This is a genomic window from Anaerolineales bacterium (genome assembly GCA_015075625.1).
Lineage (GTDB): Bacteria > Chloroflexota > Anaerolineae > Aggregatilineales > UBA2796 > UBA2796.
The window spans coordinates 461,374-519,044 of sequence record JABTTZ010000001.1 but is presented as its reverse complement, the minus strand read 5'-3'; the positions used below and the strand labels follow the sequence as shown (position 1 = coordinate 519,044).

Genomic DNA, 57,671 nt, shown 5'->3' with positions numbered 1-57,671 from the left:
TATAACCATACCGTAGGGCGAGTGTGATTCGCCTGCGGAAAGGCACACCGGATCCATGGACTATAAAGATTACTACAGCATTCTCGGCGTAAAAAAAGATGCTGATGCTGAGACGATTCGCAAGGCGTTTCGTAACTTAGCACGCCAACACCACCCTGATGTGAACCCGGGTGATGCAGCGGCGGAGGCGAAATTCAAAGAAATTTCTGAAGCCTATGAAGTTCTCAGCGACCCTGAAAAGCGGAAGAAATACGACCAACTCGGCAGCGATTGGGCGCGGTATGGGGCGGCGGGGAATGGCTCGCCCAATAGCTACACCTATACGGGCGACCTCGGTGAGATGTTCCGGGGGTTCAACAACGGCGGTTTCTCGGATTTCTTTGAGCAGATGTTCGGACGCAACGCAGGTGCGGGCGGGGGAAGCGCTCCGCAGCGCGGGCGGGATATAGAAACACCCGTGACGATTACCCTTGAGGAAGCGGCACGCGGCGCAGCGCGGATGCTCGTTGCCGAAGGGCGTGAGGTTCAAGTGAAAATCCCGGCGGGCGTCGATACGGGGTCGCGGGTGCGCATCAGCGGACAGGGGCAGCCCGCCCGCGCTGGTGGGAGCGCGGGAGATATGTACCTCGTTATTGAGGTGATACCCCATGAGCGCTTTGAACGCGAGGGTGACAACCTCTACACGGATGTTGAAATTCCCCTTTATACGGCAATTTTGGGCGGAAAAGCCGATGTGTCTACCCTTGATGGGGTTGTTCAGATCGCCATCCCAGAGGGGACGCAAAATGGACGCTTGATTCGCCTGAAAGGGCGTGGAATGCCAAACATGCGCCAAAAAGATGTGCGGGGCGATCTGTTTGCCCGTGTTCGGGTGATCTTGCCCAGTGGGCTGACCGCAGAAGAACGGCGGTTGTTTGAAGACCTGCGTTCCTTGCGGCGCTAACGCATCACCCTTCTATTGGGGCGCATGACGATGCGCCCACAAAAAGGCTGTGTTTCTCTTTAGTCCCCCGCTGCTGCCTCGCCTGCCTCGGCTTGTTGATGCCCCACCCTCTCGTTCACCCGCGTCAGCAGCAGACCCCCTAACACAAAGAAAATGACTACCGAGAGAATCGACGGGCGCAGATTGCCGCTCAAGCCGACCACCCCAAAGAGCAAAGGACCTAAAATTCCGGCGAATTTATCGCTGAAGCCATAAAACCCGAAGAATTCCCCCGATTTGCTGCGTGGCGAAAGTTTTGAATAGAGCGAACGACTCATCGCCTGTGTGCCGCCCTGCACCGTCCCCACAAGGAACGCCAGCATCCAAAATTCCGCCGCCGTGTAGAGGAAAAAGCCCCAGATGGCAATGACTGTGTAAATCCCCAAGCCAAAAAGAATTGAGGTTTTCGTGGTCAGCCTAGTGGCAAGGGGTCTTACAAGGGTGCGTCCCACAAACCACGAGAAGGCAATGCCCACCACCTGATTCACCCCAATCAAGAGGAAGGTCGTGTTTGTGCTGATATTGCCAGCAGCCGCAAAAACGCCCATGATTGGGAAGGTGATCGCCGTCCAGCAGATGAGTGCCACAAAAAATGTCCGCTGTTTGTTTTGTTCTTCGGGGAAGCGTCCATACATCAATGCATAGGGGAAAGCAACGAATTGGGTCAGCAGCAGTGCGCCGATCAAGGTTGTGTCGTCCAGCCCGACTTGTTGGCGTCCGTAGGTGGTTGCCAGTTGGATGATCGTCCCAATGCCTTCGCTGTAAACGAGGAAGGCGATCAGCATTTTAAACAGTTCGCTGTAGCCACGAATCTCACCAAATGTCTTTCGCAGGCGGGTAAAGGTGTCGCTAATGGCATTTCGTGAGGTACCCTCTTTAAGTGGGGTGGCAGGGGGTTCGGGGACAAGTAGGAAAAGCGGCAGGGCAAACAGCAGCCACCAAACGCCAGACATGATGAGCGTCACCCGTGTGGCATCCCCTCGGCTGGCGAACCCCAGTTTTTCCCACATGAGGATGATCACAACGCTGATCGCCAGTTGCAGCCCGCCACCGAAATATCCCAAACTGTAGCCAAGCGCCGAGAGGCGATCCCGTTGATTTTCGGGAGCGACATGCGAGAGCAGCGAATCGTACAGCCCTAATGAGATGTTCAAGAAAAGCTGCGTCCCAATAAAGAGGATGGACGCCCACTGCCATGCGCCATCTTGAATAGTGACCATGAGGGCAACGGCAATGGCGCCCATGGTCGTTGCGACAATCAGGTTAAACTTTCGCCGTCCGGTGATGTCGGAGAGTGTCCCAATAATCGGACCCGCCACCGCCGAGAGCAGCAGCGCTAGCGAAACCGAGAACGAATAAGCGCTGGCAGCCTGATCACCGAGGGCGGTCTGGGCAATGCCGTTGTAAAAGACGGGAAACACGGCGGCGATGATTAACGTCACAACGGCGGAATTCGCCCAATCGTAAAAAGCCCACGCGAGCGCGCGGCGGCGATAGGGCGACTGCCCATTTTCCTCAGTAGGTACAACAACGGCACTCATAAATCCCCCTTACACTTAGGAAATAATGTCCTATTCGCCCGTGATCATACAGCGAATCCGTGAAGGGGGTGTTAAGTGAAGGGAGATACCCCTGACAAGGGAGACCGCACGGTGATCGTTGTCGCAGTCTCCCTCGTTGGGGTGAGGCTTATTTCGCGTAATCGAGGGCGCGCACTTCCCGCAGTACTTGGACTTTGATCTGTCCTGGGTACTGCATTGTTTCTTCGACGCGCCGTGCGATCTCTTTTGCCAAGCGAATGGCGGTGAGGTCGTCAACCTGATCGGGGCGGACGATCACGCGCACCTCGCGCCCGGCTTGAAGGGCGTAACTCTGTTCGACCCCTTCAAAGCCGTTGGCGATCTCCTCCAACTGGCGAACGCGCTTGATGTACGTCTCAAGGCTTTCCCGCCGCGCCCCTGGACGCGCTCCACTGATCGCATCGGCGGCTTCAACGATGATCGCCTCCACACATTCCTGTTCGACCTCGTGGTGGTGCGCGGCGATGCAATTGATCACTTTAGCATTCACCCCGTAGCGCGAACAGAATTCCGCGCCAATGAGAGCGTGCGTCCCTTCCACCTCGTGGTCAATCGCCTTGCCCAAATCGTGCAGCAAACCGCCCATTTTGCAAATGGCGACATCTGCACCGAGTTCGGCGGCGATCATGCCGGCAAGGTGTGCCGTTTCGATGCTGTGGGCGTGCTGGTTCTGCCCAAAACTGGTGCGGAACTTCAGCCGCCCCAAGAGTTTGATGATCTCTGGGTGCAGCCCTGGAACACCCGCTTTGTAGGCGGCGTCCTCGCCTTCCTCGCGGATCACCTTATCTACTTCCTTGCGCGAATCATCGACCAGTTTTTCAATCCGCGCCGGGTGGATGCGCCCATCTTGAACAAGTTTGCCGAGAGCGCGTTTGGCAATCTCCCGCCGGACTGGATCAAAGCTAGATAGGGTGACAGCTTCGGGGGTGTCATCAACAACGACATCGACGCCTGTCGCTTGTTCAAAGGCACGGATGTTTCGCCCATTACGTCCGATGATGCGCCCTTTCATCTCATCGGAGGGAAGGGTAACCACGCTCACCGCCAGTTCGCTGACCTGATCAGACGCCATACGCTGAATGGCAAGGGCGATGATGTCACGGGCGCGGCGTTCGGCGTCCTCTTTCATTTCATCTTCAATTTCGCGCATCCGCCGCGCCATATCGGTGCGCGTTTCAACCTCCACTTGGTTAAGCAAGATCGTCCGCGCTTCATCACGGGTCATCTGCGCAATCTGCGCTAAAATTGCCGCCCGCTCCTCATAGAGTTTGTCAATATCCTGGCGCCGTTTATCCAGCGTGGCTTGACGTTTGTTCAGATCCTTGTCGCGCAGTTCAACGCGCTCAATCCGTTTATCCAATTCTTCGCGCCGCTTGTCCAGCCGCTCAAGCTCACGATCCAGTTCGACTCGGCGCTTTTTGGCTGCCCCTTCTGCCTCGTTTGTCAAACGCAGGGCATCATCGCGGGCGGCAATTTCAACCTCTTTAGCGCGGGCGGTAGCTTCCGAGATAAGGCGGTGAGTCTCCTCTTCGACAAGCCGCCGTTTGCTGGTCAAAAGTTCATCAGTATCGGCGATCACATCCTGACGGATACGTGAACGCATGGCATTAATCGCCACAATCACGACGCCGACAACGACAATCGCATCGACAATGATGATCAAAATCATTACAAGTGGGTCTGGCACAGGTGCTGCTCTCCCCGGTGGCGTTGTCTATCCACCGTCGTCTTAAAACACAACAAGCCGTGAGTGAATCCACATCACGGCGTGCGGGAGAAGCACAACCATTGAACACCGCGCCACAGCGCGAATCGTTATCGGAGGATGCGTATCGAACGCCCCTCGTCCATCACAGGCGGCTGCCTCGTATGGCGATAGTTTTGTGACCCATCAACGTTCTTCGGTGCAGCGCTCTCAGTAACGCCACTACTGTCCGCTGACCAGCGCACGCGAATTGCGGTTGTTCGTTCATGTTCCTCATAGCAAACGGAAGTTGCCGCATCATCCCTATAATCGGGACCTGTCTCAGACACGGAATCCGTTTGGTCTACCACACTGCCGTTGGTTGTAGATTCAAGGCAAAAATTTTAGGGCGACATGGCGGCAAATCCGCTGGATTGTAGAGATGACGAAGATGGTATCTTTTTGCTATCATGTCGTTACTGTCTATTATCGTTGAAAATGATCAATTGATCAACTGAGGGGTGTTTCTGCCCATCAATGCCGCCTACAGCCTATCCTAAGATTACGGTTATCACGCCGTCCTTTAATCAGGGGTGTTACCTTGAACAGATAATCTGTTCGGTGTTAGAGCAAGGGGATCCCAATCTAGAATACATTCTTATTGATGGCAACAGTCATGATGAGAGCCGTTCAATCATTGAGCGCTATGCCGCCCACTTTGCCTATTGGCACAGCGAATTGGATAGGGGGCAGGGGGCAGCGATCAACGCACGGCTGCCGCTGTTTCCCTTTTTAAGCACCTATTTGTGGTCAAAACTTGTCTCTGCCCTTCGGCTTATGGTGGCGCTCTGGGGTGTTTCCCGCCGTACAAGGAGAAGTCAACGGCTCACATAGGACTATTTAGCTTACTCCGCAGCCATGAACGAAAGACCTTAACATCAATGGGTTTTTGAATCAGTTCTAAAAATCCCTCTTCCTGAAGTGCCTTTTTTAAATCTGCCACACCATACCCTGTTAAGGCATAACAAGGCAGGGTAGCCGTTTGGGGATTCTTTTTAATTCTTGAGAACAACTCCCAACCATCAATCCCCGGTTTAAGAGAAAGATCAATCAAGGCAAATGTATAGTGTGTGAGCGCAAGATGCCCTTCGGCGTCTTCTGCGGTTGAAGCCATATCAGCCGAAATGCCCTCTGTCTTAAAAATATACATCAATAGCTCTTGAGCGTCTCGATCATCCTCTACAACTAGAATATCTTTTGATGCCATGATGCCCCCTCGCCATTGCTCCTAACTATTTATCCTAACCGGGCTATGCCCCGTGCGGCATTCTCTCGAAACAGTCCCCCTGCCCGCACAACGACCCGATATGCCTCTACCGCCCCACCTTTTTCCCCAAGTGTTTCCAAAAGAACGCCATAATAGAACCATGCGCGGCTGTTCCCCGGTTCATACGCCAGCGCTTGAGAGAGCATGAGCCGTGCTTCATCGTGACGCCCGCCAGAAAGATACGCCCACCCCAAGGCGGCTAAAACATCCGCACTAGTGGGAAAGCGGGCGGAAAGACGCTGCAATGCGGCCAACCCTTCGCCCGTCAGGTCAACGTTGGCGTCGGCATAGAAGGTCGCTTGGAGCGCCCCATAGGTTGGATTATCAGGGGCGAGAGCGGCGGCATTGGCAAACCATGTTGCCGCCTCTGCGTTCAAGCCCTGATCGCGGTAGAGCGCCCCGATCTCAGCAGGAATGGCAGGGTTTTCCGGGGCGAGTGCCGCCGCCGTCAGAAGCAGCCTCAGAGCCTCACGATAATCGGCACGCAAGCGGAAATATGCCCCCGCTGCATAGCTCACCGTTGGATCGTCTGGGGCTGCTTCTAGCGCCCGACGAATCAGCGCCTCACCCTCACGCCCACTTCGCGCCCGCACCAAGCCGAGAATCGCCCACACGCCTGGGGCATTGTACTCCCCATTAAGAGCAGTAACGAGGGCATATTCCACAAAAGGCAAGGAGTCAATTGAGGAGGGAATCGTATTCAGATAGACAAGGGCAAGGCGATAGGCTTTTATCGGCGGGGGATCATCGCTATAGGTTACCAGTGTTGCCCCAATCACCGTATAGAGGGTGGGGTACCCCTCAGCAGCTTGCGCCATATGGCGCAGCCCTTCGGTGGGGGAGGTGGGCAGCAACAACAAACCAAGTTGGAGATGCGCGGTTTGATCGGTGGGGACAAGGCGGATAATCCCCTGTAAGGCGCTTTGGGCAGCCATCCAGTCAAGGCGCTGAAGGGCAGCCTCTGTTAAAAGGCGCAGCGCGGGCAAATCGGCATCTTCGGGTGGTTGCCCTCGCAGGGAACGCTCATAGGCAGCCGCAGCCGCCGTTATGTTCCGCTGCTGCTGGTAGAGATCACCCAAGCGGCGCAGCGTATCGGGCGTCCAGCCTTCATGGGCGGCGATCAAGCTCAGATAGGCTTTGCTAAGCCCAGGGCGCTTCTGTTTTTGGGCGGTAAGGTAATGCACATCTAAGACAGCGCGTTTCACGGTACGATCCGGGCGCGGTTCACCCACCATCCCAAGAATGAGAATCGTGCTGCCTAAAAAGGCGAGCAAAACAACCAGCCGCCCCACACGCCTAAGCATCCCTTGTTGAGGATTATGGTCAGGGTGTGTCATTCTCCCGATCCACCAGCACCTTACGAACAATGTTCAAAATCTGATCGGGCAAGAGCGGCTTCACCAAATATTCATCAACGCCGCGTATCTTTCCTGCCAAGCGGTTTTTTTGGTCGCCAAACGCCGTCAGGACGATTACCGCCGGACGGGGTGGGGCATCGGGGTTTGATTCCTTCAGGGCGTCAAGGACTTCCCACCCGCTCATGTCTGGAAGGTTAATGTCTAACATGATCAAGACAGGATGCAATTCGTTGTATTTGGCAATAGCATCTTGTCCCCGCGCCTCAACAATCGGCTCAAGGTCAAGGCGGCGCAGGGTAGCGCTCATAATCTCACCCTGATCCTCATTATCTTCAATAATCAGGGCGACCCGCCGTTTAGACGAATCAGAATCAGCGGCACTGGCATTGGTGGGTGGGTTTGTGTTACCAGACATGGCATTCTACCCTTCCGAGGGCATCTTTCCTGTTTATCCAACCATGATGAGAACTTACGCAGTTGAACGTGTGTACCCCGTATTGATCGAAAGCAGTAGATTGGGGGGGCTTCCCCCTCAATCCCTCTTTTCCCCTTTCTCCCTGAGAGAGAGCGGGTACACGCCGAAGGCGCATCGCAGGGGGATGAGGGCAAGTGCATAACTCCTAACTATGGTGTGGTTTTGAAAGGTGTTCTTTGCATTTTAAACGTATCCCACGAGTATAGCATATGTCTGGTATAGGAATTACCCTCTTTCAGAATCTCTTAGGGGGCGGCTGTCAGGCGCACCCGTCGGATGATTCCCAAGCCTCCTATCTGGATAAACGCGCTTTCTCCATCCGGCGCAATAGCAAGAATGGTGGGGGGATAAGGCTCAGGGCTAACGCCTGTCTCTAGGCGGATGGTGCGCAGCAGCGTGCCATCCTGCATATCCCACAAACGCAAGGCATTATCAATGGCGCTCGTCAGCATATACCGGCCATCGGGCATAATCCGGTAACTGAGGATCGCTTGCGTATATTGACCAGCGGGGGGGGTGATGGGGTGAGCCAAGACCGCTTGCACCTTCCCCGTATCACTGTTCCAAAGGGATAGCGCCACCCCATTGGCTTGCGTAGTATAGGCGATAAGGGCGGTGTTGTTATCCAGCATCAATGGGGCGCGATTGCGCATGGGGACGCCCCTGAGGACTAGCTCTTTCTGCCCGGTGACGACGTTGTAGATGGTGTAGCTGTTATCGACTATCCGTGTGCCATCGGGGGAAAATACACAAGGGGAGCCCGCTTCTGTTTCTAAAACACGCGCCCCCGTTGTCAGGTCAATGACAACGCACGTTTCCCACGTCGAAACAGCAAAGTAGGGTGTCTTACCCACAGCAGAAGGCAAAAGATAGGTTTCAAAGCCCGGATAGCGCTTCGTGGCGAAGGTGCGGACACGGTAGCGATCTTGAACATCCCACTGTTCAATGTCGTCGCTATCGGTACGGATCAAGGCATAGCGCCCATCAGGGGTGATCTTTGCCCCGCCGAAATAATAGCCGTTCCCTTTTTGCGGTGTCCCTAATTCTTGCAGTTCCTTTCCGCTCTCGCTATCGATAATCTTCACAATGCCGTTCGTGTAGAGCGCTAAGCGTGATCCATCGGGGAACAGGCTAAAATCGCGGATAAGATCCGCCCGATATTCCATGATCGTATTGGGGGGCAGCGCGGGGGGGACAAGCGTCCCTAGCGGGACACTTGGCGGTGCGCTGCGGGTGGGGACGGGCGTCCACGCCGGGGGGAGTCCGGCGGGGTTACTCTCTGTGGGGCAAGTTGCCGCACTATCCGTAATGGCATAGGCAGTCCGTTCCCCCTCGGTAAAATCACGGGCGAGTTGGCGGCAAGCAAAGCGCACGAAATTGAGGTAATCCGTGTCCCACAAACGGAGCAGCCCGTCTGCCCCTGCTGTGACAATGTACGCCCCATCGGGGCTGAAGGCGGCACTAAGAACAGCCCCCGTATGCCCCACCATGCGGCGGATTTCCTCACCCGTTTCGACATTCCACAGCCGCGCTGTGCCGTCTTTGCTGGTCGTCAAGAGGAATCGATCATCGGGGGAAAAGGCAACCTTCAGGATCGAATCGGTGTGACCGCGAAATTCGCGGATCATTTTACTGCGCCCGACCTCAAAAAGCCGTGCCACACGGTCTACACCGCCGGTTGCCACATAGCGATGATCGGCGGTCATTGCCGCACTGTAGACACCCGCCAGTGTCTCCCCAACAAACCAACGAATATCTTTGCCCTGTTCGGGCAGCCACAAGCGGGCAGTGGTGTCGTTTGCCGCACTCAGTACATAGCCGCCATTTGGGGAAAAATTGAGATCAAAAATTTGTGTGTTATTCCAGTATCTACTCCCCCCGCTTAGATTGGCTTGGGAATCAAGGGGCGTATAGAGGAGGTTTCTTGCCCCACTGAGAACATCCCACGCGATGATGTTTCCTTCCTCATCTGCGGTGAGAAGGGTTTTGCCATCAGGGGCGAAGGCGATGCTCCAGATTGTTGAGGACGTAGCCGAATCCCACGTCTCTGGCGGGGGGACTTGCCGCAAGAGCGACCCAGTAGAAGTTTCCCAAATTCGGGTCGCGCCGTCTTTGCCACCCGCCGCCACGTACTTACCATCAGGGGCAAAGGCAACATGGTAGATATCAAAGATACTCCCAGCAAACTGCCGAACTTCCGAGCCGCTGAGCACATCCCACAAACGAACGGTGCGATCCAGCCCCCCGCTGAGGATGTATTTTCCATCAGGGCTAAAGGCGACATGGCTAATGGCATCGCTGTGTCCGATGAATTTTCGGGCAAGGAATGTCCATAAGCGGATTGTCCCATCCCGTCCCCCAGTCAAGATCATCGTTCCGTTGGGGTGAAAGACAACGGCATCCACCGCCCCCGCTTGGCGCGGCTGATCGTCGGCAACACGAATGCTGTAATCGTAACGGGTAAAGTCAATATCGGTTGACTGTCCATGCCCAACGAGCGTTCCTAAGAGCGTCCCATCAGTGACATCCCACAAGCGGGCGAGATTATCCTGCCCGCCGGTGACGGCATAACGCCCATCAGGACTGAAGGCAACCGCCCGCACGGTATCCGTATGCCCAACAAAACGGCGCACCTCTGCCCCTTGAGTCACACTCCACAAGCGGGCGGTATTATCGACGCTGCCTGTAAGGATATAGCGTCCATCAGAACTGAACGCCCCCGCCATCACTTCGAGCGTGTGTCCACTGAAGACGCGGATCACCTCAAAGGTATTGGCGTCCCACAGACGGGCAGTGTAATCGGCACTTGTGGTGAGGATGCTGAAGCCATCAGGCGAGTAATGGATGCTTGTGATGTAATCATTATGCCCCCGCACAGAGCGAATACCTGTGCCAGTTGCCACATCCCAAACATTCAGCAAATTCAAGCGATCTGCCCCACCTGAAAGCAGACGCGATCCATCGGGGGAGAAGGCGACACCCAAAATCTGGTTTGCCTCCCCGTACCACTTTCGGACGACTTCCCCGCTTGCCCGATCCCAAATGAAGATTGTCCCTCGGTATGTTCCGCCAGCGATATAGCGTTCGTCGGGGGAGACAGCTACACAAAGGACGGCTTCATCGGCAAGATAAATTTGGAGTTCGCGCCCTGTTTCTAGCTCCCACAAGCGGGCGGAATTGTCGTAGCCGCCGCTGACGAACGTCTTGCCATCCTTCAGAAGTTCAACGGCGCGGACGCGCTGGATATGCCCGGCTTTGTTCTTGGCGTAGGCATCTCTGTACGGACCAAAGATGCGGATTGTTCCCAAGTTTTCGAGGGCGCGTCCCAACGCCGCATCCGCCTGCACGGAATAGGTATTTTTCAACGCCCGAATACTGAGCAGCGCCACCGTCTCGCTTTGACGAATGTCCGTTTGCAAAATAGCGTCAGCGGCAAGGCGCAGACTCTCCGAGCGGCGCTGATTCTCTGCCGAGACACGGGCGCTGTTCAACGCGACAAGGGCGATCACCGCGATGATCGGCACAGCAAGGGCAAAAATGCCCAACGCGATGCGCGTCCGGCGGCGGGCGCGGCGTTCCAGCCCCTCTTGAAGTTTCTTTTGGCGGGCGGCTTCTTCGGCGCTGGCAGTGATGAAGGCGATCTCATCGTCGCTAGGGGCGTTTTCCGCTTTTGCTGCCCATGTTTGGGCTTCGTAGAGGCGCACCCCGCGATACAAATCGTCTTTGGGTTTGTTCTTGCGCAGCCAATCGGCAACATCAAGGGCAAAACCGCGCTGAAAGCGAAGGTCTTCGCGGGCGCTGTTCAGCCAATCCCCCAAGCGCACCCATTCCCGAATGAGCGCCTCGTGGCTGACCTCAATGGTCTCAATCGTGTCATGTTTGTTCGTCGTCAGCAGGCGGTTTTCCACGAACGCATCGCGCACCTCTGCCAAGAGCGTGCTTTGGGTGGGGTCGGGCAGGCGTAGTTCGCTCAGCGGCGCACGGCGGCGGGTGGTATCTTGTTCGGTGGCGCCGGGTTCAATCAGGCGGAGGAATAAAATTCGCGCCAGCGCTTGGTGGCGCTCGGTAGGTAGCCCCATGTAGGTTGCTTCGGCGTGCCGCGCCAGCGCCCCATGTACCCCGCCAATGGCATCGTAAGAATGCCACGTTAGGCGGCGATCTTCGCGCTTCTCGAAAAGCTGATCGAGGGTGAATTGCAACAGTGGGAGAGCGCCAACTTGTTCGCGCAGTTGAAAGACAAGCTCGCCAACCAACCCCTCGTCAAAGGTCACTTGTACGTCTGGGAGCGCCGCCGGCTTTTCGATGATGTCCCGCAGATCGGTCAGAGACATGGGCAAGATGGGGGATGCGCCGCTGCTGATCAGCCGCCCTAATTCGGGATAATTCATCGGGCGATCATAGAAATCTGCCCGCATGGTGAGGATGACGATTAGCGCCCCGTTGGGTTCGCTTGCCGCCGTCGTAATGAGATCGATGAAGGCGGCGCGTTCACGCTCGTCCGCCGTTTGGGTAAAAAGTTCCTCAAATTGGTCGATCAAGAGGACGGCACGGCGCTCCCCGCGTCCAACATGCTGCGTCGTCAAGAGATGTAGCCCGCGTGTCGAGGGATCGTCAAGCGCCTTTTGGATGTGCGCCGTCGTTTGGTGAAATGCCTCTGAGAGCGCCGTATTCAAGCGATCCAATGGGTGGATACCGGGGACAATCGTCGGCAGAAAGACCCAATCGGGGTGACGGCGTTGGAGCGCGGGGAGGAGTCCCGCCATGGCAACACTCGATTTTCCTGACCCACTCGCGCCGAGGATCGCTACAAGACGACTCTCTGTTGAAGGCTGTTCGATTTTCGCTGTGAGTGCGGCAATGACCTCATCGCGCCCGAAAAAATCAGCCTGATCATCCGCTTTGAACGCCCGCAGCCCTTTGTACGGATTGCGGGGGGGGAAATCGGGCGTTTCTGGCGGCGCTTTTTCGGGGATGGGTAGGGGCGCTCTCCCGGTGAGGACTTCCACCACCTGCGCGAACCCCGCTGCGTAATGATTGCCGCGAAGGTCGGCAAATTGGCGCTTGCCCATCCCCATCGCAATCGAGTCCATCCATGTATCGCCATCTGCCCAGATGGGGATCACCTCACGGTTATACATCTCGGCAATGGCGAGTTCGTCTTGAACATAAACCGAGCGGCGTGAATTGGGGGAGGCGACCAACAAGACGGAGCGGGCGAGGCGGATCGCCTCCCGCAGCGCCTGTTCCCAGTTGCGCGTGCCGGGCTTTAGCCCTAGCGTATCCACCCAGACATCAACCCCGTTTTCCTTTAGATCATTCGTCAGACGATCCACAAAGGGTTTATCGGCGCGGGAATAGGAGATGAACACAGAGGTGAGCAGGGCATCTACCGTCTCTGCGGTCATCGGTAGGGGAATTGCGCTTTCGATAAAGCGCATGGCACTGGCATCGACCCGCCGCGTGATCAGATGTGGCGTCGCAGCGGCAGAAAGATCGCTGAGGGCGAGTTCATTTCGCCCCAAGTCAAATGCCTCGGCAACGCTGCGCCCATAGCCAAGCGCACGGTAAAACCCACCGGCAAAACTGAGCGCGTCGTCGTCGTCAATCTCCCGCGCCATGCCGATCACACAGTCAATCTCGGCGGCAATGCCTTCCGCTTGGGTTTGCGACCAGCAGGCATTCAAAATCACACAGCGCACGTTGTCTTTCAAAATACGAAAGAGATCGCTGAGGACGGCGGCAGGGGCAGTGACGGGGCGTCCTTTGGCATCCTCAAGGACAATCTCGCCCTGTGTGCTGCCATGCCCGGAAAAATGGACGATGTGCGGCTGATGACGCAAGAGCAATTCGGAGAGGTCGGTCAGGCGTACCGCCCAATGTTGAGTCAGTTCAAAACGATCCCGAAATTGGGCGGCACGAAGGCGTTCATCAATGGTGCGCACTTCCTCCCCAAGTTGGAGAGGATCAGTGGCGCGGGGGGTTGCCGCGAGGAATAGGATACGGATTTTGCCATCGGTTGGGCTGGACATACTTATGCCCCTTTATGACAGATCTCAGACAAACGAGATTCTAACCCCCTTCCTAAAGTACCGCCATGAGCGGAGGATTTGGGGAGGGGGGAGGAACAGAGGTGGCGACACACTCTTAAACGGATAAGGAAGGGCGTATACCATACGCCCCTACTGAGGAACGGTGAATTGCTCAGGCGCTTACTCATGCCCGCCGCAGCCCAAGCGCCACTGATGCCCATCACGCGCCATGAGTTCATCCGCCTCGGTGGGACCCCATGTCCCTTTCTCATAGATTGCTAGTGGGGGGGCATCGGGTGTTTCCCACCCCCGCAAGATCGGGTCGATCAGCCGCCATGATGACTCGACCCCGTCGTTGCGGACGAAAAGCGAGGCGTCGCCGCTCATTGCGTCTTGGAGCAAGCGCTCATAGGCTTCAGGAATGGCTTTATCGGCAAATTCATCGCGGTAATGGAATTCCATATCGACAGAGCGCGTCTCTCGGAGGGCATCCGGCACTTTTGCCTCAAACTTCAAATGAATCCCTTCGTCGGGCTGAATGCAAATGGAGAGGGTATTCGGCTCAAAACTTGCCCCCGGCGGAAGTTCAAACATAAGATGGGGAGGGCGGCGAAAACGGATCACAATTTCGCTGTCTTTGCGTTCCAGCGCCTTCCCCGAACGAAGGTAAAAGGGAACATCTTGCCACCGCCAATTATCAATGTAGAGCTTCAGGGCGGCGTAGGTTGGCGTTTGGGAATCGGGCTTCACCCCGGGCGTCTCACGATAGCCGCGATAGTGCGCCCGAACAGTGTTGCTCAGGGTAATGGGGCGGACGGAGTTTAAGACCTTCACCGTCTCGTTTCGGACGAGATCGGCGTCAAAGGAAGGGGGCGGCTCCATCGCCACCAGCGCCATCAATTGCAACAGGTGGTTTTGGAACATATCGCGCAGCACCCCGGCATGATCGTAATAATCACCCCGTGTACCAACATCCACCTGTTCTGCCACCGTCACTTGGATATATTCAACGTAGTTTCGATTCCACACGGGTTCAAAGATGGTGTTGGCAAAGCGCAAAAACAAGAGGTTTTGCGCCGTCTCTTTCCCCAAGTAGTGATCGATGCGGTACACCTGATGCTCGTTGAAAGACATCCGTACCGCAGCGTTCAACTCGCGGGCGCTTTTCAGGTCATAGCCAATCGGTTTTTCAATGACCACCCGCCGCCACCCGTTCTCCTCGCTGGTCAATCCGGCTGTGCCGAGGTTCGCCGTGATCGGAATGTAAAGCGAGGGGGCGGTAGATAGGTAGTACAAGCGGTTCGCACTTTCCCCTTCGGACGTGGCGAGGAAGTTCTTCAGTGTGGCAACATCCTCCGCCTTTGCCGCATCGCCGGCGAGGTAATGGACGCGCTTGACGAAATCGTCCCACTGTTCGGCGTGCCAGTGAGCGCCTAAGGCTGCCTTTGCCCCTTCGATCAGCGTCGCATGAAACTCCGCATCGCTGTAAACGGTGCGCGACATGCCAATAATTTGGAGGCTTTCGGGCAAACGCCCCTTGCGGCAGAGATTGAACAAAGCGGGAATTAATTTGCGTCGCGTCAGATCGCCCGACGCGCCGAAAATGACAATGCTGTTGGTGACCATGGGCGTTCTCCGCCTATTCGTTTTTCTTCACCGCGTGACCGCCAAATTGATTGCGCATGGCGGCGAGAAGTTTCCCGGCATAGCTATCATCCTGACGGCTGCGGAAGCGCATTTGGAGCGAGAGCGTGATCACCGGTGCGGGAACGTCCTGATCAATCGCCTCAAAGACAGTCCAGCGCCCCTCGCCGCTATCGGCAACATAGCCCTTCAGGTCGCTTAATTCTTGATCCTCTTTCAAGGCGTTGGCGGTGAGATCGAGCAGCCATGAGCGGACGACGCTGCCAAAGCGCCACACCTCGGCAATCTGGTAGAGATCAAGGTTGAATTCCTTCCGCGCCCGCATGATCTCGAACCCCTCGGCATATGCCTGCATCATCCCGTACTCAATTCCGTTATGAACCATCTTGACGTAATGACCTGAGCCACTCGGACCCATATGCCCCCAGCCTTGATCGGGTGCGGGGGCAAGCGTTTCCAACGCTGGACGGAGAATCTCTACGGCTGCTTTCTCCCCGCCAACCATCATGCTGTAGCCCTCTGCCAGCCCCCAAATGCCGCCGCTTGTGCCAACATCTACATAGTAAATATTTTTTTCGCGGAGCATCGCTGCACGGCGCATTGTGTCATGAAAATTGCTGTTGCCCCCATCCACAATCAGATCACCCGGGCTGAGAAGAGTCATCAGCGTGGTGAGGTGTTTTTCCGTCACATCGCCAGCGGGCAACATGAGCCAAACAACGCGAGGGGCGCTTAGCTTGCTGACGGCATCTTCAAGGGACGCCGCCGCGATAGCGCCTGCTGCCGCCGCCTCCTGAACGGGTTCGGGGCTGCGGTTGAAGGCGACTACCTCATGCCCTCCCTTCACCATCCGTTTCACCATATTCAAGCCCATGCGCCCAAGCCCAATGAGTGCCAGTTTCATGATCGCCGTCCTTTTTGCGTTTGCCGTGAATCATTCGTTGGAGGGTTGCCAAGTACGACCACAATGAACAGGCGGGATCGCTGATGATCCCGACGCTAAAGCGCCGGGCTGAAAGCAGCCACCCCTTCGGAGCTTGAAAGGCGTTGTTGCACAGGGTTTTCTGCTTTCCTCACTCCAAACACCTTTTGTGGCGGTACTTAGAATGATCTTACCGAAAAATGCCGCAACGCGCTCAGTCGTTCATCAGCACGATTCCGAAAGAACCCTATCCTCATACACAGGGAAGGGCGGAACGCTGCCGGATGGAGAAGGGGCTAAGCCGATAGATGATTCCATCGCGGCGGGTGAAACGGTGGGTAGACCATGGACAACAACGCGGCGAAAAATCAGAGCGGCTCATCGCCAATAATGCGCGTCCCTGGCTCGCTTTCGCCAAGCAGGGCTTGGGAAATTTGTTCGGGCGTGCCGCCGCCAAAGATGCGAATGTCCAACCCAGGCACTGCCGTTGCTAGGGCGATCATATCGCGCACTTTCGTCGCCATGCCGCCGGTGACATCCACCCCCCCTGATGCGCCAATCTGCGCCGCCACTGCTTCGTAATTGGCGGGGGAAATCAGCGGGATGATCTGCTTGCGCTGATCATAGACCCCTGCCATATCGCCAATGAGGAATATCCGGGAGGGCTTTAGCCTTCCGGCAAGGTAACGAAATATCGTCTCGGTGGAAATGATCGTCCCCCCCCGCACCGAGTCGAAGGCGACATCGCCATAGACAACAGGGACAAGCCCTTCGCTTAGCGCTAAGGTCAGCGGGGTAACCTCCATGGATTCGAGGACACCATCCCGACAGCGTGCCGATGCCGAAGGTTGGAAGGCGAAAATAGGCAGCCCCGCCGACGCCAGAGCGTCAACAACAAGGGTATTTAGCTGGCGGGCGACGAAGGCAACCTCGGCAAAGCCGATCCACTGATCAGCGGTACGCACCCCGTCCATGGTGCCATGTTTGGCGGCGGCGCTATGCCCAAACGATCCGCTGCCATGCCCAACCAAAAGGGGAACGCCTTGTTCAAAAGCATGAACTAACGCGCTGGCAACCTCCGCCATTAGATCGGCGTGAAAAGATTCGGCTTCCTGTTTGTTGGTAATCAGCGATCCGCCCAATTTGACAAAGGTGAGCAAGGTCACACCGCCTTCATAGACCAATAGTTCGTCAAGAAAATTCCTAAAGAACCCCTATCCCCCGCGCCTTTTCCCTGTCTACGGGGAAAGGGGAGAAATGCTGCGGGCGAGGGGGTGAGGGCTGTCTCTTTCTGTGGTTACCTTCCCGATGGACTACTAGAAACTCCCAATTGCTTTCCCAATAAAATGATCGGTAACGCTATTTAAGGTTGATACGGGCATCAGCAGTGGTAAATTGCCAATCAATAACGAGTATGGCACGATTGCCGTTGGCTTGCCATACGGTTGCGCTTGGCTTCGTCGTCGTAACGGGGCGATTGCCCCTTTACGACGTATTCATCGAAAGGGGTAGATTGAAGGGGGTAGGGGGATGAGGACAAGCGTGTAATCCCTACAGGCATTTTTTGAACCAGGATCTACCCTTAAATGTGAAATGTATTGAAATTTCATTGTCTCTCAATGAATTCTTTATGTTTTAGGCGATCTATCAAATTTGCACGAAAATCGATGGTTTTCGGTAAAAATTGGTTGTGCAAAGTGAAAAAGGATGTCATAATCACCCTAACGCACAATAAATACTCGTTCCTTCCGCTTTAAGGCGGGTTTTTCAGGCTTTATTGTGCTGCGCGAAAAAAGTTTGCAATGGAGGATTGATCAGTGGCTAGTGTTTCATTCCGTAATGTTTGGAAGCGTTATGCCGGGGATGTCATCGCCGTGCGCGAGTTGAACATCGAGGTTGCCGATAAAGAATTTCTTGTCCTTGTCGGTCCCTCTGGTTGTGGGAAATCCACCAGCCTGCGTATGTTGGCGGGGCTGGAAGAAATTTCCGATGGCGAAATTCTGATTGGGGATCGCGTTGTGAATAATGTCGCCCCGAAAGACCGCGATATCGCTATGGTCTTTCAGAGCTATGCCCTCTACCCGCACATGACCGTTTACGAGAACATGGCATTCGGTCTGCGCCTGCGCAAGACCCCCAAACAGGTCATTGATCAGCGCGTCCGCGAGGTTGCCAAGAGCCTGCTCATTGAGCAGCTGCTGGATCGCAAACCCCGCCAACTGTCTGGCGGTCAGCGGCAGCGTGTTGCGGTGGGGCGGGCAATCGTCCGCGAACCCGCAGTATTCCTCATGGACGAGCCGCTTTCCAACCTTGATGCAAAGCTGCGCGTTGAGGCGCGGGCGTTCATTAGCAAACTGCACCAACGCTTGGGGACGACATTCATCTACGTGACCCACGACCAAGTAGAAGCCATGACCATGGGGACGCGGATTGCCGTCATGAGTGCTGGTGAACTTCAGCAATTGGATACACCCCAGTTGCTCTATGACAAGCCTTCCAACATCTTTGTGGCTGGCTTTATTGGCAGCCCCTCAATGAATTTCTTTGATAATAGCCGCCTTGTTGAAGAAGGTGGAAAGCTATTCATTGATACGGGCGTGTTCCGTGTTCATGTCCCCGCCGCCAATTATGATCGCTATCGCCCCTACATTGGCAGCGAGGTTATCCTCGGCGTTCGCCCCGAACACATTCACGATGCCCAGCTACCGCCCCCCGGTATCGACCCGGCGCCTGTTGAAGCCAACGTTGATGTCGTTGAGCAGATGGGCAACGAGAAGATCATCTACCTTGAAGAAGGTGGAAAGACCTTCATCGCCCGTCTTGACCCTCGTACCACATCTCTGGTTGGGCAGCGGATGCGCGTCCTGATCGATGTGACCAGCATTCACATCTTTGATCGTAAGACAGAAAAAGCTATTTAAGGCATCTCGTGTGTGGGGACGTTTGTTATTTGAACGTCCCCGCACGCTATAACACGGTCACACCCCTATGCCTACCCTTCTAATCGCCTCCACAAACCCGGGCAAACTGACCGAATATCGCAGCATGGTTGCCGATCTACCTATCACATGGCGGACGCTTGCCGATGTTGGCTTGGCGGGAATGGATGTTCCCGAAACAGGGGTCACTTTTGCCGGAAATGCTCTGATCAAGGCGCGGGCATATGCCGCCGCCGCCGGAGTGATCACCCTTGCCGATGATTCCGGGTTGATGGTCGATGCGCTTGATGGATCACCGGGGATCTATTCCGCCCGCTATGCGCCCACAACAGCCGAACGGAACGCAAAACTGTTGGCAGCCCTAGAGAATATCCCTGCCGAGCGGCGTAGCGCCCGCTTTGTCTGTGCTATTGCCTGTGTCACGCCCAACGGGGTGGAAATCGTCGCTGAGGGGATTTGTGAGGGGCGCATCGGGGATGCCCCACGCGGGACAGGCGGCTTTGGCTATGATCCGCTTTTTGTCCTCCCTAATGGGCGGACAGTGGCGGAACTTTCCGAAGTGGAGAAAAACCGCCTTAGCCACCGGGGACAGGCAATGGCGAAACTAGCCCCCATTCTGCCTTGCATTCTTCACTAAGCGTTGGTGCATTCGCTAGATCAGCACGCCCGACCAAGCGCCGCAGCAAAAATTCCACCTCTGCCGGATGTTTTGGCGAATAGACCTGCGGCAGAAGGTAATCGGGGACGGCAATCCGTAAGAAGTGCGACGAGACGATATCGGGAAACGAACGTGGCGCGGTGGGAAATGCCTCGCAAACAGCCCTGATATTTTTTTCTGCTGTCGCCTTGTCTCCTAAACGCCACGCCCCGTAGCCCCGCCCCAATGCCAGCCATTCCCCATAAAAAGGAATATCCGCTACTGCATAAAAGGCTTTCAGCGTTTCGCTGTAGCGTTCGAGGCGGTTCAACGCCAACTCAACGGAATCAATGTCCGCCCCTGACTCAACCGCAAGGATCACCGAAAGCGCCATGCCCGCCATATCGTTCTGCTCCCGCTGAGGGGCATCTGCCCACACCGCCACTGCCTGCGGAATGGTCTCCTTTTGAAGATGCCGCAGAGTCTCTTGAAAGGCGGTCAGCGGCATCAGCGGGATATAGGTTTCGGCAATCTGACGGCGGAGGGCGCTTTCCTCCCACCCCTGATAGAAGCGACTGCCTGGGTAACGTTCTAATGCCCGCTCGTAAGCCGTCCGCATCCCCGTTTCATCAAAGTCCATCTGCTCAAGATAGACCCCCAGATTGTAGTGAAACTCCCACGCATCAGGGGCAACCTCCCCCGCACGGCGCATGGCACGAATTGCCGCCTGGCGGTCTTCGTCTTTTTGTCCTTCTTGCCCTAGCCACCAGTGCAAGGCGGCATCATTTGCCCACGCTGGCGCGTAATAGGGTTCAAGGGCGAGGAAGGCATCATAAAAGGCGAGACTAGACTCAACCCTTGGGCGTGTCACCTCCGTCCCATCAACCATCGTAAAGTACGCCGCCATGAGCGGGTATACGGGCATGTTTGGATCGCGCTGCTGCGCTGCCGCGCTCCCTTCCGCCACACGGCGATAGTCACCCGTTGGATAGCCGCCCACCAAGGCATCGTAATAAAGGGCATAAGCGTTGTAACTATAAAGCGCCCCGCCAAGCAGGACAGCCAGCAGCAAAAGGGAAACAATCCCTCGCCAATGGTAACGCTCTGCGGGTTTTGCCCCACTAAGGTGAAGCGGCGCTGGCACAATAGCGGCTAAGACGACCAACCCCGCCAGCGGGATCACCGCAGTGACAGCGGTGAAGTCTGTCAGATGGTGGAGGCAAAAGCCGACCACTCCGGCGATTCCACCCGCCAGCAGAATCCGTTCACCAGCATGTTCGGGGCTGTTCAGCGCTCGCCATTGCTTTGATACCCCCCAGACGACGAAGCCCCCAGAGACGGTCAGAGCGATCAACCCCAAAAGACCCAACTCAGCGGCAACAGTGAAGGGGACGCTGTGGGCGTGGCTGTGAACTTGGCGGGGGGGCATGGAGTCAAAGCGAAGCAAGCCCTGCCCATAGGTGTATAGCCCTGTTCCGGTGAGCGGTTTTTCTTGAAAGAGCGCCACTGCCGCCGTGTAGAACATCCCCCGCTGATCTCCCAAACGGGTTTGTGTTGCCGAGATACGAAAGAAAACGAGGACAGCGCCAACGCCAGCGATAAGTATAATCAGCGCCGAAGCGCCAACCAGTGCCTTCGCATGCCCACTTTGTTCCTGCCACCATGCCCTCACACGGGCGGGACTGGTGAACCCGGAATGGAGCAGCAAAAGCGCGGCAAAGGCGATCACCGCCCCTGCTCCGCTCAGCCATCCCCCTCGGCTGAAAGCGAAGATCAGCAGCACCCCGGCCAAAGCGCTGTACCCTGCCCAGAACGCGCCCCCCACCCGCCGATGGGCGCGGAGGGCGTTCACCATCCGCGCCAGCGCAAGCGGAAGCAGCAAGACAAGAAACACGGCTAAGCGATTCGGATTTTCAAGCGTTCCCGACAGCCGCACAAGGTCGCTGAGCGGGGTCATTGCCCCCCGTATATCGCCCGGAATGGCGAGGTAGGCAGTCAAGCGTTGGACGAGTTGAACGGTGGGCAGCACCATGACCACCCCACCCGCCAGAAGTATTCCTTCGGTGAGCGCCGCCGGAGTCAGGGTGCGGTTGGCAAGGGCATCTTGAAGAGCGTACCAGACGAGGATATACAGCCCAACGTACCACATCCCAATAGCAATGCGCCGCCATAGTTCAAGGTTTGCCGCCAGAGAAACGCCAATAGTGACCACCCACAGCCCGATTGCCAGTTCCAGCGGAACAGCGCCCCACCGCCAGCGGGGGACACGCCGCCCATAGCCCCGCCAATGGGCAACAAACCACAGCAATCCTACGGCACTGATGAGAATTAGGTTGACAATTTGGTAGCGTGGGGTGAGCATCCCGCCGCTGAAGGTTGCCCCGCCGAGGACGCTGTAGACACACAGGAAAAAGAGAATTGTTCGCGCCCAAAGGTTGACTCGAATTGGCATGGTTAAGGGTGTGCTGCCTCTGCTGCCTGTAGGCGGCGTTTGTTGATGCGAACAGCGATAGCCACCAGACCAATGCTCGCCACATACAACCCCAATAAAATGACCATGACCACCGACATCGTAACGGGGTCTACCGTTGGGGTGACGAGGGCTGCCACCACCGCCGCTCCCACCACTGCCGCCCGCCAAAATTTGACCATGCTGCGCGGCGTGACCATCCCCATTCGCCCCAAAACATAAAAAATAAGCGGTGTCTCAAAGGCTGCCCCGTGCCAGAACAGCACAGCGGTGACGAAGGTGATGTACGAATCCGCCGTCCAGATGGTGACGAAAATATCACTTTGGAAGGTCGCCAAAAAGGTGATGTAAAGGGGAACGAGGAAAAACCATGTAAAGAGCAAGCCGATCAGGAAAAGTGCTGTTGTGCCGGGGATTGCCCAAAACACCCATCGACGTTCTTTGCGGGTTAACGCGGGGAGGACGAACATCAGCGTTTGGTAGGTGATGATCGGCATGGCAAAGATCGCCCCCAACAGAAGCGCCACCCGGAAGAAGGTCACTACCGAATCAGTCGGTTCGGTGAGGGCAAGGCGCTGCCCATAGCTGCGGGCAAGGTAGGCGATGACCTCGTTCGTGATGAACAGGGAGAGGATCATCCCAATGACTACCGCCACTACGACACGGATGAAGCGAACGCGCAGTTCATCAATATGATCAAAAAAGCCCATCACCTTCCCTTCCACCTCTGGGGTGGTGGCAGGGGGTGTATTCGCCGCTGTGTTTGCCGGCGTGTTCGTAGGGGTTATTGGGGTAGCCATGCGTCGTACTTCTGCCCGTCTCCGTTTGTGGGGGTGGGTGGGTCGCCTTGCTCTGCTAGGGTGGGAGGTGTCTCTGTGTTTGCTGTATTCGTGTTGGCAGCGGGGGCGGTTACGGTGCTTGCCCCAACAAAGGCTGAGCGTGTTGTTTGCGCCACATCGTTCAGTTCACCGCTGATCGTCCGCGCCTCTTTGCCCAGTTCCTTGTCTATGACTTTGTTCGCCTCAGCAAGAACATTAAACCGCCCTTTTGAGCCAAGCAATGGTGGTGTTTGGGGAAGGTCAATCTCCGCGGCTTCAAATTCCTTACGAATCGCACCCCATGTTTCGTCCATCATCTGGCGAAACTTCGCCACATAATGTCCTAATTGGTAAGCCCATGCCACCATCCGTTTTGGTCCTGCGAAGATGAACATAATCACAAGGATCAGAATCAGTTCGGCTGCGCCAATCCCGAAGATATTCACGATACGCTATCCTTCGACTCCGCCTTCCCCATTTGTGCTGCCAATGCGCCCAAGACGCCGTTCACAAAACGGGCGGTACTTTCCGAACCATATTCCTTTGCCAATTCCACCGCCTCATCAATGGCAACCTTCACGGGTGTCATTGTAGTGATCAAGAACTCGTAGAGGGCGATGCGCAGCAAGTTGCGATCAACAATAGCGACTTGCTCTAGTGGAAACTCTGGGGCGTGTTGACGGATAAGCCCATCAAGGGTGGCTTTGTATTCCAAAACGCCATTCACCAATGCATAAGCGAACACCCGCAGTTCATCGGGGAGAACTGTTTCCTCCAACCGCCCTGCCATCACCTCCCCAAGCGAATGCTGCGTACAATCCAATTCGTAAAGTGCTTGCAGGGCGATTGTTCGCGCTGCACGCCGTCCTTTTGTCACCACAACGTCACCGCCCACCAGACGATTTATCCTAGTCGGTATTTCTAAGTATATAGCATCGGACGGTTTTGGGGGCTATCTTCTTCATGTGGCGGCGTTGCTGATGATCTCATGATTGTTACGTCCACCAAGCCCATTTTGGATGTTTCAAGACTATCTTAGCCAATTGTGATCAAGGGTGATCCACTTTCCACTACACCAACCAAATCGTAATTCATCGCGCCGGTGATTCGCACGGGGATGATGGGGCGTCCGGGGGCTGTCTCGCCTTCGACAATCACATAGCCATCCACCTCTGGCGCATCACGGTAACTGCGGGTAATCGTCAGGTTGTTGTCTTGCCCGTCCACGATCACCTCAAGCGTGCGTCCCACCTGATTCTGATTCTTGCGCAGGCTGATTCCCTGTTGCAGCGCCATGAGTGCCTCGCGGCGGGCGTTCTTTTCTGCCTCAGAAAGGTGTCCGGTCTGCTCTGCGGAGGGGGTGTTTTCCTCGTAACTGTAGGTGAACACACCCACGCGATCAAATTCCAGATCGCGGACGAAGGTCATCAGTTCATTGAATTCCGCCTCTGTTTCCCCTGGATAGCCGACGATAAACGTCGTCCGAATGGCGAGATCGGGCATTGCAGAGCGCATTTTGGCAAGCGTCTGGTAGCACCATTCGATATTTGCCGGACGGCGCATCCGCTTCAGAACCTCGCGGCTGCCGTGTTGAAGGGGAATATCAAGGTAGTTTAGGATTTGTGAGCGGGTCGCCATGATCTCGATCAGTTTATCGGTAACTGCCCCCGGATAGGCATACATCAGGCGCAGCCAGGGCATCGCTGTCTCTGTTGTCAGCCGATCCAGCAAGTGTGCCAAGCCGTCTTTGATTCCCAGATCATGCCCATAATCGGTGGAGTCTTGAGCGATTAGGATCAATTCCTGTACGCCCTGTGCCTCAAGGCGCTGCACTTCGCGAACGATGGCATCGGGCGGGCGGCTGACCGCCGTCCCTTTGATCAGCGGAATGGCGCAGAAGGCGCAAGGGCGGCGGCAGCCATCGGCAATTTTTAGATAGGCGCTGTTCCCTTGCCGGGTGGCACGGAGAGCGCCCCGTTCGTCACTGCCAACGGTCTTTGCCTCATCGGGTAGGTGGTAAAGGGGTTCGGGCTGTGTTCGCCCGCGTAGTGCGGTGATTAGTTCAACAATATCCATCCAGCGGCGCGTGCCGATCACACCATCCAGCCCCGGCACGCGATCCACAAGTTCACGTCCATAGCGCTGCGCCATGCAGCCAGCGGCAATGAGAAGCTGATCACGCTTTTTGCCAATGGCAAGTTTGCGCAACGTAGCAACGCTTTCATCCTTCGCCGCGTTGATGAAGCCGCAGGTATTCACAATGAGGACTTCAGCAGCGCCTGCCGCCTCGGTGGGACGCATCCCCGATTCATCAAGAAGCTGCGCCATGCTTTCGGAGTCAACGGTGTTCTTGGAACAACCGAGGGAGACAAGGTAGTAGTGATTCCGTCGTTTTGTTACGCTCATGCCACACATTATTCTACAGGTTGGATGGGGCTAGTGTAGCGGAAGGTGGGGCGGATGTACAGGATAGGTAGGGCGGTGGATATGACACTTATAAAACAAGGGGAATTTTAGGGTGTGTTGTCCTTCTAACCCGCCATCCCCCACCCTCGTAGGGACACCCCCTGGGGTGTCGCGCCTACCCTCACTTCCCCTGTCTACGGTTGAGGGGGCGACAGCAGTTTTTCCGCTCATTCCCCTACGACCTGCCTTTGGCGTGTACCCCCTCAGCCCTCAGGGGGAGAAGGGGGTAGGGGATGAGGGCAAGTGTGTAACCCCTATCTGTATAAAGCGAACGTCCTGCCTTCACCAAGAACATAAACTATCTGCCTATAGCGCGGAAATCATTCCCAAACAACACTCCCTTGCCTATATCTTTCAAGGCAAATTCTGCTACAATGTGGTCATGCGCTGCCCACACATCGCAAACCTATTTTCCCGTGAGGAGGCGTAAAGGCGGATGTCGATTTTGCCCGGTTCGGAGGGGTTTCCCTGGCGCGATGATGGCTTGGACGAACTCACCCGATTGATTGGCGAACTCTACGAACAAGCAGAGGTCAATTTTCTGAAAGTTTTGGCGGCGGGTGCGGTCTTAAACCGCGAACAAGTTTGGAAAGGCTACCACGAAGGTGTGGCGCTGGAACAAGACATGTATACCCTCAGCCGACTCTATGGGCGTATCGGGGTGAACGCCCGCAAAATGCCCCCCCAATAAGGGAGGCAACTCCAAATTCTCATATGGTCTTATCAAACGCCTTGCTGCCCCTCAAGGCGTTTTTTGTCTAGCATCATCCTCGACTCAGCTCTTCACTGTTTTATGCGGACGACCACAGGTATGACAATCCCCCCACGTTCACTTTGCCCCGTCGGGCTAAACCCATCCCGTCCAGACATATCGGCACAGGGCAAAATCGTCCGCGACTCGCACGCCCCAATCCGCACGTAAAGGTAATATTCGCCAGCGGGTGTGTCTGGCGGCAGATGCACCCAAAAGCGATCCCGCACCACCCCCCCTACCGACCATCGTAGTGAGGCAACCCCTCCGGGGTGACGGTGAATACTTTGGGCATAGGGTTGGTCTTCCCCCGGACGCCTCAGCCATACTTCCGATTGCAGCAGCTCCGCCAGCGGGCGCGACGCCACCCAGTAGACATCCAACGTCAGCGGCTCGCCGCGCAAAGGGGTTGCCGTCTCCAGACGGTAGCCTAATAAGTCAACCCCACCTTGAAAAAAACGCGGGAGTGGCGTATAGCGCTCAACCCCTGTGGCGGCGGGGAGGGCGCGGATGAGCGTCACCCCGCCGGCAAAGACACACAGCAGTAGTCCGCCCCCGACAACAACCCCCAACGATGGCTGTGACCCCCGCCATTCCCGCCGCTCATTACCAATCCCTGCCCACCGCCGACGGGTGAGGAAAAGAATCACCCCCCCACCCAAAAAGGTGATCAACCATCCCCAATCACGGGCAGGTGTTCCCCCAAACCGAATTGTCAAAGCCCCGTTCACCGCCGGAAGCCGAAGGCTGATTAATCCCTCCGCCGAAGGGCGCAGTGAGAGCGCTATACCATCAAGCGCTGCCGACCACCCCGGAAAAAATAATACACGGAGTTCGGCGGTTGTCTCTACTTGTGTGTTCAAGATGTATTCGTAGCTTAATGCCCCAGAGGGGACACCGCCTAGCTGTGTCTCTGCGCCAATCCCCGCCACATTCAGGCGCTCCAAACGCCCCTCTCTCAGAGTGGCTAGGTAATCGGGCAAGGGGTCGAGCGGACGAGGAGTCTGGATCGGCAGCAGCACACCCTCACGAAGGGTCCCAAACTGATCGCCGCGCAATTCGGCTGTGGCGGCTTTCAGGGAAAGGCTAAGGGGGTTCTCTGCCCCTAAATCGCTGTTCCATGGCGGCGGGGTAACGACACCCAGGCTTGAGAGTAGGGAAATACCACACAGTCCAATGACCCCAAGGATCTCCCACCGTAAAGGGCGACCCTTCAACCAACGTCCTACTCCGGCACTGGCTACGGCAAAACAAAACAAGGCGACCAAAACCGCATGATAGGGTTGCGGTGCTTGAAACCCTTCCCCTCGCCACAATCCACCAAATGAAGGGAGGGCAAAGATCACAAAAACAATCCCTAGTATGGCACACAGCAGCACATCGCCCCCTTCTCCCCGCCGCTGTTGAAGCACAACACCCGCAAAAGCAAGGAGGGCAAGGATCGGCGCTCCCCACCCTATCCCACGCGGAAAAAGCGGCGTTAAGAGTCTCGGATCGGAAGGGAGCGGTGAGCGGAATATTTCTGGCAGAGAAATTGACCCTCCATACGTTGAATCGCCCGAAGGCAGCCAGTGGATCGCCTCCGTTTCAGCAACAGCGGGCAGCCAGAAAAAGGCAGTCAGACAAATCGCCCCCAAAATTGCCGCCCCTTGCAGTGCCAGCACCGTTTGCCATCCAATACGCTGCCTGCCAGAGTGCAAATGCCGTCCGGTAATGAGCAAGGCAAGTAATACCGGAGTGGCAAAGGCGACGATCCGCGCATCGGTGAGTGCAAATGCCGTTAATGCCAGAAGCGCGGCAAAGAACGCCTCTCGTCCCGGGGTCAGCCGAATGGCATCCAACCCCCACACGGCAAAGGGGAGTGCCGCCATTGCCATGACCAGCGCCAGATCGCCAGAATGATAGGGCAGGGCAGAGAGGAGCGGCGGGGCAAATTGATAGGCAAGAGCGCCAATCAGCCCTCCCCCTGCGCCAAAGCGCCCCCGACAAAAGAGGTACATCCCTACGCCCGCTGCCAACATGCCCATCACCAAGAATGCCTTTACGCTCTCGGTGGGGGTTGCCTCGGTAAGTGCCTGATGCAGAGCGGGCAGCACATGAGGCAGCGGCGGAAGGTAATTGAGCAGCGGCGAACCATAGCCAAAATAAGCCTCTGGCAGCCAACGCGGAAAAAGAACTCCCCCCTTTGCCAATGCCGCCACTTGTGCCGAGCGGTATTCATAAAGGGCAGCATCCGTGTTGGCGGGCAACCCAGGGCGGGTCATCAGCGGGAGTGCTGCCAACAGACCAAAGGCGAGGACGATCAATAAGCAGGGATCAAGCCGGCGCGGTTCACTATGCATCCATGCCGGAAGCGCCTCACGGGGGATCGTATGGACACCCAAATATCGTACCGTCTCTCTCCTCGCCTCACTGTGCATCTCACCGACCACTGAGCAGTTCGGGAATGTAATCGGGATGATCAGCAAGGCGGACATTCGCTGCACGGAGCGCGGCGACTTTTCCGGCGTGTGTCCCAAACGCCCCTTCAATCAACGCTCCAGCGTGACCCATCTGCCGCCCTTCTGGGGCGCTTTTTCCGGCGATGAACGCTACCACTGGCTTCGTCAGGTGGTCGCGGATATAGGCGGCGGCGCGTTCTTCTTCATCCCCGCCAATTTCGCCAATCAAAACAATCTGGTCGGTCTGTGGATCGTCTTCAAAAAGCGCCAAGACCTCGGTAAAGCTCATCCCCACCACTGGATCGCCGCCAATGCCCACACAGGTACTTTGCCCAATGCGGTTTTGGGTCAGGGTATGGAGGACTTCATACATAAGCGTCCCCGAACGGGAGATCACCCCAACATTGCCCGGCATGGCAATTCTACCGGGAATAATCCCCACCTTTGCCGCGCCGGGCGTCAGAAGACCAGGGCTGTTCGGACCTACCAAGCGGGTGTTCGTTCCCGCCAAGCGAGAGCGAACACGCAGCGTATCTCGAATGGGGATTCCTTCCGTAATGCATACAATCAAGGTGATCCCGCCATCAATTGCCTCGTAAATGGCATCGGCAGCATGGCGCGGCGGGACATAAAGAATCGAGGTTGTGGCGTCCGTCGCTTCCCGTGCTTCTCGCACGCTATCGAAAATAGGAACACTCTCAAACCAATCTCCGCCCCGCCCAGGGGTAACACCCCCAACGATGATCGGAGCGTGATGATCTTTGCCATAAGCAATCATTTGGCGTGCATGAAAGCTCCCTTCGCGTCCGGTGATCCCCTGGACAATGACCCGCGTCGATTTATCGACTAAGATGCTCATGGTCGCGCCCCGCCCACCGCGCTAATCGCCCGTTCCGCTGCCTCAATGAGAGTGATCGCTAAATGAAGATGGGCTAACTCCGCCGCACGCAGCAGCGCCCGCCCTTCGTCGGCATTCGTCCCAGCCAGCCGGCAAATGATCGGGATGTTCGGGTCACTTTCTACGGCAACGGTCAAAATGCCTTCCGCCACCTCGTCAGCGCGGGTGATCCCGCCAAAGATATTGATCAAAATTGCCCTCACATTGGGGTCATTGAGGATCACCCGTAAGCCCGCCGCCACTTGGTGCGCCAGCGCCCCACCGCCCAGATCAAGAAAATTAGCCGGAGCGTGCGGCATGATATTCGCATTACTGATGGTGTTGTGCGGTTTTGCAAGGGCGGAGACATAACCAATAGCGTCCATCGTCGTCATAGCCAGACCAGCGCCATTGACCATGCAGCCAATATCACCGCCCAAACCCACATAGCGCAGCCCTGCCTGCCGTGCGCGGCGTTCCAGCGGGTGTTCTGCCAGCCCATCGTACATCTCGGCAAGGTCTGGGTGGCGAAAAAGGGCATTGTCATCAAGGATTAAGTTGCTATCAAGGGCAATCAACCGCCCATCCTCGGTAAGGGCAAGGGGATTAATCTCGGCAAGGGTGCAGTCATTCTCGAAGAAACAGCGCGAGAGCGCCTGGGCAATGCTGATGAAGGCTGACCAGTGTTCCCGTTCCAATTGAATGCTGTTTGCCAACGCCCGCGCCTGAAAATCGTGCAAGCCGAGGTCAGGATCAAGCATCTCACGACTCACCCCGCCGGAACGTGAACGGATCGCTACCCCGCCAGCGGGTGACGCCATGATCACCGGACTGCGAGCGGAGCGATCCAGCACCACCCCGATATAGAGTTCTTGCCGAATACCGATGATCGGTTCGATCAAAAGACGCTGTGCCGTAAACCGCCCAATGGTCATGCCGAGCATCTGCGCGGCAACCTGTCGGGCGTCCTCGGCGCTGTTCACAATCCGAATTCCCCCTGCCTGCCCACGTCCATGAGTGAGAACTTGCGCCTTGAGGACAACCCTTTCCCCAAGCCGTTTGGCGTTGTCATAGGCTTCTTGTGGGGAGGACGCCACCCCCCCCGACAAGACGGGAATCCCATAACGGGCGAGAATGGCTTTTGATTGGTATTCGTGAAGGTTCACCTCACGGGCGCTCCGCCGCGGGTGTTAGCCCAATGAACAGGTCTTGCCCGTTGTGGTCAGTGGGCAGCGGCACCCCCTCGGCAAAGGCGTAAACCTCGGTGGCACGAAATTCCTTCCACTGGTCTTCGCCAATAACCTCAAATGCCCCATTCGGTTGAATCTGGGTGCGGTGTTTCATGAATGAATCGCGCTTCAAATCGACATAGGGCGAGACATTAATGCGGTGGGTGATTTCCTCATCGGGAATACCCATTGTGTTGACATCCACCCCCTGAAAAATGGAGGGTCTTTCCATGTCGCGCAGCATGGCATCAAACATCAGCAAAATGGCTCTGGCTGCACCTGTATAGTACAAGCGCTGCGGCTGAAAAACGCCCCCATAGGACTCCACTGGGTAGCGAGCGACATCTGTCGCCGCACGAAAGGCGTCCGTCGTCCAGCGGTGAGCGGCGAGATGGTCGGGATGCCCATAAACGCCTGTCCGGTCAAAGGTGACTACCACATCAGGCTTAAATGCCCGCATGATGCGGACGATACGCCCCGTTGCCTCGTGCGGGTCGGCGTTGATAAAGGCACGTGGGTCGCTGTTGGAGGGCGATCCCTTCATCCCACTGTCTCGAAAATCCAAAAAGAATACCTCGTGAATCCCCACCACATTGGCGGCATCAACAAGCTCTTGTTCGCGTACCGCCCCCAGTGTTTCCGGTGTGGCAAGGGCAGCGTCGCTAATCTCCCCAACCTCGCCACGAGTGGCGCACACAAGCCCGCTGTAATCACCCTTTCCCACACAGTGACGAAGGTAGCCAGTAATCCCTTGTTCGTCGTCAGGGTGGGCATAGACGGCAAGAATTCGGAACGGTGACATACGTCTAGTTTCCTTCTTTGGTAAAGACGGGCAAATGCCCTAGGGCGATTACATCCGACCACTTTGCCCGATCCCCCTCGGTGAAGATCGCCGCCTGTGCCACGATGTTCCCCCCCGCTTTTTCAACAATCAAGCGCATCCCCTGAAGGGTGCTGCCCGTGCTGATTACATCATCGACCAGCGCCACATAGCGATCCTTGATCAGGGTGCGGTCTTTCTCATCAAGGTAGAGGTCTTGGGGTTTACCCGTCGTAATGGAGAGCGTCTCCGCGTGAAGGGCGTCGCCCATATAGGGTTTATACGATTTGCGCAGGACGATGTAGGGCAAATCCATCACAGAGGACAGGGCATAGATCAGGGGAATGCTTTTTGCCTCCGCCGTCACGAGGACTTCCGCATTATGCTCCGAAAGCTGAAGGGCAAGCTCTTTTGCCGCCGCCTGAACCAGTTCGGTATCCCCCAAAATATTTAGAATGGCGATACGCACCCCCGGCGCCACCTCAAAGAGAGGCAGATCGCGGGTGACACCAGCCACAGTAACGGTATGATGGTCATGATTGTGTGACATAGGTAACATTGTCCTATCGGCGTTGATTCAGACGCATTTTACCCCGCAATGGGATTTGGGGGACGGATTGCCCTGAATAATTGGGTGTGGCGTCTTTGAGATTTGCCCGCAGACCTTCGCCGTAGTAGATTTCATCTAGATGAGCCTGACCGCCCATCCTGAATAAATCACACAAGGAACAGACAATGCCCGCGATCAATCATTTGGCAATTGTTGTTGAAGATATTCAAGCCGCGTTAACCTTTTGGCGAGATGCGCTTGGCTTGCCCTTAGGGAAAATGGAACGCAACGAAGGTGAGGAGGTGGATATTGCCTTCTTACCGCTTGATTCAGGGGAGATTGAACTTCTTGCCCCCATCAACGAAACGAGCGGCGTTGCCAAATATATAACCAAACGGGGGGCAGGACTGCATCACCTTTGTTTAGAGGTTGCCGATCTCGATGCGCTCATCGTCCGCTTGCGCGAACACAGCGTGCAGATGATCAACGACACGCCCAAGACAAACGAAGAAGGTAGGCGCTATGCCTTCATTCACCCTAAAAGCGCCTTTGGCGTTTTGGTTGAGCTATACGAGGCGGCACGGTAAAAAGGCACAGAGGAGTCCCCGATCGTGAATAATCCAGGTGCGTTCACCTTTCTCATTTTATTTGCCCTCACAACGCTGATCACCTACCTTGCCATTCGCCGTCGTTGGACAACGATTCCCCTTGCTGCAACGGTGGGCATTTTCGCCAACGTGATCTTTTTCATATTGTTTTCACTGGCACAGGGCAATGTATTCCTTCATGCCCTTTTGGTGGGGGTTATTTTGGGGGTCGTGTTCACAGGCATGGCGGCGATCATGGCGTCGTTTTTCCGCAACAACAACCCCGCCGGAGCATAAGGCGCTCTCCCCCGGCACAACCTCAATTTTCCCTTCTTCCTGTGGGAGGAGGGTGAGGCGCATTCAAGCCCCAAAGGGGGGCTGTTTTCAGCCCGGTGGTTTAGTGGCGGGCGTAGGCGGACGCGCTGTAGCGCGTCCCTACGGGGATTACAGCGCCGCCCACCGGATGATTTTCCGCCCTTCAAACAGGCTGACGTGCTTTAATCCGGCGGCAAGGGCGCTGTCCCGTGCGGCAATCATCCCTCCCCCAACGCTCTCTGGCTGGTGGGCATCACTGCCAAAGGTCAGCCGTTTCCCGCCCATCTCGGCGTACCATCGCAAGGCGTCTGTTGCCGGATGCAGTTCCGCACAGGGCAGGCGCAAGCTGCGCGTGTTGATCTCCGGCGTGATGTTCGCCTTCAGGCACGCCGACCACACCGCGCACAGCATATCTTGGAACTGGTGTGTATCAAAGGCGCCATACACGCCGAATGAGGTGCGCTTCACCACATCGATATGGGCGGCAATATCAAACCCGCCATGTTCAACCATCCGCGCCATCTCGCTGAAATAGGCGGCGAAGGCGTCCTGTGGTTGGCGGGCGCGATAGTAGTTTGCGTCAAAAACGCTCTCATTGCCTACCCAATGAACACTCCCCAACACGAGATCGTAAGGGTAGCTATCAAGGATAGGCTGAACACGCTTCCAAAAACGGTGCGGCTCACCCACCTCCACTCCGGCGCGGATGGTGAGATCAGGGAACATCGCCCGACAGCGTTCAATATCCTCGAAATAGTGATCTGCATTGTAATACCCCAAATCCATATCCAATGTATGGCTATTGAGGTGATCGGTAAAGGCGAGTTCTTGGATGCCAATGGCGACGGCGGCTTCGCACATTGTTGCCATCGGCGCTTTGCAATCCATACTGTTATCGGTGTGGACGTGATAATCAATACGCATCGGCTTAGTGATAGATGATCTCGATTTGCTGATCCGTCGTCAACTGCATCCGAAATTCCAAGATGGTGTTTTCCACCTGAAAGGTCGTTGTTGGCTCCGGACGAATGGTGAGAACGCTTGCCCCACGTGGCATTTTCACTTGGACGGTGGTCACATCGCCCCGCGTGCCGGGCTGCTTTTGGAGTTGCAATATATAGCGTTTGTACGTCCCAAACTCGCTCACAACGGGCAGCGTTTTGTAGGAAAGTTGGTAACGTTCTGTCGTGTCGTAGGCGACAAGAACGTAAGTCGTAAACGATGTGTAGCGTTCCCATTCGACGGTGGTGATGGGGTCTTCTACATTGTTTGAGCCGGTAAGCTGCGCCCCACGAGGCACAAACACCTGTAAGATGTTCCCATAGTCGATCTGCGTTCGGTAGTGTTCAGGGCGCACCGCCGGATCGCTTTTCGCCCGCTCTGCCGAGTAATCGTAAGCAATGGCAACCCGATTGATTGCCGTCCCGTCCTCTTGCAGTTCGACATCAAGGACAACCTCACGGGCAATGCTGCTGTTCGATTTATTGCCCATGTTCGCATCGGCAACCAAGAGGTAGTCCCCGCGTCCTGGGTTTTGCGCTCCCGACCACCCCAGCAGAGATACAACCTCGTTCAAGCGTTGATCTTGGAAGTAAATCATGATGTGCTTTTCGCGCATGGCACGCAGCGCCGCATTGAGCAGTTTTTCTGAGTCTTGCCCGCTGACCGATTGCCAATTGGTGAGGATTTGTTTGTAAATGGCGGCAAGGAACGTCTTATGTTCCTCCGTTGCCGTGCCAGCCGCACGAACGGCGTAGATCACATCGCGGAAGTTTTTCGCCGTCACCACCTGATCAAAGCCCGGCACTTCAATCGGACCAATCGCCTCCAGCAACATTTCAAAGCCGACTAGATCAATCGAAATCACCCCGTTCACGGGTGAGCGGGGGTTGTTCCCTTTATCGTAGAACCATGCCGCCATCTTCGCTGTACTGGGAAAATCGACATACCAACTGCCATCCCACGCCGTGTAGATCGGGCGCGGGAACTGAATCCACCACGCTGGAATCATTAGTTCGGAGGCAAGCTCATCCGCCGGTGGATTCGGGCTAATATCCGTCGTCGCGCTGTACCCGTAATCGGTGATGCGGAAGCGCCGCACGCGCAGCCACCCATAGGTGCTGATGTAGCCCCCCGATGGGCGCAGTTCGTCGTTGTTTTGGGAGAGGATGAGGTAATTCTGCCCTTCGTTGATCCCAAACGCTTTCGTGATCAAATCCGGCGCATCACGCAAGACTTGGTTCAGCGCCTCAAGCTGCCCATGATATTCAGTGAATTCCTCAATTTGCAAGACCAAGCGCGGCGACACGCCCATCAGAGAGAGGCGATCCAAAATCAACTGCGCTGCCGTCAGGCGATCTCCCGCGCTAATAAAGCGTCCTTGTCCAATCTGGAGCAGTTCGACAATGCGCTCTCCAGCATTGATCTGTGCAGAAATGACGCGCTCATCTTGCCCTTTGGTCAGAAAAAAAAGGGTTGGTTGCAAGCCTGCCAACATGTCTTGGGCGGCAAGGGCGTCCAACTCGGCAACGGTCAGCACCTCGTAGGTCGTCCCCAAATCTTTATTCAAAAACGCCAGATGTCGCAGCAGACTCAACTGGTTTTTGGCGTTTCCCAAACTACGGATCAGTTCCGTGAGGCTGCTGTGAATACGCTCAACATCTTCGCTGGTGAACTGGTTTAGCGTCCGTCCGGCAAGGGAGGTCATCACGCGGCGCACCGCGCTGAGTGATTCCTGAACACGCACCGTTGCGTCGGTGGAAGTCACCGCAAACACGGCGAGGGGAATCACCGTTGCCAAAAGCAAGATCACGGCGATCACTTGCCATTTAATGACCTTCCGTAGTCGCTTGACAACACGTCGCAGGGGGCTTCGGCGACGCTTTTTCCGAATTTGCTCCTGCGCTACCTGAAGATCAGGGTCGGGTGTTTTATCGCCCGCCCGCAGCGCCCCAATATAGGGGTCGTAGACGATACCCGTTTCGGTGTCCAGATTGCGGGCAACCTTCAACAGGCGTACCAGCGCACGTTCGCCCTTCCGCGTGCGAAAATCCTTCGCCGTCAGCCGCGTCACAAGTGCGGAGGTAAATTCCTCTGCACTCGACGTATGAAAATCAACGAGAGTCGCCAACTGGGGGTCATTGGGAAACGCTGTCTCTAGGACAAAGCGACGCTCCGATTCTGTCCCGAAATGCCGCTCCAAAAGACTGATCAAGTTGCGAAACTGCTCATTCGTCAGTGCCATGAGTCGATGTGTTCCAATCAATAGCCATAAACCAGACGTATGGCGTTCCATTATAAATCAGATTGATGGAGTATCAACGGTACTTCGCCTATAAGCACTCTAGAAAGGTTCGCCGCCCTCCAGCCACGCCCGTACCGCGCTCCCCATCCGTTCCGTTGGGGTGGCGGCAATGATATCCTCAGGGGTAAACAGCGCTCTTGGCGTGATGTCTCCCTCCGCACCAGGAATACCTAGCGGACGCCCCAATCTGAACACAGCGCTCACCGCCCGTACTTCCAACCCATCGCGGCGCACCTGCTGAATCAGTGCGGTTTCCGCTGCGCCGTCGGTGAGAACCCCGCTGAGCAGCACCGTCGGCACGTTGTAATCATACGCCCCTTCAATCTGCGTCAGGTTTTCCGGGTTGGGGTAGACCATCGGCAGATCGCGGTGAATGGCAATGACCACCCCTAGCGGAAGGCAAAGAGGCATGGGCAGCAGGCGTGTGACCCCCTCGGCGGGCAGCCCGTCGGCAAGGGCATGGGCAAGGCGTACCAACAATGATGGGTATGAAGGGAGGTAGCCAAGCGTGATCTGGACGGGCTGAAAGACACCCTGTGGGGTGGCAAAGCGCCCATACTGAATCACCCCCACATCACGCAAGGACGCAGCGAGAGCAGCCCGCTCATGGGCATTGGCATCAGGCGTGGGCATAGACGTCAGGTAGATCGGTCAACATGAGTAGGGTATCGCCAGGGGTCAGAATGGTACGGTAAAGCGCCAGCGCGTCCTCTAACGTCGCTACCACATGAAGGCGTTCAGCGGGAAACCCCTTTGCCAACGCCCCAACCCGAATCGGTGCTGCCTGTTTTGCCCCGATTAAAATCACATCGGTGGCACATGCCGCCATGTGTTCGCCAAGCGCTTCGTTGCGGGTGTCACTCTCCGCCCCCAATTCAAACATCCCTGAGGAAATTACAATGCGGTGCGCCCCTTGCCTGTGCAGGTTGAGTACCTCCAACGCCGCCTTTGTCCCCACCGGATTAGCGCTGTAGGCATCATCAAGAATTACCGTTCCATCAGGGAACACGCGCCGCATAAGGCGGTGATCGGCGGGTTGGAGCGTTGCTGCTCGTGTCCCAATATCCCGCAGCGGCAGCCCAACATGATGCGCCACCGCCGCCGCTAGAAGGATGTTCGTGATATTCGTCTCCCCGTAAAGCGGCGCATAGAGCGGGGCGGATTCCCCCGTTGGCGTATGATACAGCGTGAAACGGACACCATCGGCGCTCAGAACAACCTCCCGCGCTTCAAGGGTTGCCCCTGTTGCCCCTTTCTGAGAGATGATCAGGCGCGTTTGAGGGTGTCCCCGTTCTGCCATTTCCCGCACGAGGGGATCATCCCCATTAAAAACCCCAACACCATCGGCGGGCAGCGAATCAATGATCTCGTACTGAGCCGTCGCCACGTTCGCCATGCTCCCCAACCGTTCTAAGTGCATCGGACCCACGCTGACAACAACGCCGATGTGTGGTTCAACCAACCGGCAAATGCTGGCATTCTCGCCCACAAAATAGGCGTCTGCCTCAGCGATAAAATAATCAAGCGGCATGGGTGTGGCAAAGGTATCATTCACATAACGACTGATGCCCATCAGGGTGTTGTAACTCTTGGGTGTCATGGCGGTGTTATAGCGGGCGCTGAGGAAGTGCTGAAGGTAGTGTTTCGTACTCGTCTTGCCATAACTCCCCGTAATGCAGATAACGCACGCCCCTGTCCCTTGTAGGCGCTCTTTGGCAAGGCGCATGTACTTGTGGCGAACCGCCTGTTCTACTGGAAAGAGAAGTACATTGGCGAGAGGGTGTGCGGCATGGGCAAGAATCATCGCCGTCACCCCGCTGGTTGCCCCGAAAAAGGCGAGCATAAGTGGCGTATCGGGTGACCCTCGCCCGCCGTTCACCAGCGCCATAATTCCATAAAAGGCGGGCGGGAAGATGCTCAGCAAACGGGCGACGGCGAGCAAACGAACGGCGCGGGGTGTTCGTACAAAAGGCTGTTTGACCTGTGTATCACGCGGCTGAAGGACGAGAAAGCCAACCGCCAACCCAAACCCCACTGCTAGATAGACAATAAACCCAACATTCAGCAGCGATCCCCAAAAAAGGGCGAGAAATGCGGCAAGTCCGGCGGCAAAAGGGCGATATTCCCGTTTTGTTCGCCGCAACCATTGAACGTAACGGGACGTTTCGTACCCTTCCAGTTGAAAATAGCGTGCTAGGTGGCGTGTGCGCCGCCATGCCCCAACGACCCATAGCGCTGAGAGTATGGCGACAATCAGGGGCGTGACGGAAGCGAAAAGGTCAATCACGGTAGGTGTTCCTACATTTCATCTCATCAGGTCTTTCGTGATGGTGATCATGGTGATATCTAAGATAAACCACGCTCTATCATAGCGAAATGATAGCGAAAAGTGTCACTACAAGTTCTTAACCACTCTTTCACATCCCAATTCCCTAAAGCTCTTGTAGACTATCGCCCAATTCAACACACGGGTTTCACTGGAGTATTCCTCGCATGTCTGCTGCTAAAATTCAAGCCGATTACGATCAACTTGGTCAGATTGCCGCTCAGCTTGCCAAAGAAGCCGGGCAAACCCTGAATCTTTTTCAAGCGCTCAAGGGCATTACCGCAAGCCTGACCGGAGGGGGCTGGGTTGGTGAGGGGGCTGAATCTTACGCCCGCGAGATGGAAGAACTTATCTTTCCTGCACTCAACCGCTTGGGGCATGCCTTGGAAGATGCCGGAAGCGCCAGCAAAAAGATTGCCGATGTGTTCCATCAGGGCGAAGATGAAGCCAGTGGCTTGTTCGGCGGCGAGGGAGCAGGCGTTACCTCTGGTGGGGCGGGCGGCAACCTCATGTCCGAATCGCTCAGTGGGGGGTCAAGCAGCGGGGGCGGGGCGTCTGGTGGGTCGGGCGTATTTGCCGCCCTCGCTGGTTCAAACAACACCTATTTCAAGCCCGGCGGGGCAACCCCCACCAGCCATTGGACGCGCAACGATGCCTACATGGAAATGATGGCAGAGATCAAAAAGCTCCCCGGTCCCGGCGGACAGGTGAAGTTTTTCGATGCCGCCGAACGGGTCACCAGTTCGCGGATGTTGGGCGGAACATCGTGGACGCCGGATTTTGTCATTAGCCAAGAGACCTTCGCCTTCACCAACAAGGTTGGGGAAGACCTCTACACCTTCAATGCCGCCAACGCCGCAAAGGTGATGAACGACCCCTACAACCTAACCGACCCCAACGGGACGGGAAAACCGATGGGGTCAGCGCTTGATCACGATTTGCACTACGTTCACGCCGAGCAATCCCGCGTGGAGAGTTTCATCAAGAGTGAGACGGCAGCCGGACGGCTGAACAGTTCAAACATTGCTGAACTCAACGACGCCATGAACGGCAGCAGTTCCAGCAGCACCGCTCGCAACCTGTTCTACAAAGCGATCAGCCCCGTTGCCGATACCGGCGCAACAGACTGGGCAAAGGGCTTGACGGGCGGCTCAATTGACTTTGGCAACCAATCCCACCGCGAGGCGATTGGCAAAGCGGCGGTCTTTCAAGCGCATGGCTACAGCCAAGCCGATTACATGAACTACATGCGCACCGGAAAAATGCCTTGATCAACGTCTTTCTTAATTTCCCTGATGGGCAGCTTATCGGCTGCCCACCGCTCGCAAGCCTATCTCTACTTCAACTTCGTCTCAAGTTTTTCCAACACAGCCACCAACTTTTCCTCGGTGGTCGGTCCGGGTGGTGCGGCTGGCTCTTTGGGTTCTTCCTTCTTAGCAAAGCGCTCGCCCATCCGGTTCACCGCCCGCACCAGCAAAAAGACGACAAAAGCGACGATCAGGAAGTTCACAATGGCATTGATGAACACCCCGATGTTAATCGTCACCGCCGGATTCTCCCCCACCTTCTCGCGGAGCGTGATCACAATTTGGGAGAAATCCACACCGCCCAAAATCAAGCCGATAGGCGGCATAATCACATCATTCACCAGCGAATTCACCACGCCCGTGAAGGCTGCCCCAATGATGATCCCGATGGCAAGGTCAAGGACATTGCCACGCATGATGAACTTCTGAAATTCTTTTAACATAGCCTCCCCCTTCGCAGAAATACGACGTGATTTGTTACCCTAATCTATTCTATCCTAACTAGCCCTCAAACAGGGGACAGCACAAGCCGATACAAAGCGCTCTCCCACCGTCTCGCCGCTGATTTCTCAGCGCAACATTGCGCGAACGGTCAGCCCCTATGATAATCATGCCTAATTGACCTTCAGCAAGCCATAGATATTTTTTCAAAGCATTCACTCAACGGGTGGAGAGTGGCTTTGCCTAAGGTGTGTGAATCATTTGAGTCTTCATCAGGCAATCTGGATCAGGGGTGGTTTTCGTCATGACGAACCTTCGCACAGCACCGCCAAGCCTAAACCTTCGCACCGTGATCGACAGTTTGGGACAGGGAATTCTTGTCTTTGATGCGGCAGACCGCCTTGTTTTAGATAATAAAGCGGCACGGGCAATTTTGGGTCCCAATTTGACCCTTATCCGCGCCGAGGGATGGGTTGCCTGTGCCATGCTTCTAGATGCTCGCCGGGTGGAGGGTCCAAGTGCGAATGAAATTCGCCAGCAGGCGCTTAAGCAAAATGAACCCGTCCGTTTCCATACGCTGCTCACCGGCGCCTATATTCCCTGTTGGGCAGCGGCGCTGCCGGGTGAGAACAACTCTGTATTCACCCAGATTACACTGGAACAGCCCGATTGGGTTGCTCTCCGCGAATTTATGACCACTTTCCGCAACGAGGCACGTTCGGCGGTGGAGAGTACACGGGGTCATGCCGACCTAATTGCCCAGATCATGCGCAAACGCACGCCTGGAATGAGCCTCGATCAGTTGGCGTCGCGGGCGATGGGCTTTGCCGACATCATCTCTACGAACATGCACCGCTTGGAGATGTTCCTCGACCAACTGCACCGCTTAGAGGTCTTGCGTACCGGAGCGCTCCCCAACGATGTGGCACGGCTGCGGCGCAAGGTCAATCTGTATGGCTTTATCGAAGATTTCCTTGAAGAAACCCAAGATGAATCGCCCCTTGATCCGGTGCGGGCTGAAGACCTACGAGATCGCCTCCAATTGAGCATCCCCAACAACCTGACCATCGTTGCCGCCCCTGAATACATGAAACGTATTCTGCGCGATATGCTCCGCAACGCGATGCTCTACAGCCCCAAAGGGACGCCCATCTCCATCCGTGCCCAACGGCTCATGCCCAGTGATGTCGTCCAGATTGATGTCGCTGACGAAGGCTGCGGAATTCGGGCGAAAGAAGCCGATAAGGTCTTTGCCCCCTTCCAACGGGCGCGTCAGCCGCAAGTTCTCGCAGAATTTGGCTATGGTTTGAGCTTATACCTTGCCAAAGCCGAGCTTGACGCGATGGGGGGGCGAATTTGGTTCGAGAGCGAGGAAAAAGTAGGCACAATCTTCAGCCTGAAACTTCCCGGTGGCTTTACGGAGTAGCGAGGGCACGATGATCTGGCTTATCGACGGGCATAATCTAATCGGGCAACTTCAAGACCTCTCCCTAGAAGACCCTCAGGATGAGGCAAAGCTCACACTGGCGATCAAGCGCTATATTGGGCGTTCCAACGGCAAAGATCGCGCCGTTGTCTATTTTGATAACGGGCTGCCCGGCGGTTTGTCGAAAGAGCTTTCCAGCCACTATGTCGAAGTCCGCTTTGCCCCCCCGCGCACCTCCGCCGATCACCTGATCATGCTGCGGGCGCGAGATTTAGGCAAAAGGCAGCGCTTCATCCTCGTCACCTCCGATGACAAAATGCGCCAGCTTGCCTTTGCCTATGGTGTTGAGTGCCTTGCCTCAGAAGAATTTGCCCTCATGCTTGGCTTTCGCCCCGTCGAAGTCCCCCTTGAAAACCCCGCTGCCGATCCTGAAAAGGCGACAGAGACGCGCACGATCATCATTTTTGAAAAAGACCCTAATCCCATCGTCAGCAAACAGGAAATCGCCTACTGGCTACCGATCTTCCAGCAAAAACTTCACGAAGCGCAGGCGGCAAAAATGGAAGCGGAAATTGCCGCTCGTCACGCCGCCCGCGAAGCGGCAGAGCGCCGTAAGGCGCAGCGTGAGGCAGAAGAACACGCCCAACGTCAGGCAAAAAAGCGGCGAGATTAGGGTGTATCTGCAAAGCGGCGGGCTGAATGTAGATTCCTTGCGGAGTTTCTCTGATTTTCGTCCCATGCTTTAGCGCGGGGAATGGGGCTTGCCCCCCACCAGCCTTTCCGGTGGGGGACGATGCACACTGTGCGGTTATTTATCGACCTCAACAATGACGATGGAAACGAGTTTGTCCCCCTCGAAGTTCGCCCCTTGTGAGGGGTCACGCGGGGTGATCGCCTTCAAAACATCCTCACCTTCCACAAGCTGCCCAAAGATGGAGTATCCCGCACTCTGAGCGCTTGGATTCAGGAAGTCCGTCACCACATAGGTGATGAAGAATTGGCTGCCCGCCGAGTTTGGATCGTTCGTCCGCGCCATGCCGAGGACGCCCACGCGGTCATAGCGAGCGGCTGGATTCATCTCCAACGGAATCAAGTAGCCCGGACCGCCTGATCCAGTGCCGGTGGGGTCGCCTGTTTGCGCCATGAAGTCGGGGATCACGCGGTGCCAGGTGATGCCATTATAAAACCCTTCACGGGCAAGGAAGATGAAACTGTTGACATGCAGAGGGGCAACCTCTGGGTAAAGCTGAAGGACGATTGCGCCCTTTTCAGTGGTGATGATCGCGCAGTAGACTTTATCGGGGTTCAGCGTCATGGCGGGTATGACGTTGAATTTCTTATCCTTCCCATCGATAATTTCCGTCCCCTCTGGCACTTTCACACCAACACATTTCCCTTCGCCTACCTTCACCGGGGTGAAGCCGGCAATCGGGGTGGGGGTTGGGGCGGGGGGCATGGGCGCGGGGAAACTGCTGTCCAAGAGAGCGATTACCTTCGCCACATCGCTCACCTTGATCGACGCCGCCACACGATCCGCAACGCCCGCCATTCGCTCCCAATCCGTTTTCAGGCTGAACGACTGCACAATCAGGTAATGCTGATCATCAAGGGCAAGCAAGACAATATCACGGGTGTAAGCACTGGCTTCGCCGGTTGCCGGATTTGTCCCGTTCACATCGGCGGTAAAGCCAGCGCCCTTAAAGCCACCATAAGTCACGGTGCGGAGGTTGTTTGCCGCCGCTGATCCAAAAATTCCGTTGAGAATTTCCTCAGGTGTTGCTGTCTGAGGTTGACCGTCAAGGTTGAGTTCCCACAACGGCAGCCCAAGAAGGCTCACGCCGAGGGTGTCGTTCCCAGTCACCGCAACCCCATAGCCAAGCGGACCGTTTTGGGGGAACGCCTTCACCTCCCATGTTTCGGGGTACTCGATGGTCAGTAGTTCATCGGGGCTAGTCCATGCTTTATAGGTAGAGAACCCAAAAGGGGTCACTGCCTGCGGTGTCGGCGTGAAGGTGGGAGCAGGCGTCAACTGACTCGCCGCCGCTTGGCTGACAATCTCTGCCACCACTTCGGGGGGAACGCTGCTGTTGAATGTTTCGCCCGTGCTGCTCTCTGGGCGGGTGAACCACTCCAACGTATAGCCCCCATCAAGGGAATACATCAGGGTGGGGGTGAATTCAACGCCAATCGTGTTCGCACGGATCAATGCCTGTTGGACGATCCCACGTGTTTCTCGCCCTGCCAAACACGTTCCTAGCGCATCGGCATCCAACCCTAAGGTCGTTGCCGTCGCTGTGACTAACTCAGGAGTGAAGGCATTCGCCCCTTGCGTCTCGTGAATGGCAAAAAGGGCATCGTGCATGTCCCAAAAGCCGTCTTGCCTATCCGCGCAGAGCGCTCCCATCGCTGCGGTCAACGAGGGGTCTTCGCCAAAGATCATGGGCATGAACAGCAGACGCGCCTTACCCGTCCGCACGTAATCCTCGATGAAGGTCGTGACAGACGGTTTGTAGCCCAGACAGCCGGGGCAAGAGAAATTTGAAAATTCAACAAGGGTAATCGGCGCAGCCGGGCTGCCGAGGATGGGAAAGCCTTCGGCGGTGCGGTCTTGAAGAAGATCGGCATATTGGCTGCCATCTTCCGCCTGCACCTGTGGTGGGGCGCTGATCAAAAAATTCGCCACCAGCGCAAAGACAAGCAGCGTGGCGGGGATGATAAGCCGTGTACGTTGTGACATAGACTGTGGATACCTTTCAAACCCACCGTGAACGCCGGGGGAATGGTGGCGATTATAGCGAATCTTCGTGAGGCAGTGGTGAGCGGGTTGCTCTTGAGTACAGATAAATAAGATAGAAACCGGAGAAATACGGACTCATCGGTATTGAGGACACACAATGGCGATTATCAGCATATTTGCCTGCCGATACTTCAAGCCAATTAAGAAGATCGAAAGTGAGGAATATACACCCCTAAATATTATAGCACAAACGGGTTTAGTAGATTTATAATGATTCACGGAGGGTGTATCATCCTTTTTTCTCTAGAAGTCCAAGGTAGCTTACCCAGCCTCCCTTTTTCAGTCACTAATGCCTAAACCGAGATGAGAGGTGCTTCATGAAGATCCTACTTGCAGGCGCGACGGGTGTCGTCGGGCGTAATTTACTGCCGCTGTTGAGCGCAGCGGGATATGAGGTCACTGGGACAACACGTCGCCCTGATAAACAGGCGCAGATCGCGGCGCTCGGTGGCCAGCCGCTGGTGATGGATGCGTTGGATCGAGATCGTGTATTCGCTGCCCTGGAAACAATTCGTCCAGATATTGTGTTCCACCAACTGACCGATCTTGCCGGGCGCGATTTCTCGGCTAATGTGCGTTTGCGCGTCGAAGGCACACGTCATCTTGTGGATGCGGCACGAGCCGTTGGCGTCAAACGCATGATCGCACAAAGCATTTCATGGGTGTGCGTAGCGGGGGAATCTCCTGCTTGTGAAATTGATCCCCTTGATTTGGATGCACCTCAACCTCGCCGTGAAACGATTCTTGGTGTGCAAGCACTGGAGCAAGCCGTCGCGGAGATGCCTATCGGTGTAGTGCTGCGTTATGGTCTTCTCTATGGTGCGGGGACATGGTATGACCGCGATAGTTTGATGACAGAACAGATACGACGTGGCGAACTTACAGCAACTGATGCAGTGAGTTCATTTCTCCATGTCGAAGATGCGGCACGGGCAGCACTATCAGCAATTGATTGGCCAGCGGGCGTATATCATATCGTTGATGATGAACCGGCCGCTGGAACGCAGTGGCTTCCGGTTTATGCGCGTTTGGTGAATGCGCCGCCGCCGCTAACACGTTTGGGACGACAAGGGTGGAAACGTGGCGAGTCTAATGCTAAGGCGCGGGCAGTAGGTTGGAGTCCCCATTACCGATCATGGCGCGAGGGCTTTGTGCACGTGCTAGCCTAAATCTCCTCCTATCCCGTATGCTGACAGCGAGATAGTATTAGCTAGGGCAATCCATCAAGCAATCTCACACATAAACTCAGTCAAGCGGATTGGATAATCATAAATCCGAATCACGCAGATCTCAGACTATTGGATATTCCTAATCTTATTGTTCGCGTGAACAATACTCCCGAAATTTCACATCTGCTGCGAGAAATATGTAGGTTGCTCAAAACTGGCTTTTTCTATCATACGCTCTATGTGAAATGTAGTTGACAAAAAGAGGTTGTTTGCCAAGATGGGAAGTTACCAAACAAACCATCAAAGGAAAACAACCCATGACCAGTATAGACCTTGAAACGCTGTTGACCATCATCTTTGTGCTGATTGATGATTGGTATCAAGCGAGAGGAGGCAGGATGATGAAGGGGAAAGTGGGACGCAAGCCCAGTTTCAGTGACAGTGAGGTGATGACGCTGATGGTGGCAGAGGATTACATCCCCTATCCTGCTGAGATGCAATATCTGGCGTTCATCCGTGCCAATTACTTGCCCCTGTTTCCGCAGTTGCTTGACCAAAGTCAGTTTAATCGACGGGCACGGGGACTGCGGCATTTGGTGGAAGCGTTGCGTTGGGAGTGGTTGATGGAATTGGGCGTGGGACAAGCCGACAAATACTTGATTGATACCAAGCCCGTGCCGGTGTTGGCTTACAAACGGAGCAAAGCCCGCAGCAACTTTCGAGGCAGTGCAGATGACGGGTATTGCGCCAGTCGCAACTTGCACTATTTCGGCTACAAACTGGTGTTGATTGCGACGCTGGACGGTATTCCTGTCGTCTACGATCTGGTGTCCGCCAACACCGAGGAAAGACAAGCGGCTGAAACGATCCTTGATGAAGTGTCCAACGCTGAAATCTTGGGCGATAAAGGGTTTGTCGGGGTTGAGTGGCAAGCCCAAATTCAGCAGCGAACGGGCAACACTTTGCCGACCCCCAAGCGCAAGAACCAGAAAATCCAACATCCTGACGGCTTTGAGCAGTTGCTCAACCGTGTGCGTGAGCGGATTGAAGGGGTATTTCACGAACTTCAGAATACGGGACGCAACTTGGAGCGTCTGTTGGCGAAGACGGCGCTGGGCTTGACCACCCGCCTGATTGCCAAAGTCACTGCTCACTTGCTCAAATACTTGTTGTGCCTTCGCTATGGCATTCATGTCCAGACTTTTCAATGGTCATCCGTTCATGCTTTTTAATTTCACATAAGACGTAAGATTCCTTAGAGTACCCTTTAGTCGCCACAGATTGTCTCACGCAAGCCGTACAGGATGGAGTCGATCTAAATCCATTTGTGCGATCCAACAACGGCGTTGTGCTCCTCTTTTTTGACTACTTCTTATGGAATGGGGCAGCCGCGTTTGCGCCGTCTCTGGGAATAATGCCCCAAATCTATATCGATGGCTCGCTTTACGCGATAGACCCTATCTTTGTGGGGAATGTTCAGTCGATGATCAATATCCCCTCTCTTCAGGCAACAGTTGCCCACGAGATCGGACATATTCTTGGGTTACTTCACTCCTATTCGCCTTACTATGTCCCAGGGGATGTCTATGGATCGGCATGGGATGTGATGAGCAACGCAGCCGGGACGCATCTTATCTATCCCACACCAAATCCTGTTCCCCCCTTGGCGACACCAACTGCCGCCTTCCTTGTCTCCTGTGGGCAGTGGCAGACGGTTGACCAAGTATGTATTCCCATCAATGCCATTCCTATTCATCGCTATTATGCAGGGTGGGTTCAGCCCGCAGAGGTGGAAACGATTAGCGCACCCACGACCAAAACCATTCGCCTGAAGGTTGTGGACAGTTCTCCGATTGATATCAACCAGAACGAACGGTACATGATTCGCATCGACCTCCCGACGCGAACGGAGGATGCTGACTTTTATACGGTAGAGGCACGCATGAAACGCCCCAACCAACCCAGCTATGATAATGGGCTTCCGATAGATCGTCCGGTGGTGCTTATTCATCGTCTTAAAGAGCCAGATTATGAGAGTCCCATTGCCCATGTTGGGCGACCTGTCATTCTTGACATTGATAAACGAACGCTAAACGCCGAAGGCTACCTAGTAGGATATATCTGCAATGCTGGAGAGGATGAACGAGACAATGCAAATGATGCAGGCGTGGTTTGGACTGTGGGTAGCGAATTCGTCGATCACGAACAAGATATTCGAGTGAGAGTGATGGATTTTGACCTAATAACAGAAAATTTTACTGTTAAAGTAGATATGGGACAAAACCTATCGTTTCCCCCTATGGATAAATGTCAATAACGATCAAGGCAACAGACGCGATCATCATGAAACCAAAAATTGCGACACCCTTTTGGCTAACCATCATTCTATTGATTATGACAGGGGTCATGTTGATCTATGTGAATGTTCAGCGATCCACCCCTCCGATTTACCTCGCCCCTGCCCAGGAAACTATTGATCCGACACGTGCTATACGCTTGATCACCTTAACCGTATTTTATGGCACTGTAGGCACGCCCATGCCCACAGCCCGCCCCTCAAATACCTTTACGTCGGGTCAGCATCTGACCGCCGAGTATTTTCAGAAAACGCTTATTTGGTTTAATGCACAAGCATGGCTTACGAATGATGCTAAATCCACACAAAGGTACTTCAACACTCTCACTGCCCTCGCCCCCACAGCAACCCCAACGCCAAGCCCATCGAAAACCGCAACGGCTACTCCCACACGGACTCCCACGCCGACGGCGACGCCCATCACCGCCCCTCCCCCCGGCGGCGGTGATCCCCTTTGCCCCGATGGGACGGGCGGCGAGTGGATGTGGGTCGATGGGGAGTTGGTCTTCATCTGCGGGGTGAGTTGGGAGTAGGGCGGACGGTGGCGGAGCGCCGATGGGTCGGGGCGCGATGCCCATCCGGGGATGGCGTTCCTCGGTGTCCCCCCGACGTGGTACGTGCCGGCGCAGGGGCAGTCCACGCCGACGCCCGTGCCGACGGCAACGCCGTTGGCGATGAATGTCCTTGTTCTATTCTGCAAATACAGCGATATACCCCCTCCCCCGCCTCCTTATGATGATCCCAACTGGTACCTGCAACAGATTTACTCAACCACATTCCCAAGTGTTACCCATTTTTGGTCTACCCAATCACGCGGTAGTGTCACCTTTCAACAGGTTACTTCTCACCCATATTGGCTAGACATGTACGATACCTATGCCAATTTGGTGAGGACGGATTCACTTTTCCTATTTCAACGCTGCGCAGATCGTGCTTTTTCGGAAGGGATAAACTTTACCAATTACTCAAGGAGCAACAACGGAACAGTTATTATGATATTTAACCATCTTTTAGTGGGTGATTTCACAGGAGTTGGGGCAACGTTCCTCAAATATGCCCCTCCCATAAGGCTTGGCAATACCCTTTATGACGTTGCTCCTATGCTTATTGCTTACGTGGATCGCACCATTTCTCCTCAGCCTTCCATCCAAAGTGGAATTGCCCATGAAATGGGTCATACCTTAGGTCTCTATCATACGGTCTCCCCTTATTACACACCTGAACCCGGTCATTCCTATGGATCCGCATGGGATGTCATGAGTAGTGATACGGGAAGTTACCTGATTTACCCTACCCCTGTATCAGCGAGTACGGCACTACCCACCTTTGTTCCCTGTGGGTAGTGGGATCACCAGACGGGACATACCTACTGTATACCCAATAATGCATCGGCGCTGCATGGTTTGATTTTCAAATGGTTTTGCCTTCACAGATAGAAATTGTCAACGTACCAAGCATGGTTAACCTTGATTTGAAAATTTTGGATAGTTCCTTACCCATAGCTGCCAACGAAAGACTTGTAATTCGCGTCGATATACTGGGAACACGCGAGTTTTATACGGTTGAAGCCAGACGAAAAGGGAAGGAATACGACGACGGACTCCCTGTAGTAGCCCCGGTGGATACACCGTTTGTCCTTATCCATCGCGTTAATCCCGATGATTTGTCTTACGGCACGTATGGCTTTCTTGCCCGAATAATCGATATTGATCGACGAACCATTGGTTCGCAATATACAACTGGGTATCTATGCAACAATGGTAAAGATATTGTCTTAAATGCAAACGATACCGGTGCAATCTGGTTAGTTCGCGAAGAGTTTTTTGATTCTTTAGCAGACATTCGCATTAGAGTGATCAACCATAACCCTTCTACAGAGACGCTGAATATCGATGTGTCACTTGGGCAGAACATCCCTCCCCCATCTCCGAGTGAATGTCAATAGGAGAGAAAATGCCTTCTATGAACGCCAAATCAACAACAACGATTCTGATTTCTCTGATAGCACTGTTGATTATTTTCATCTTGATGATTGGGTACATCAATATCAATCAGCCTGAATTCTTGACCGATAGCCAATTTGATGGAACGTTAACCGACGAGGCAATTTGGCTTCAAGTGACCATTTACTATGCGACTGTTGGAACGATGCCCCCGACAGCCCTCCCATCGAGAACATTTAGCGCGGGGGATCATGCAACAGCTTGGCATTTTCAACAAACTGCTTATTGGTCCGCCACACGATCACGGCTTGCTAATGATGCTTGGTTAACACAAATTTATTTTGAGACAATGACCGCCCTCGCCCCCACAGCAACCTCAACGCCCACCGCCACCCCAACATGGACTCCCCCACCGCCAACCGCGACGCCCCCTCTCCCCACTGCCTACCCTCATCCCACTGGCATTCCCGGCGGACAACCCCTTTGCCCCGGCGGTGGCGGCGAATGGATGTGGGTCGATGGCGAGTTGGTCTTCGTCTGCGGGGTGAGTTGGGAGTAGGGCGGACGGTGGCGGAGCGTCCAGAATAACCGGCGGCGGATCGTGTACACTGCCCGCAGATCGTTAACGGGGACTGCGGGAGTCTGCCCCTCCCGACGGCGACGCCGACACCAACCATGACGCCCACCCCCACCCCAACCCTCCCCCCAGCGGTCTGCCACGTTCTGATCCTGCCGAACTTCGGCACGCCCACGCCCACAGGGACGCTGACCGGCACACCACCGCCTGATCTGCGCCGTGTCTACCACACCCCTGAAGAAGCAGCGACGGAAACAGGCGAAGGGGTGTTCACCGTGCCAGCGGGGTTTGTGCTGGGGCTGTATCAACGGGCTAACCAGTACCCGGCGGTAGCCTTCACCCAAATCGTCCACGAGGGGACACTCTACAGCGGGTGGTTCAACAATGCCTACGGCACGCAGGTCACCAGCGGGGACTGCGGGAGTCTGCCCGTCCCGACGCCGACAGGAACGCCCACCCCTGACACCCTTGCTGATTATGGGATCGAACTGCGTGAAGACCAACAATCATGGACAGCCAGTGAACGTCAGGCGATCTTGACCGGTGCAGCGCGTATTGCCGATGCTTTTACACGCTTTGGCGTCCTCGGTGCAGCGCCACAGGCACGCTTCAAAACGGTGATAGGCAGTTCCCTCGTCTTCTTACGCCTTGCCGAAATCCAACCGACCAACAGTCCCTATGCTATCTACTATGACACCTCCGCCGGCGAATGCCGTGTTCACGATCCGATTCCATCCGTCATCAGCACAATAGTCGTTGCCTGTCGGGGCTTTATGCGTCAGACGAACACTTGGATCACCAATGGCGAGGTCTTGGAAACCGCTGCTGTTCATGAATTGGGGCATGTTCTCGACATTCGCAGCGGGAATCAGTTGCGAACCTATGTCGGTGCGTCCTTTATGCTGCCTGATTGCAGTACCGTTGGGGGGCGCATTATGGGTGTGACATCGGGCGGTACTTGGTTGCGGGGACAGCGTGGTTGGGGTACTGCTACTTTAGTTGATGACGCTCAATCAATCTCACAGTTCCAACAGAATCCGATGAATTCAGATGTTGAAACTGCCGCCGATATGTTCCTTAATTGGGTCTATCGCCGCACCAGTGATGTTGCCCCTACGGGCATTCCAGATAATTTTGTTCCCAATGGGGATGTCGCGACTCAACTTGATCAACTGAGTCCCGCCTGTAGTTACCCCGCTGCTGGTGTATGGCAGGGATTTCGCAACATCACGAAGACCAATTCCCCAGATGATACCCTTCCTGGTAACCGTCGCTATTGGTGGATGGAAGGGACTCTTGCCAGTATCTTTGAGAACTCTCGAAACAAGTGGCGTTAACTTTTATGATAAGGATAACCCCTATGGCACGTCACGTAGTTACCTCCCGCTCTCTTGTAGTTTTGTTGCTGTTTTTGATTGGCGGTATTTCCGTAGTTGCCCAATCTGACTATCCGCCGTTACGGATGACTGGAATTGCTTGGAGTCCAAGTGGGCGATATCTTGCAATGGGTTATGCGGATGGTAGAGTAAAAATAGCGGACACTTCAGTCTCAGATCTATGGGATTTAGGACGTCACCGAGGAAGTGTGCATAATCTTGCTTGGAGCAGTGACGATGTGCGCGTTGCTAGTGTTAGTGCAAGTCCAGATAATAGTTTGATGATTTGGAATGTTCCAAGTAGACAGAGAATTCATGCAATCCCCAATTTAGGAACTGATCTTTACGCAGTTGCATGGGAATCTAATGCAGAGCAGATTTTAGTGATCCCAATTGAAGAAGATGCCTACGTAATTAATGCTGTTTCGGGTTCCACGATTAGGACTCTCCGAATGGGATCGGTGTCAGACGTAATTTGGGATGTATTGGGAAATCAAATTATCATCGGTGGAATTGGCGCTATTGTGGTGTTGGATGCATCAACTTTAGGTGTTCAAAGTGTGATAAGTGAGAATACGAGATTAGAGGGTCAAGTAGTTAGCCTTGCTTGGAGTTCCTCGACACGCGCAATTGCGGCGGGCACAAGTAATGGGTATGTTTACATATGGAGAGAAGACTCTCGCCAGATCATTTTTGAAGGACGCGGAAACACATATCAGGGAGAAGATTGGCTTACAGGTTTTGTGGTAGCCCTATCCTTCTCGCCAAATGGTAGCACCCTTTCCAGTATCAGCGGCGATGGTACCTACCGTGTATGGGACATTGCGACGCAAACTATCCTTGAAAATCGTCAGCTTCCCGCTCCCATTTATGCGGCGGACTGGAGTCCTGATAGGACAAAACTTGCCTATGGTGGTGCAGATGGGGAGGTGCATATCGAGCCAATAATGCCCTCGACACCCCCTTTCCCTACCGCCTACCCTCATCCCACAGGCATTCCCGGCGGACAGCCAGCCTGCCCCGGTGGTGGCGGCGAATGGATGTGGGTCGATGGCGAGTTGGTCTTCGTCTGCGGGGTGAGTTGGGAGTAGGCGGACGGTGGCGGAGCGTCCAGAATAACCGACGGCGGATCGTGTACACTGCCCGCAGATCGTTAGCGGGGATTGCGGGAGTCTGCCCCTCCCGACGGCGACGCCCACACCAACCATGACGCCCACCCCACCCCAACCCTCCCCAGCGGTCTGCCACGTCCTGATCCTGCCGAACTTCGGCACGCCCACGCCGACAGGGACGCTGACCGGCACACCACCGCCTGATCTGCGCCGTGTCTACCACACCCCTGAAGAAGCAGCGACGGAAACAGGTGCTGGGTTGTTCACTGTGCCAGCGGGGTTTGTGCTGGGGCTGTATCAACGGGCTAACCAGTACCCGGCGGTAGCCTTCACCCAAATCGTCCACGAGGGGACGCTCTACAGCGGGTGGTTCAACAATGCCTACGGCACGCAGGTCACCAGCGGGGACTGCGGGAGTCTGCCCCTCCCGACGGCGACGCCCATGCCGACGGTGACACCGATACAAGCGGATTTATCCGCCTATGGAATCACCCTGCAAGGTGCTTGGTCACCAGAGGAAATCGCCGCCATTCACCGCGCCGTGACCGAGACTGCCCGTGCCCTTCATAGTCTCTCTCAACATCGCCTGACACAGACAGAGGCGCAGGTCTTCCAAACTGTGATGGGGTCACTCACACTGGTCAAGGGTGGAACCGCGTTGGGGATTTGCTTCACAGACAATAACACCGCCTCCATCTCCTGTGCCTTGCCCCTCATTGCCCCAGACAATGTAACCTATCTTCCCTTCACCGAGTATGTCATTGTTCATGAGTTTGGGCATGTCTTTGACAGCCGTGCCTCTTTGGGAGGACGCCCCCGCTTTGTGGATAGGATGAGTAGTGGCACTGTCATTTCTGATTGCACACCCAATGAGCCTAAACGGGTCATGGGTGAATATTCTATTGGTAATGTGCTGGAGCGCTCTTGGCTGCGCGGCGAACGCGGATGGGGCAGCGGTCCAGCACGTATTGGATTAGCTACGGTACGACAGGTAACACAATTCCAGCAAAATGCTGTGTTGATCGAGTTTCAAATTGATCCTACCACTGTCGATCATCAATTTCTAGTGCGCGAGGGCATTCCTCCACCAACAAATAATACTGATACTTCCGGTGCAAAGTTAAAGCGCGTGGAAGAAGCCCAAGCGGATATGTTCCTCAATTGGGTTTATCGGCGCAATGTGCAAGGGATATCTCAAAACGAACGAGCTGTATGCGACCAAGCAACTTCACCCCTATGGAATGGTCCTGGATTTCTGAATCAATCGTGGCTAAATGGAATACAGCAACCAGTATTACAACCTGCGGAGCGCCCCGGTGATATTCGATACCAATGGATGGATGCCCAAATGAAAGGTGTTTTCCATGATCAACAATGGTAGAGGAATAAAATTTTCTTGGCATAATATTGTTATTATGCTTGTCATTTTTACCTTCAATTTTAATATGAAAATGAGTGGACAAGCCAATGATGAAATCGTCATGATTAGTATTAGTAATTCGGGAAGTTTTGTTGCCATAGCAACGAATAATGGAGAAGTAAAAATACTCAATACAAGTACTATTCAAATAATAAATAGTATACCCGGACTATTTGGAATAGTAACCCAAATAGCATGGAGTAATAACGATGCTTTTATTGCCTTAGGAGCATCCGAAAATAATTCAAAGAATGGAAAAGTTTATATTTTTGATGCAACGACGGGAAATACGATCCGTGTGTTTTCTGATCTAGAAGGAACCATTTATTCCTTGGCATGGAATACTGAACACACACAAGTGCTTATTGGTTCCGAAATGATTGATGGTGGTGAAACTATCATTGGGGAAGTTGCCTCAGGGTTTTCATCTCAAATCTCACCTGGTCCTGCCACTTCTATAAAAATCAGCCCTGATCAATCTCAATTTGCGTTTGGCAATATAGTCGGAAAAATCAGGATAGTTAACTCTATAACTTTATCAACAGAAGTTCTATCGAACACGAACATATCCAGTGGACAACCAGTAATGCGGCTTCATTGGTCTTCAACTCAGCCATTTATTGCAAGTGGGCATCTTGACGGCATGATCGTCGTGTGGAATACACAATCTGGCACTATCTTACACACATTATCTGCGGCTGCTGCGATTGGCATGGACGCCGAGTACAGCCAAATGGTTTTGGCATTGGCGTTTGATTCAACGGGAATACGGCTGCGCAGCTTCAACCGTGAAGGGCGCATTCGCGTATGGGACACGCAAACATGGGCATTGATCGCCGAACAAATTGTGCCGGGTCCGATTTACGCCGCCGATTGGGACAAGACGGGAACGACTTTATATTACGGCACAGATTCAGCGATACCACGAGTTGTTCGCGCCCCCGATTTGCCTCCACTCCCCACCCCCACCGCCCTCCCGCACCCCATCTTCCCTCCCCCGGGCGGCGGACAGCCAGCCTGCCCCGGTGGTGGCGGCGAATGGATGTGGGTCGATGGGGAGTTGATCTTCGTCTGCGGGGTGAATTGGGAGTAGGGCGGACGGTGGCGGAGCATCCGCACGGTGATCCTCGTCCGTGCCGATGGGTCGGGGCGCGATGTCCATCCGGGGATGGCGTTCCTCGGTGTCCCCCCGACGTGGTACGTGCCGGCGCAGGGGCAGTCCACGCCGACACCCGTGCCGATGGCAACGCCGTTGGCGATGAATGTCCTTGTTCTATTCTGCAAATACAGCGATATACCCCCTCCCCCGCCTCCTTATGATGATCCCAACTGGTACCTGCAACAGATTTACTCAACCACATTCCCAAGTGTTACCCATTTTTGGTCTACCCAATCACGCGGTAGTGCCACCTTTCAACAGGTTACTTCTCACCCATATTGGCTAGACATGTACGATACCTATGCCAATTTGGTGAGGACGGATTCACTTTTCCTATTTCAACGCTGCGCAGATCGTGCTTTTTCGGAAGGGGTAAACTTTACCAATTACTCAAGGAGCAACAACGGAACAGTTATTATGATATTTAACCATCTTTTAGTGGGTGATTTCACAGGTGTTGGAGCAACGTTTCTCAAATATGCCCCTCCCATAAGGCTTGGCAATACCCTTTATGACGTTGCTCCTATGCTTATTGCTTACGTGGATCGCGCCATTTCTCCTCAGCCTTCCATCCAAAGTGGAATTGCCCATGAAATGGGTCATACCTTAGGTCTCTATCATACGGTCTCCCCTTATTACACACCTGAACCCGGTCATTCCTATGGATCGGCATGGGATGTCATGAGTAGTGATACGGGAAGTTACATGATTTACCCTACCCCTGCACCATCGAGTACGGCAATACCCACCTTTGTTCCCTGTGGACAGTGGGATCACCAGACGGGACACACCTACTGTATACCCAATAATGCATCGGCGCTGCATGGTTTGATTTTCAAATGGTTTTTGCCTTCACACATAGAAATTGTCAACGCACCGAGCATGGTTAACCTTGATTTGAAAATTTTGGATAGTTCCTTACCTATAGCTGCCAACGAAAGACGTGTGATCCGCGTCGATATACTGGGAACACGCGAGTTTTATACGGTTGAAGCCAGAAGAAAAGGGAAGGATTACGACGACGGACTTCCTGTGGTTGCACCTGTGGATACACCGTTTGTCCTCATTCATCGCGTTAATCCCGATGATTTGTCTTACAGCATGTATGGCTTCCTTGCCCGAATAATCGATATTGATCGACGAACCATTGGTTCGCAATATCGAACAGGATACCTCTGTAACAACGGTAAAGACACACACCTAAACGCAAATGACTCTGGAGCAATTTGGGTACCTAATGATGAGTTTGTTGATTATTTATCAAATATCCAGATTAGGGTAAATGACTATAACTCTATGACGCAAACATTCAATATAGATGTGTCACTTGGGCAGAACCTACCATTCCCCTCTCCTAATGATTGTCCATAGGAGAGAAAAAGCGTAAGATGAGAACCAAATCCAGACCAACCATTTTGATTTCTATGCTATCCCTATTGATGCTGATTATGGCGATTCTTGGCTATAACAACATCAACTCATCTAAGTTCTTATCCAATAATCAGGTTGATGGAACGTTAACCGACGAGGCAATTTGGCTTCAAGTGACCATTTACTATGCGACTGTTGGAACGATGCCGCCTACAGCCCTTCCCCTCTAGAACGTTTAGCGCAGCCGATCACGCCACTGCTTGGCACTTTCAACAAACTGCCGAGGCTTTTATGATTCGCTCCTGGTTAACTAACGATGCCAGACAGACACAACGGTACTTCAATACCCTCACCGCCCTCGCCCTCACAGCAACCCCAACGCCAAGCCCATCGAAAACCGCAACGGCTACTCCCACCTCAACCCCTACGCGGACTCCCACGCCACCCTTCGGCGGTGGTGGTGATCCCCTTTGCCCCGGCGGTGGCGGCGAGTGGATGTGGGTCGATGGCGAGTTGGTCTTCGTCTGCGGGGTCACGTGGGAGTAGTCTATCCATAGACGACGAACGATGCCCGCACGGTGATTATCGTCCGTGCCGATGGGTCGGGGCGCGATGCCCATCCGGGGATGGCGTTCCTCGGTGTCCCCCGACGTGGTATGTGCCGGCGCAGGCGCAAGCAACGCCGA

Annotated in this window: 48 protein-coding genes and 1 pseudogene; 24 read left to right on the top strand and 25 right to left on the bottom strand. The window is 54.9% G+C overall.

Features of this window, described 5'->3' with window-relative positions:
- Positions 1 to 55: 55 nt before the first annotated feature.
- A complete protein-coding gene (locus HS103_02240; GenBank protein ID MBE7511621.1) occupies positions 56 to 943 on the top strand; it encodes a J domain-containing protein in 888 nt (295 codons plus the stop codon).
- Positions 944 to 1,002: 59 nt separating this feature from the next.
- On the opposite strand, the gene HS103_02235 is transcribed toward HS103_02240, so the two are convergent.
- Together HS103_02235 and rny are read right to left on the bottom strand one after the other, a co-directional pair.
- Positions 1,003 to 2,523, bottom strand: coding sequence for an MFS transporter (locus HS103_02235; protein ID MBE7511620.1), 1,521 nt, complete (start codon positions 2,521 to 2,523; stop codon positions 1,003 to 1,005).
- Between the two features lie 148 nt (positions 2,524 to 2,671).
- Complete coding sequence (rny, locus tag HS103_02230) at positions 2,672 to 4,231, bottom strand: ribonuclease Y (GenBank protein ID MBE7511619.1); 1,560 nt, start codon at positions 4,229 to 4,231, stop codon at positions 2,672 to 2,674.
- 552 nt (positions 4,232 to 4,783) lie between these two features.
- Here rny and HS103_02225 point away from each other — a divergent pair.
- On the top strand, positions 4,784 to 5,140 hold the full coding sequence (locus tag HS103_02225) for a glycosyltransferase (GenBank protein MBE7511618.1): 357 nt from the start codon (positions 4,784 to 4,786) through the stop codon (positions 5,138 to 5,140).
- Here HS103_02225 and HS103_02220 read toward each other — a convergent pair.
- The 7 genes from HS103_02220 to HS103_02190 form a co-directional block, all read right to left on the bottom strand.
- Positions 5,133 to 5,513, bottom strand: coding sequence for a response regulator (locus HS103_02220; protein ID MBE7511617.1), 381 nt, complete (start codon positions 5,511 to 5,513; stop codon positions 5,133 to 5,135). The genes HS103_02225 and HS103_02220 overlap by 8 nt on opposite strands.
- A gap of 29 nt (positions 5,514 to 5,542) precedes the next feature.
- Positions 5,543 to 6,910, bottom strand: coding sequence for a tetratricopeptide repeat protein (locus HS103_02215; protein ID MBE7511616.1), 1,368 nt, complete (start codon positions 6,908 to 6,910; stop codon positions 5,543 to 5,545).
- The gene (locus HS103_02210) at positions 6,897 to 7,346 is read right to left on the bottom strand and encodes a response regulator (GenBank protein MBE7511615.1); all 450 of its coding nucleotides are present in this window, start codon (positions 7,344 to 7,346) and stop codon (positions 6,897 to 6,899) included. The genes HS103_02215 and HS103_02210 overlap by 14 nt, the downstream gene beginning before the upstream one ends.
- A gap of 305 nt (positions 7,347 to 7,651) precedes the next feature.
- The gene (locus tag HS103_02205; GenBank protein MBE7511614.1) at positions 7,652 to 13,435 is read right to left on the bottom strand and encodes a TIR domain-containing protein; all 5,784 of its coding nucleotides are present in this window, start codon (positions 13,433 to 13,435) and stop codon (positions 7,652 to 7,654) included.
- 180 nt (positions 13,436 to 13,615) lie between these two features.
- On the bottom strand, positions 13,616 to 15,061 hold the full coding sequence (gene zwf / locus HS103_02200; GenBank protein ID MBE7511613.1) for a glucose-6-phosphate dehydrogenase: 1,446 nt from the start codon (positions 15,059 to 15,061) through the stop codon (positions 13,616 to 13,618).
- A gap of 13 nt (positions 15,062 to 15,074) precedes the next feature.
- The gene (gene gnd / locus HS103_02195) at positions 15,075 to 15,983 is read right to left on the bottom strand and encodes a decarboxylating 6-phosphogluconate dehydrogenase (GenBank protein MBE7511612.1); all 909 of its coding nucleotides are present in this window, start codon (positions 15,981 to 15,983) and stop codon (positions 15,075 to 15,077) included.
- A gap of 386 nt (positions 15,984 to 16,369) precedes the next feature.
- Complete coding sequence (locus HS103_02190; protein ID MBE7511611.1) at positions 16,370 to 17,161, bottom strand: isopentenyl phosphate kinase family protein; 792 nt, start codon at positions 17,159 to 17,161, stop codon at positions 16,370 to 16,372.
- Positions 17,162 to 17,818: 657 nt separating this feature from the next.
- Between HS103_02190 and ugpC the strand changes: the two genes are divergently transcribed.
- A complete protein-coding gene (ugpC, locus tag HS103_02185; GenBank protein ID MBE7511610.1) occupies positions 17,819 to 18,922 on the top strand; it encodes a sn-glycerol-3-phosphate ABC transporter ATP-binding protein UgpC in 1,104 nt (367 codons plus the stop codon).
- A gap of 67 nt (positions 18,923 to 18,989) precedes the next feature.
- Positions 18,990 to 19,577 (top strand): RdgB/HAM1 family non-canonical purine NTP pyrophosphatase, encoded by a 588-nt coding sequence (gene rdgB / locus HS103_02180; GenBank protein ID MBE7511609.1) that lies wholly within the window; start codon positions 18,990 to 18,992, stop codon positions 19,575 to 19,577.
- On the opposite strand, the gene HS103_02175 is transcribed toward rdgB, so the two are convergent.
- The 5 genes from HS103_02175 to rimO form a co-directional block, all read right to left on the bottom strand.
- Complete coding sequence (locus tag HS103_02175) at positions 19,516 to 22,029, bottom strand: O-antigen ligase family protein (protein MBE7511608.1); 2,514 nt, start codon at positions 22,027 to 22,029, stop codon at positions 19,516 to 19,518. The genes rdgB and HS103_02175 overlap by 62 nt on opposite strands.
- A gap of 2 nt (positions 22,030 to 22,031) precedes the next feature.
- Positions 22,032 to 22,847: a twin-arginine translocase subunit TatC gene (gene tatC / locus HS103_02170; protein MBE7511607.1), complete on the bottom strand. Its 816-nt coding sequence runs from the start codon at positions 22,845 to 22,847 to the stop codon at positions 22,032 to 22,034.
- Complete coding sequence (locus tag HS103_02165; protein MBE7511606.1) at positions 22,832 to 23,311, bottom strand: hypothetical protein; 480 nt, start codon at positions 23,309 to 23,311, stop codon at positions 22,832 to 22,834. Before HS103_02165 ends, tatC begins: the two co-directional genes overlap by 16 nt.
- On the bottom strand, positions 23,308 to 23,742 hold the full coding sequence (nusB, locus tag HS103_02160) for a transcription antitermination factor NusB (GenBank protein ID MBE7511605.1): 435 nt from the start codon (positions 23,740 to 23,742) through the stop codon (positions 23,308 to 23,310). Before nusB ends, HS103_02165 begins: the two co-directional genes overlap by 4 nt.
- Positions 23,743 to 23,900: 158 nt before the next feature.
- Positions 23,901 to 25,271: a 30S ribosomal protein S12 methylthiotransferase RimO gene (rimO, locus tag HS103_02155; GenBank protein MBE7511604.1), complete on the bottom strand. Its 1,371-nt coding sequence runs from the start codon at positions 25,269 to 25,271 to the stop codon at positions 23,901 to 23,903.
- Between the two features lie 496 nt (positions 25,272 to 25,767).
- On the opposite strand from rimO, the gene HS103_02150 reads away from it, so the two are divergent.
- Positions 25,768 to 26,022, top strand: coding sequence for a hypothetical protein (locus HS103_02150; GenBank protein MBE7511603.1), 255 nt, complete (start codon positions 25,768 to 25,770; stop codon positions 26,020 to 26,022).
- A 92-nt stretch (positions 26,023 to 26,114) separates the two neighbouring features.
- Here the strand turns inward: HS103_02150 and HS103_02145 are convergent, their stop codons facing one another.
- From HS103_02145 to HS103_02125, 5 genes are read right to left on the bottom strand one after another with little or no spacing between them, the layout of a single operon-like run.
- Complete coding sequence (locus HS103_02145) at positions 26,115 to 28,601, bottom strand: hypothetical protein (protein ID MBE7511602.1); 2,487 nt, start codon at positions 28,599 to 28,601, stop codon at positions 26,115 to 26,117.
- Positions 28,504 to 29,382: a succinate--CoA ligase subunit alpha gene (gene sucD, locus HS103_02140; GenBank protein ID MBE7511601.1), complete on the bottom strand. Its 879-nt coding sequence runs from the start codon at positions 29,380 to 29,382 to the stop codon at positions 28,504 to 28,506. Before sucD ends, HS103_02145 begins: the two co-directional genes overlap by 98 nt.
- A complete protein-coding gene (sucC, locus tag HS103_02135) occupies positions 29,379 to 30,566 on the bottom strand; it encodes an ADP-forming succinate--CoA ligase subunit beta (protein MBE7511600.1) in 1,188 nt (395 codons plus the stop codon). Before sucC ends, sucD begins: the two co-directional genes overlap by 4 nt.
- A gap of 1 nt (position 30,567) precedes the next feature.
- A complete protein-coding gene (locus HS103_02130) occupies positions 30,568 to 31,431 on the bottom strand; it encodes a PIG-L family deacetylase (protein MBE7511599.1) in 864 nt (287 codons plus the stop codon).
- A 4-nt stretch (positions 31,432 to 31,435) separates the two neighbouring features.
- On the bottom strand, positions 31,436 to 31,999 hold the full coding sequence (locus HS103_02125; GenBank protein MBE7511598.1) for an adenine phosphoribosyltransferase: 564 nt from the start codon (positions 31,997 to 31,999) through the stop codon (positions 31,436 to 31,438).
- 185 nt (positions 32,000 to 32,184) lie between these two features.
- Between HS103_02125 and mce the strand changes: the two genes are divergently transcribed.
- The gene (gene mce / locus HS103_02120) at positions 32,185 to 32,586 is read left to right on the top strand and encodes a methylmalonyl-CoA epimerase (GenBank protein MBE7511597.1); all 402 of its coding nucleotides are present in this window, start codon (positions 32,185 to 32,187) and stop codon (positions 32,584 to 32,586) included.
- A 24-nt stretch (positions 32,587 to 32,610) separates the two neighbouring features.
- Positions 32,611 to 32,883 carry a hypothetical protein gene (locus HS103_02115; GenBank protein ID MBE7511596.1) on the top strand — a complete coding sequence of 91 codons (273 nt, stop codon included), beginning with the start codon at positions 32,611 to 32,613 and terminating at the stop codon, positions 32,881 to 32,883.
- Positions 32,884 to 33,030: 147 nt separating this feature from the next.
- On the opposite strand, the gene HS103_02110 is transcribed toward HS103_02115, so the two are convergent.
- The 4 genes from HS103_02110 to HS103_02095 form a co-directional block, all read right to left on the bottom strand.
- Positions 33,031 to 33,825, bottom strand: a complete 795-nt coding sequence (locus tag HS103_02110) for a histidinol-phosphatase HisJ family protein (GenBank protein MBE7511595.1) — start codon at positions 33,823 to 33,825, stop codon at positions 33,031 to 33,033.
- A gap of 4 nt (positions 33,826 to 33,829) precedes the next feature.
- A complete protein-coding gene (locus HS103_02105) occupies positions 33,830 to 36,145 on the bottom strand; it encodes a DUF4012 domain-containing protein (protein ID MBE7511594.1) in 2,316 nt (771 codons plus the stop codon).
- A gap of 99 nt (positions 36,146 to 36,244) precedes the next feature.
- Positions 36,245 to 36,838, bottom strand: a complete 594-nt coding sequence (locus tag HS103_02100) for a hypothetical protein (protein ID MBE7511593.1) — start codon at positions 36,836 to 36,838, stop codon at positions 36,245 to 36,247.
- The gene (locus tag HS103_02095) at positions 36,825 to 38,492 is read right to left on the bottom strand and encodes a UDP-N-acetylmuramoyl-tripeptide--D-alanyl-D-alanine ligase (GenBank protein MBE7511592.1); all 1,668 of its coding nucleotides are present in this window, start codon (positions 38,490 to 38,492) and stop codon (positions 36,825 to 36,827) included. The genes HS103_02100 and HS103_02095 overlap by 14 nt, the downstream gene beginning before the upstream one ends.
- A gap of 206 nt (positions 38,493 to 38,698) precedes the next feature.
- Here HS103_02095 and HS103_02090 point away from each other — a divergent pair, with 206 nt between their 5' ends.
- Entirely contained in the window at positions 38,699 to 39,802 is a 1,104-nt protein-coding gene (locus HS103_02090) for a WXG100 family type VII secretion target (GenBank protein MBE7511591.1), read from the top strand.
- A gap of 65 nt (positions 39,803 to 39,867) precedes the next feature.
- On the opposite strand, the gene mscL is transcribed toward HS103_02090, so the two are convergent.
- A complete protein-coding gene (mscL, locus tag HS103_02085) occupies positions 39,868 to 40,281 on the bottom strand; it encodes a large-conductance mechanosensitive channel protein MscL (GenBank protein ID MBE7511590.1) in 414 nt (137 codons plus the stop codon).
- A gap of 302 nt (positions 40,282 to 40,583) precedes the next feature.
- Between mscL and HS103_02080 the strand changes: the two genes are divergently transcribed.
- Together HS103_02080 and HS103_02075 are read left to right on the top strand one after the other, a co-directional pair.
- A complete protein-coding gene (locus tag HS103_02080) occupies positions 40,584 to 41,705 on the top strand; it encodes a sensor histidine kinase (GenBank protein ID MBE7511589.1) in 1,122 nt (373 codons plus the stop codon).
- Between the two features lie 10 nt (positions 41,706 to 41,715).
- Positions 41,716 to 42,378: an NYN domain-containing protein gene (locus tag HS103_02075; GenBank protein MBE7511588.1), complete on the top strand. Its 663-nt coding sequence runs from the start codon at positions 41,716 to 41,718 to the stop codon at positions 42,376 to 42,378.
- Positions 42,379 to 42,513: 135 nt separating this feature from the next.
- Here the strand turns inward: HS103_02075 and HS103_02070 are convergent, their stop codons facing one another.
- On the bottom strand, positions 42,514 to 44,442 hold the full coding sequence (locus HS103_02070; GenBank protein MBE7511587.1) for a peptidylprolyl isomerase: 1,929 nt from the start codon (positions 44,440 to 44,442) through the stop codon (positions 42,514 to 42,516).
- Positions 44,443 to 44,819: 377 nt separating this feature from the next.
- Between HS103_02070 and HS103_02065 the strand changes: the two genes are divergently transcribed.
- From HS103_02065 to HS103_02000, 14 genes and pseudogenes are all read left to right on the top strand, one after another.
- Positions 44,820 to 45,671 (top strand): NAD(P)-dependent oxidoreductase, encoded by an 852-nt coding sequence (locus tag HS103_02065; GenBank protein MBE7511586.1) that lies wholly within the window; start codon positions 44,820 to 44,822, stop codon positions 45,669 to 45,671.
- Positions 45,672 to 45,988: 317 nt separating this feature from the next.
- Entirely contained in the window at positions 45,989 to 46,903 is a 915-nt protein-coding gene (locus HS103_02060; GenBank protein MBE7511585.1) for an IS982 family transposase, read from the top strand.
- Between the two features lie 116 nt (positions 46,904 to 47,019).
- Positions 47,020 to 47,988, top strand: a complete 969-nt coding sequence (locus tag HS103_02055) for a hypothetical protein (GenBank protein MBE7511584.1) — start codon at positions 47,020 to 47,022, stop codon at positions 47,986 to 47,988.
- 377 nt (positions 47,989 to 48,365) lie between these two features.
- Positions 48,366 to 48,446 (top strand): annotated as a pseudogene (locus HS103_02050) (chitin deacetylase).
- A gap of 1,037 nt (positions 48,447 to 49,483) precedes the next feature.
- On the top strand, positions 49,484 to 49,972 hold the full coding sequence (locus HS103_02045) for a hypothetical protein (protein MBE7511583.1): 489 nt from the start codon (positions 49,484 to 49,486) through the stop codon (positions 49,970 to 49,972).
- 17 nt (positions 49,973 to 49,989) lie between these two features.
- Positions 49,990 to 50,529 (top strand): hypothetical protein, encoded by a 540-nt coding sequence (locus HS103_02040; protein MBE7511582.1) that lies wholly within the window; start codon positions 49,990 to 49,992, stop codon positions 50,527 to 50,529.
- A gap of 116 nt (positions 50,530 to 50,645) precedes the next feature.
- Positions 50,646 to 51,884 carry a hypothetical protein gene (locus tag HS103_02035; GenBank protein MBE7511581.1) on the top strand — a complete coding sequence of 413 codons (1,239 nt, stop codon included), beginning with the start codon at positions 50,646 to 50,648 and terminating at the stop codon, positions 51,882 to 51,884.
- 23 nt (positions 51,885 to 51,907) lie between these two features.
- Entirely contained in the window at positions 51,908 to 53,014 is a 1,107-nt protein-coding gene (locus tag HS103_02030) for a hypothetical protein (protein ID MBE7511580.1), read from the top strand.
- A 115-nt stretch (positions 53,015 to 53,129) separates the two neighbouring features.
- On the top strand, positions 53,130 to 54,416 hold the full coding sequence (locus HS103_02025) for a hypothetical protein (GenBank protein ID MBE7511579.1): 1,287 nt from the start codon (positions 53,130 to 53,132) through the stop codon (positions 54,414 to 54,416).
- Complete coding sequence (locus HS103_02020) at positions 54,400 to 55,548, top strand: hypothetical protein (GenBank protein MBE7511578.1); 1,149 nt, start codon at positions 54,400 to 54,402, stop codon at positions 55,546 to 55,548. The genes HS103_02025 and HS103_02020 overlap by 17 nt, the downstream gene beginning before the upstream one ends.
- Entirely contained in the window at positions 55,494 to 55,775 is a 282-nt protein-coding gene (locus HS103_02015) for a hypothetical protein (protein ID MBE7511577.1), read from the top strand. Before HS103_02020 ends, HS103_02015 begins: the two co-directional genes overlap by 55 nt.
- A 127-nt stretch (positions 55,776 to 55,902) precedes the next feature.
- Entirely contained in the window at positions 55,903 to 56,985 is a 1,083-nt protein-coding gene (locus HS103_02010) for a hypothetical protein (GenBank protein MBE7511576.1), read from the top strand.
- 53 nt (positions 56,986 to 57,038) lie between these two features.
- Positions 57,039 to 57,215, top strand: coding sequence for a hypothetical protein (locus HS103_02005; GenBank protein MBE7511575.1), 177 nt, complete (start codon positions 57,039 to 57,041; stop codon positions 57,213 to 57,215).
- Positions 57,216 to 57,276: 61 nt separating this feature from the next.
- Positions 57,277 to 57,531, top strand: a complete 255-nt coding sequence (locus HS103_02000; GenBank protein MBE7511574.1) for a hypothetical protein — start codon at positions 57,277 to 57,279, stop codon at positions 57,529 to 57,531.
- Positions 57,532 to 57,671 lie beyond the last annotated feature (140 nt).

Excerpts from the sequence above, each read along its gene's own strand:
- HS103_02240 (MBE7511621.1), top strand. The coding sequence starts at position 56 with ATGGACTATAAAGATTACTACAGCATTCTCGGCGTAAAAAAAGATGCT.
- HS103_02235 (MBE7511620.1), bottom strand. The coding sequence starts at position 2,523 with ATGAGTGCCGTTGTTGTACCTACTGAGGAAAATGGGCAGTCGCCCTAT.
- rny (MBE7511619.1), bottom strand. The coding sequence starts at position 4,231 with ATGATTTTGATCATCATTGTCGATGCGATTGTCGTTGTCGGCGTCGTG.
- HS103_02225 (MBE7511618.1), top strand. The coding sequence starts at position 4,784 with ATGCCGCCTACAGCCTATCCTAAGATTACGGTTATCACGCCGTCCTTT.
- HS103_02220 (MBE7511617.1), bottom strand. The coding sequence starts at position 5,513 with ATGGCATCAAAAGATATTCTAGTTGTAGAGGATGATCGAGACGCTCAA.
- HS103_02215 (MBE7511616.1), bottom strand. The coding sequence starts at position 6,910 with ATGACACACCCTGACCATAATCCTCAACAAGGGATGCTTAGGCGTGTG.
- HS103_02210 (MBE7511615.1), bottom strand. The coding sequence starts at position 7,346 with ATGTCTGGTAACACAAACCCACCCACCAATGCCAGTGCCGCTGATTCT.
- HS103_02205 (MBE7511614.1), bottom strand. The coding sequence starts at position 13,435 with ATGTCCAGCCCAACCGATGGCAAAATCCGTATCCTATTCCTCGCGGCA.
- zwf (MBE7511613.1), bottom strand. The coding sequence starts at position 15,061 with ATGGTCACCAACAGCATTGTCATTTTCGGCGCGTCGGGCGATCTGACG.
- gnd (MBE7511612.1), bottom strand. The coding sequence starts at position 15,983 with ATGAAACTGGCACTCATTGGGCTTGGGCGCATGGGCTTGAATATGGTG.
- rdgB (MBE7511609.1), top strand. The coding sequence starts at position 18,990 with ATGCCTACCCTTCTAATCGCCTCCACAAACCCGGGCAAACTGACCGAA.
- HS103_02175 (MBE7511608.1), bottom strand. The coding sequence starts at position 22,029 with ATGCCAATTCGAGTCAACCTTTGGGCGCGAACAATTCTCTTTTTCCTG.
- tatC (MBE7511607.1), bottom strand. The coding sequence starts at position 22,847 with ATGGCTACCCCAATAACCCCTACGAACACGCCGGCAAACACAGCGGCG.
- rimO (MBE7511604.1), bottom strand. The coding sequence starts at position 25,271 with ATGAGCGTAACAAAACGACGGAATCACTACTACCTTGTCTCCCTCGGT.
- HS103_02150 (MBE7511603.1), top strand. The coding sequence starts at position 25,768 with ATGTCGATTTTGCCCGGTTCGGAGGGGTTTCCCTGGCGCGATGATGGC.
- sucD (MBE7511601.1), bottom strand. The coding sequence starts at position 29,382 with ATGAGCATCTTAGTCGATAAATCGACGCGGGTCATTGTCCAGGGGATC.
- HS103_02130 (MBE7511599.1), bottom strand. The coding sequence starts at position 31,431 with ATGTCACCGTTCCGAATTCTTGCCGTCTATGCCCACCCTGACGACGAA.
- HS103_02125 (MBE7511598.1), bottom strand. The coding sequence starts at position 31,999 with ATGTCACACAATCATGACCATCATACCGTTACTGTGGCTGGTGTCACC.
- mce (MBE7511597.1), top strand. The coding sequence starts at position 32,185 with ATGCCCGCGATCAATCATTTGGCAATTGTTGTTGAAGATATTCAAGCC.
- HS103_02110 (MBE7511595.1), bottom strand. The coding sequence starts at position 33,825 with ATGCGTATTGATTATCACGTCCACACCGATAACAGTATGGATTGCAAA.
- HS103_02105 (MBE7511594.1), bottom strand. The coding sequence starts at position 36,145 with ATGGCACTGACGAATGAGCAGTTTCGCAACTTGATCAGTCTTTTGGAG.
- HS103_02100 (MBE7511593.1), bottom strand. The coding sequence starts at position 36,838 with ATGCCCACGCCTGATGCCAATGCCCATGAGCGGGCTGCTCTCGCTGCG.
- HS103_02090 (MBE7511591.1), top strand. The coding sequence starts at position 38,699 with ATGTCTGCTGCTAAAATTCAAGCCGATTACGATCAACTTGGTCAGATT.
- mscL (MBE7511590.1), bottom strand. The coding sequence starts at position 40,281 with ATGTTAAAAGAATTTCAGAAGTTCATCATGCGTGGCAATGTCCTTGAC.
- HS103_02080 (MBE7511589.1), top strand. The coding sequence starts at position 40,584 with ATGACGAACCTTCGCACAGCACCGCCAAGCCTAAACCTTCGCACCGTG.
- HS103_02075 (MBE7511588.1), top strand. The coding sequence starts at position 41,716 with ATGATCTGGCTTATCGACGGGCATAATCTAATCGGGCAACTTCAAGAC.
- HS103_02070 (MBE7511587.1), bottom strand. The coding sequence starts at position 44,442 with ATGTCACAACGTACACGGCTTATCATCCCCGCCACGCTGCTTGTCTTT.
- HS103_02065 (MBE7511586.1), top strand. The coding sequence starts at position 44,820 with ATGAAGATCCTACTTGCAGGCGCGACGGGTGTCGTCGGGCGTAATTTA.
- HS103_02060 (MBE7511585.1), top strand. The coding sequence starts at position 45,989 with ATGACCAGTATAGACCTTGAAACGCTGTTGACCATCATCTTTGTGCTG.
- HS103_02045 (MBE7511583.1), top strand. The coding sequence starts at position 49,484 with ATGGTTAACCTTGATTTGAAAATTTTGGATAGTTCCTTACCCATAGCT.
- HS103_02040 (MBE7511582.1), top strand. The coding sequence starts at position 49,990 with ATGAACGCCAAATCAACAACAACGATTCTGATTTCTCTGATAGCACTG.
- HS103_02035 (MBE7511581.1), top strand. The coding sequence starts at position 50,646 with ATGACGCCCACCCCCACCCCAACCCTCCCCCCAGCGGTCTGCCACGTT.
- HS103_02030 (MBE7511580.1), top strand. The coding sequence starts at position 51,908 with ATGGCACGTCACGTAGTTACCTCCCGCTCTCTTGTAGTTTTGTTGCTG.
- HS103_02025 (MBE7511579.1), top strand. The coding sequence starts at position 53,130 with ATGACGCCCACCCCACCCCAACCCTCCCCAGCGGTCTGCCACGTCCTG.
- HS103_02020 (MBE7511578.1), top strand. The coding sequence starts at position 54,400 with ATGATCAACAATGGTAGAGGAATAAAATTTTCTTGGCATAATATTGTT.
- HS103_02015 (MBE7511577.1), top strand. The coding sequence starts at position 55,494 with ATGGATGTGGGTCGATGGGGAGTTGATCTTCGTCTGCGGGGTGAATTG.
- HS103_02010 (MBE7511576.1), top strand. The coding sequence starts at position 55,903 with ATGTACGATACCTATGCCAATTTGGTGAGGACGGATTCACTTTTCCTA.
- HS103_02005 (MBE7511575.1), top strand. The coding sequence starts at position 57,039 with ATGCTATCCCTATTGATGCTGATTATGGCGATTCTTGGCTATAACAAC.
- HS103_02000 (MBE7511574.1), top strand. The coding sequence starts at position 57,277 with ATGATTCGCTCCTGGTTAACTAACGATGCCAGACAGACACAACGGTAC.